The 57,671-nt window shown below is 54.0% G+C and carries 48 protein-coding genes, 3 tRNA genes and 1 pseudogene (1 of these 52 running past the window's edge); 26 read left to right on the forward strand and 26 right to left on the reverse strand.

What is annotated here, in order from left to right:
• Positions 1-5 precede the first annotated feature (5 nt).
• The 6 genes from HC757_RS04550 (at position 6) to fabV (ending at position 6,624) form a co-directional block, all read left to right on the forward strand.
• On the forward strand, positions 6-1,631 hold the full coding sequence (locus HC757_RS04550; protein ID WP_169563114.1) for an ABC transporter substrate-binding protein: 1,626 nt from the start codon (positions 6-8) through the stop codon (positions 1,629-1,631).
• Positions 1,631-2,662 (forward strand): ABC transporter permease, encoded by a 1,032-nt coding sequence (locus HC757_RS04555; protein WP_169563115.1) that lies wholly within the window; start codon positions 1,631-1,633, stop codon positions 2,660-2,662. Before HC757_RS04550 ends, HC757_RS04555 begins: the two co-directional genes overlap by 1 nt.
• Positions 2,649-3,539: an ABC transporter permease subunit gene (locus HC757_RS04560; RefSeq protein ID WP_169563116.1), complete on the forward strand. Its 891-nt coding sequence runs from the start codon at positions 2,649-2,651 to the stop codon at positions 3,537-3,539. The genes HC757_RS04555 and HC757_RS04560 overlap by 14 nt, the downstream gene beginning before the upstream one ends.
• A 3-nt stretch (positions 3,540-3,542) precedes the next feature.
• Complete coding sequence (locus HC757_RS04565; protein ID WP_169563117.1) at positions 3,543-4,550, forward strand: peptide ABC transporter ATP-binding protein; 1,008 nt, start codon at positions 3,543-3,545, stop codon at positions 4,548-4,550.
• A complete protein-coding gene (locus HC757_RS04570) occupies positions 4,531-5,316 on the forward strand; it encodes a peptide ABC transporter ATP-binding protein (protein WP_169563118.1) in 786 nt (261 codons plus the stop codon). The genes HC757_RS04565 and HC757_RS04570 overlap by 20 nt, the downstream gene beginning before the upstream one ends.
• A 105-nt stretch (positions 5,317-5,421) precedes the next feature.
• Positions 5,422-6,624 carry an enoyl-ACP reductase FabV gene (fabV, locus tag HC757_RS04575; RefSeq protein ID WP_169563119.1) on the forward strand — a complete coding sequence of 401 codons (1,203 nt, stop codon included), beginning with the start codon at positions 5,422-5,424 and terminating at the stop codon, positions 6,622-6,624.
• 302 nt (positions 6,625-6,926) lie between these two features.
• Here the strand turns inward: fabV and HC757_RS04580 are convergent, their stop codons facing one another.
• The 9 genes from HC757_RS04580 to HC757_RS04620 form a co-directional block, all read right to left on the reverse strand.
• Positions 6,927-8,795, reverse strand: a complete 1,869-nt coding sequence (locus tag HC757_RS04580) for a SurA N-terminal domain-containing protein (protein WP_169563120.1) — start codon at positions 8,793-8,795, stop codon at positions 6,927-6,929.
• A gap of 229 nt (positions 8,796-9,024) precedes the next feature.
• Entirely contained in the window at positions 9,025-9,297 is a 273-nt protein-coding gene (gene hupB, locus HC757_RS04585; protein WP_169563336.1) for a nucleoid-associated protein HU-beta, read from the reverse strand.
• A gap of 258 nt (positions 9,298-9,555) precedes the next feature.
• The gene (gene lon / locus HC757_RS04590; RefSeq protein WP_169563121.1) at positions 9,556-11,913 is read right to left on the reverse strand and encodes an endopeptidase La; all 2,358 of its coding nucleotides are present in this window, start codon (positions 11,911-11,913) and stop codon (positions 9,556-9,558) included.
• A gap of 129 nt (positions 11,914-12,042) precedes the next feature.
• Entirely contained in the window at positions 12,043-13,323 is a 1,281-nt protein-coding gene (gene clpX / locus HC757_RS04595) for an ATP-dependent protease ATP-binding subunit ClpX (protein WP_169563122.1), read from the reverse strand.
• An 84-nt stretch (positions 13,324-13,407) separates the two neighbouring features.
• Positions 13,408-14,019 (reverse strand): ATP-dependent Clp endopeptidase proteolytic subunit ClpP, encoded by a 612-nt coding sequence (gene clpP, locus HC757_RS04600; RefSeq protein WP_169563123.1) that lies wholly within the window; start codon positions 14,017-14,019, stop codon positions 13,408-13,410.
• Positions 14,020-14,108: 89 nt separating this feature from the next.
• Positions 14,109-15,413, reverse strand: a complete 1,305-nt coding sequence (gene tig / locus HC757_RS04605; protein WP_169563124.1) for a trigger factor — start codon at positions 15,411-15,413, stop codon at positions 14,109-14,111.
• A 254-nt stretch (positions 15,414-15,667) separates the two neighbouring features.
• A tRNA-His gene (locus tag HC757_RS04610) sits at positions 15,668-15,743 on the reverse strand.
• An 8-nt stretch (positions 15,744-15,751) separates the two neighbouring features.
• A tRNA-Arg gene (locus HC757_RS04615) sits at positions 15,752-15,828 on the reverse strand.
• A gap of 95 nt (positions 15,829-15,923) precedes the next feature.
• A tRNA-Pro gene (locus HC757_RS04620) sits at positions 15,924-16,000 on the reverse strand.
• Between the two features lie 283 nt (positions 16,001-16,283).
• Between HC757_RS04620 and folD the strand changes: the two genes are divergently transcribed.
• Positions 16,284-17,141 (forward strand): bifunctional methylenetetrahydrofolate dehydrogenase/methenyltetrahydrofolate cyclohydrolase FolD, encoded by an 858-nt coding sequence (folD, locus tag HC757_RS04625; protein ID WP_169563125.1) that lies wholly within the window; start codon positions 16,284-16,286, stop codon positions 17,139-17,141.
• 97 nt (positions 17,142-17,238) lie between these two features.
• On the opposite strand, the gene cysS is transcribed toward folD, so the two are convergent.
• The gene (gene cysS, locus HC757_RS04630; RefSeq protein WP_169563126.1) at positions 17,239-18,618 is read right to left on the reverse strand and encodes a cysteine--tRNA ligase; all 1,380 of its coding nucleotides are present in this window, start codon (positions 18,616-18,618) and stop codon (positions 17,239-17,241) included.
• Between the two features lie 140 nt (positions 18,619-18,758).
• Here cysS and HC757_RS04635 point away from each other — a divergent pair, with 140 nt between their 5' ends.
• Both HC757_RS04635 and HC757_RS04640 read left to right on the forward strand, forming a co-directional pair.
• On the forward strand, positions 18,759-19,253 hold the full coding sequence (locus tag HC757_RS04635; protein ID WP_169563127.1) for a peptidylprolyl isomerase: 495 nt from the start codon (positions 18,759-18,761) through the stop codon (positions 19,251-19,253).
• Between the two features lie 9 nt (positions 19,254-19,262).
• Positions 19,263-19,988, forward strand: coding sequence for a UDP-2,3-diacylglucosamine diphosphatase (locus HC757_RS04640; protein ID WP_169563128.1), 726 nt, complete (start codon positions 19,263-19,265; stop codon positions 19,986-19,988).
• 29 nt (positions 19,989-20,017) lie between these two features.
• Here HC757_RS04640 and miaE (HC757_RS04645) read toward each other — a convergent pair whose 3' ends face one another.
• Positions 20,018-20,689: a tRNA isopentenyl-2-thiomethyl-A-37 hydroxylase MiaE gene (gene miaE / locus HC757_RS04645; RefSeq protein ID WP_169563129.1), complete on the reverse strand. Its 672-nt coding sequence runs from the start codon at positions 20,687-20,689 to the stop codon at positions 20,018-20,020.
• A 151-nt stretch (positions 20,690-20,840) separates the two neighbouring features.
• On the opposite strand from miaE (HC757_RS04645), the gene HC757_RS04650 reads away from it, so the two are divergent.
• The 5 genes from HC757_RS04650 (at position 20,841) to HC757_RS04670 (ending at position 25,863) form a co-directional block, all read left to right on the forward strand.
• The gene (locus HC757_RS04650; protein ID WP_169563130.1) at positions 20,841-21,842 is read left to right on the forward strand and encodes a nucleotidyltransferase domain-containing protein; all 1,002 of its coding nucleotides are present in this window, start codon (positions 20,841-20,843) and stop codon (positions 21,840-21,842) included.
• Positions 21,839-23,527 (forward strand): ThiF family adenylyltransferase, encoded by a 1,689-nt coding sequence (locus tag HC757_RS04655; RefSeq protein ID WP_169563131.1) that lies wholly within the window; start codon positions 21,839-21,841, stop codon positions 23,525-23,527. Before HC757_RS04650 ends, HC757_RS04655 begins: the two co-directional genes overlap by 4 nt.
• Entirely contained in the window at positions 23,520-24,011 is a 492-nt protein-coding gene (locus HC757_RS04660; RefSeq protein WP_169563132.1) for a Mov34/MPN/PAD-1 family protein, read from the forward strand. Before HC757_RS04655 ends, HC757_RS04660 begins: the two co-directional genes overlap by 8 nt.
• A complete protein-coding gene (locus HC757_RS04665) occupies positions 24,004-25,089 on the forward strand; it encodes an SAVED domain-containing protein (RefSeq protein ID WP_169563133.1) in 1,086 nt (361 codons plus the stop codon). Before HC757_RS04660 ends, HC757_RS04665 begins: the two co-directional genes overlap by 8 nt.
• Positions 25,090-25,515: 426 nt before the next feature.
• Positions 25,516-25,863 carry a metallophosphoesterase family protein gene (locus HC757_RS04670; RefSeq protein ID WP_169563134.1) on the forward strand — a complete coding sequence of 116 codons (348 nt, stop codon included), beginning with the start codon at positions 25,516-25,518 and terminating at the stop codon, positions 25,861-25,863.
• Between the two features lie 29 nt (positions 25,864-25,892).
• Here the strand turns inward: HC757_RS04670 and miaE (HC757_RS04675) are convergent, their stop codons facing one another.
• Positions 25,893-26,663 (reverse strand): tRNA isopentenyl-2-thiomethyl-A-37 hydroxylase MiaE, encoded by a 771-nt coding sequence (gene miaE, locus HC757_RS04675; RefSeq protein WP_169563135.1) that lies wholly within the window; start codon positions 26,661-26,663, stop codon positions 25,893-25,895.
• A 240-nt stretch (positions 26,664-26,903) separates the two neighbouring features.
• Between miaE (HC757_RS04675) and HC757_RS04680 the strand changes: the two genes are divergently transcribed.
• A complete protein-coding gene (locus HC757_RS04680; protein ID WP_169563136.1) occupies positions 26,904-27,500 on the forward strand; it encodes a Yip1 family protein in 597 nt (198 codons plus the stop codon).
• A gap of 179 nt (positions 27,501-27,679) precedes the next feature.
• Here the strand turns inward: HC757_RS04680 and glnS are convergent, their stop codons facing one another.
• From glnS to HC757_RS04695, 3 genes are all read right to left on the reverse strand, one after another.
• Positions 27,680-29,350 carry a glutamine--tRNA ligase gene (gene glnS, locus HC757_RS04685; RefSeq protein WP_169563137.1) on the reverse strand — a complete coding sequence of 557 codons (1,671 nt, stop codon included), beginning with the start codon at positions 29,348-29,350 and terminating at the stop codon, positions 27,680-27,682.
• A 177-nt stretch (positions 29,351-29,527) separates the two neighbouring features.
• Positions 29,528-31,783, reverse strand: coding sequence for a ferrous iron transport protein B (feoB, locus tag HC757_RS04690; RefSeq protein WP_169563138.1), 2,256 nt, complete (start codon positions 31,781-31,783; stop codon positions 29,528-29,530).
• Complete coding sequence (locus HC757_RS04695) at positions 31,776-32,015, reverse strand: FeoA family protein (RefSeq protein WP_169563139.1); 240 nt, start codon at positions 32,013-32,015, stop codon at positions 31,776-31,778. Before HC757_RS04695 ends, feoB begins: the two co-directional genes overlap by 8 nt.
• A gap of 321 nt (positions 32,016-32,336) precedes the next feature.
• Between HC757_RS04695 and HC757_RS04700 the strand changes: the two genes are divergently transcribed.
• Complete coding sequence (locus tag HC757_RS04700; RefSeq protein WP_244623204.1) at positions 32,337-32,927, forward strand: uracil-DNA glycosylase family protein; 591 nt, start codon at positions 32,337-32,339, stop codon at positions 32,925-32,927.
• Between the two features lie 52 nt (positions 32,928-32,979).
• On the opposite strand, the gene HC757_RS04705 is transcribed toward HC757_RS04700, so the two are convergent.
• On the reverse strand, positions 32,980-34,473 hold the full coding sequence (locus tag HC757_RS04705) for a M4 family metallopeptidase (RefSeq protein ID WP_169563141.1): 1,494 nt from the start codon (positions 34,471-34,473) through the stop codon (positions 32,980-32,982).
• 201 nt (positions 34,474-34,674) lie between these two features.
• Between HC757_RS04705 and HC757_RS04710 the strand changes: the two genes are divergently transcribed.
• The 8 genes from HC757_RS04710 to HC757_RS04745 all read left to right on the forward strand — a co-directional run bounded on the left by HC757_RS04710 (position 34,675) and on the right by HC757_RS04745 (position 44,058).
• Entirely contained in the window at positions 34,675-35,829 is a 1,155-nt protein-coding gene (locus HC757_RS04710) for a glycerate kinase family protein (RefSeq protein WP_169563142.1), read from the forward strand.
• Between the two features lie 202 nt (positions 35,830-36,031).
• Positions 36,032-37,675, forward strand: coding sequence for a pyridoxal-dependent aspartate 1-decarboxylase PanP (gene panP / locus HC757_RS04715; RefSeq protein WP_169563143.1), 1,644 nt, complete (start codon positions 36,032-36,034; stop codon positions 37,673-37,675).
• 131 nt (positions 37,676-37,806) lie between these two features.
• The gene (locus HC757_RS04720; protein WP_169563144.1) at positions 37,807-38,139 is read left to right on the forward strand and encodes a YceK/YidQ family lipoprotein; all 333 of its coding nucleotides are present in this window, start codon (positions 37,807-37,809) and stop codon (positions 38,137-38,139) included.
• 178 nt (positions 38,140-38,317) lie between these two features.
• Positions 38,318-39,097, forward strand: coding sequence for an AzlC family ABC transporter permease (locus tag HC757_RS04725; protein WP_169563145.1), 780 nt, complete (start codon positions 38,318-38,320; stop codon positions 39,095-39,097).
• The gene (locus HC757_RS04730; protein WP_169563146.1) at positions 39,094-39,396 is read left to right on the forward strand and encodes an AzlD domain-containing protein; all 303 of its coding nucleotides are present in this window, start codon (positions 39,094-39,096) and stop codon (positions 39,394-39,396) included. Before HC757_RS04725 ends, HC757_RS04730 begins: the two co-directional genes overlap by 4 nt.
• Before the next feature lie 250 nt (positions 39,397-39,646).
• Positions 39,647-41,164 carry a hypothetical protein gene (locus tag HC757_RS04735; protein WP_169563147.1) on the forward strand — a complete coding sequence of 506 codons (1,518 nt, stop codon included), beginning with the start codon at positions 39,647-39,649 and terminating at the stop codon, positions 41,162-41,164.
• A 629-nt stretch (positions 41,165-41,793) separates the two neighbouring features.
• Positions 41,794-43,038 carry an aerolysin family beta-barrel pore-forming toxin gene (locus tag HC757_RS04740; protein ID WP_280520975.1) on the forward strand — a complete coding sequence of 415 codons (1,245 nt, stop codon included), beginning with the start codon at positions 41,794-41,796 and terminating at the stop codon, positions 43,036-43,038.
• A gap of 336 nt (positions 43,039-43,374) precedes the next feature.
• Positions 43,375-44,058, forward strand: a complete 684-nt coding sequence (locus tag HC757_RS04745; protein ID WP_169563149.1) for a glutathione S-transferase family protein — start codon at positions 43,375-43,377, stop codon at positions 44,056-44,058.
• Positions 44,059-44,191: 133 nt separating this feature from the next.
• Here the strand turns inward: HC757_RS04745 and HC757_RS04750 are convergent, their stop codons facing one another.
• The 7 genes and pseudogenes from HC757_RS04750 to HC757_RS04775 all read right to left on the reverse strand — a co-directional run bounded on the left by HC757_RS04750 (position 44,192) and on the right by HC757_RS04775 (position 50,884).
• Complete coding sequence (locus tag HC757_RS04750; protein ID WP_169563150.1) at positions 44,192-44,881, reverse strand: helix-turn-helix transcriptional regulator; 690 nt, start codon at positions 44,879-44,881, stop codon at positions 44,192-44,194.
• A 232-nt stretch (positions 44,882-45,113) separates the two neighbouring features.
• Positions 45,114-45,575 carry a GyrI-like domain-containing protein gene (locus tag HC757_RS04755; protein ID WP_169563151.1) on the reverse strand — a complete coding sequence of 154 codons (462 nt, stop codon included), beginning with the start codon at positions 45,573-45,575 and terminating at the stop codon, positions 45,114-45,116.
• A 34-nt stretch (positions 45,576-45,609) separates the two neighbouring features.
• Positions 45,610-45,996 carry a VOC family protein gene (locus tag HC757_RS04760; protein WP_169563152.1) on the reverse strand — a complete coding sequence of 129 codons (387 nt, stop codon included), beginning with the start codon at positions 45,994-45,996 and terminating at the stop codon, positions 45,610-45,612.
• Between the two features lie 142 nt (positions 45,997-46,138).
• Complete coding sequence (locus tag HC757_RS04765) at positions 46,139-47,860, reverse strand: phospho-sugar mutase (protein WP_169563153.1); 1,722 nt, start codon at positions 47,858-47,860, stop codon at positions 46,139-46,141.
• Positions 47,861-48,080: 220 nt separating this feature from the next.
• A complete protein-coding gene (locus HC757_RS04770) occupies positions 48,081-48,392 on the reverse strand; it encodes a hypothetical protein (RefSeq protein ID WP_169563154.1) in 312 nt (103 codons plus the stop codon).
• A gap of 175 nt (positions 48,393-48,567) precedes the next feature.
• A pseudogene (locus tag HC757_RS19220) lies at positions 48,568-48,813 on the reverse strand (GFA family protein); the annotation flags it as partial.
• Between the two features lie 244 nt (positions 48,814-49,057).
• A complete protein-coding gene (locus HC757_RS04775) occupies positions 49,058-50,884 on the reverse strand; it encodes a M20/M25/M40 family metallo-hydrolase (RefSeq protein WP_169563155.1) in 1,827 nt (608 codons plus the stop codon).
• A 408-nt stretch (positions 50,885-51,292) separates the two neighbouring features.
• On the opposite strand from HC757_RS04775, the gene HC757_RS04780 reads away from it, so the two are divergent.
• Positions 51,293-52,876, forward strand: a complete 1,584-nt coding sequence (locus tag HC757_RS04780; protein ID WP_342343038.1) for a peptide MFS transporter — start codon at positions 51,293-51,295, stop codon at positions 52,874-52,876.
• 79 nt (positions 52,877-52,955) lie between these two features.
• Here the strand turns inward: HC757_RS04780 and HC757_RS04785 are convergent, their stop codons facing one another.
• Positions 52,956-54,782 (reverse strand): amidohydrolase, encoded by a 1,827-nt coding sequence (locus HC757_RS04785; RefSeq protein WP_169563156.1) that lies wholly within the window; start codon positions 54,780-54,782, stop codon positions 52,956-52,958.
• Between the two features lie 57 nt (positions 54,783-54,839).
• Between HC757_RS04785 and HC757_RS04790 the strand changes: the two genes are divergently transcribed.
• A complete protein-coding gene (locus HC757_RS04790) occupies positions 54,840-55,040 on the forward strand; it encodes a hypothetical protein (RefSeq protein WP_169562822.1) in 201 nt (66 codons plus the stop codon).
• 30 nt (positions 55,041-55,070) lie between these two features.
• Here the strand turns inward: HC757_RS04790 and oleD are convergent, their stop codons facing one another.
• Both oleD and oleC read right to left on the reverse strand, forming a co-directional pair.
• The gene (gene oleD, locus HC757_RS04795; protein ID WP_169563157.1) at positions 55,071-56,186 is read right to left on the reverse strand and encodes a 2-alkyl-3-oxoalkanoate reductase; all 1,116 of its coding nucleotides are present in this window, start codon (positions 56,184-56,186) and stop codon (positions 55,071-55,073) included.
• 163 nt (positions 56,187-56,349) lie between these two features.
• Positions 56,350-57,671, reverse strand: partial view of an olefin beta-lactone synthetase gene (oleC, locus tag HC757_RS04800; RefSeq protein WP_169563158.1) — the 3' portion only. It continues 397 nt past the right edge of the window; 1,322 of the gene's 1,719 nt are visible here — the last part of the coding sequence; its start codon lies beyond the right edge, outside the window; it ends in the stop codon at positions 56,350-56,352.

A 57,671-nucleotide genomic window follows, 5' to 3' on the forward strand; every position in this document is an offset into this window, starting at 1 on the left:
TTTAAATGAGTGTGCTAATTAAACGTCTGTGTCTGACGACCGCCGTTGCCTGCATGGGGTGTATCCTGGTTGCCTGTGGTCCGCAGCGCGTGCCTTCGGGCCTGGTGTATTGCTCGGAAGGCAATCCTGAGTCTTTTAATCCTCAGCTGGTCACCTCCGGCACCACAATAGATGCGACCTCACACCAGATCTACAGTCGTCTGGTCGATTATGATGCCGCCTCGGGGCAGATAGTGCCGGCACTGGCCACCCGCTGGCATATGTCGAAGGACGGCCTGAGTTATTATTTTACCTTGCGCCACGACGTGCAATTCCATCAGACGTCACGCTTCATGCCTTCGCGTCCCATGACGGCCGACGACGTGCTGTTTTCCTTCAATCGCATCATAGACACTCAGCATCCCTACCATAAGATATCGCGCACCGGCTATCCGTTTTTCCAGAGCATTTCCTTCGCCGAGCAGATAAGCAGCATAGAAAAAATCAGCGATGATCGACTCGTGTTCCATCTCAACCACAAAGATGCCTCCTTCCTGTCGAATCTGGCCACCGACTTTGCCGTCATACTCTCGGCAGAATATGCCGAACAGCTGTTAGCCGCCGGTCATCCCGCAGATCTGGATCAATATGCGATAGGAACCGGGCCGTTCAAACTCGTCCAATACGTCAAGAATGAGTACATACGCTACCGTAAACACCCGGACTATTGGGGCGAGATGCCCAAGATAGACATGCTGGTATTCGACATTACCTCCAAGAGCACGGTCAGACTGGCCAAGTTGATCACCGGCGACTGCAGCGTCTCGGCCCTGCCCAAGGCGGGTGAGCTGTCCGTGGTGCAGCAACACCCGGATATCATGCTCGAATCCCAACCCGGGCTGAACGTCGCCTTCTGGGCCTTCAACACCCAGAAGGCCCCCTTCAACGATGTCAGGGTCAGGCGCGCACTCGCCCATGCGATAGACAAGAAGAATATTCTCAGGGCCGTTTATCAGGATACCGCCGTCGAGGCCACGGGCATTTTGCCGCCGGCTTCCTGGGCCTATGAACACAATGCCGACCTCATCGCCTATGATCCGCAAAAAGCCAAGGCCCTGTTGAACGAGGCGGGCATAGAGAATCTGAGCATAGATATCTGGGCCATGCCGGTCGCGCGCATCTATAATCCCAATGCCCTCAAGACCGCCGAACTCATTCAGTCGGATCTGGCCAACATAGGCGTCAGGGTCAACATCATCAGCTATGATTGGAGCGTCTTCAGTCAGAAGTTGAGCGAAAGCAATTACGACTCTGTGCTGATCGGCTGGACGGCCGACAACAGCGACCCCGATAACTTCTTCACCCCACTGCTCAGTTGCTCGTCGGCACACACCCAGAATAACAGGGCCCGCTGGTGCCATCCCGGCTTGGACGCCGTCTTGACCCAGGCCAGAACTGTCACCTCACGGCTGGAGCGCAGGTATCTATATCAACAGGCGGAGGCCATCCTGGCCGATCAACTGCCCATGGTGAGTCTGGCCCACGCCAAACGCATGGTACTGAAACGCAAGAATGTGACTGAAACTCAGTTGATGCCCTTTGGCGGCATCGCCTTTGGCGGTATTGGCCACGAGAACGGAGAGGCCCGCTGATGGCACGCTACCTGTTACGCCGACTGAATTTATTCCTGGCGACCGCCTTGCTGATGCTGGGGATACTCTTCTATGCGACCAGCCTGTTCCCGGTCGAGCACAGTTATGCCCTGTCAGGAGTCCGGGTGCCAAGCCTGCAGCAACAGGCACAAATCATCGAAGATTACCAATTGGAACAAGGCGAACTGGCGCAGTTTATTGCCTATGTGCAACAGCGGCTCGGGGGTAACCTGGGACTGTCACTGACTTCGCAGCAGCCGGTGGCCAATGAACTGGCCTCGGTATTGCCGGCCTCCTTCGAATTAGCCATCGTTGCCGGCCTCATCGCCCTGGTGCTGGGGATCCCCCTGGGAGTCCTGGCCTCCCAGAGCCAGCATAAACTCACCCAGCACTGCATCATGGCCATCACACTCACAGGCTATTCGATTCCGGTATTCTGGCTCGGACTCTTGCTGTCGCTCTGGTTCGGGGTCAGGCTCGGCTGGTTGCCTATCTCGGGGCAGATTAACTTGCTCTATGAGATCAGGCCCGTCAGCGGCTTCATGTTGATAGATACCTTGCTCTCCGACTCCCAATACCGCTGGTCGGCCTTCAAGGATGTGCTGCTGCATCTGCTGTTGCCGGCCATCACCCTGGCGGTGCTCCCCTTCACCGTGGTGGTGCGGATCACGCGTTCGGCCATGATGAATGTGATGAACCAAACCTTCATACGGGCGGCCGAGGCCAGAGGCTTGAAAACCAGCAAGATCATAGTACGCCACGCCCTGCCCAATGCGCTGATCCCTGTGTTGAAGCACCTGGGACTCATGCTAGGTCCCTTCGCCAGTTATGCCATCATAGTCGAGATGATTTTTGCCTGGCCAGGGGTAGGTTCCTGGTTGATTTCCGGCATATACCAGCGCGACTACACGGTCATCCAAGGGGGGATACTCGCGGTTTCCCTGTTGATCATCTTCTTGAATATCTTGATTGAAGTACTGCATACCGTCAGCAATCCGCTCAGCAGGAAAGAACTCTATGCGGCCAATTAAAATCTACCAGGAAGATCAAATCCCCTCGCCCACACTGCGTCTGTGGATGCTGTTTTCCGCCAATCCCTTCGCATTGGCCGGTCTATGGGGCGTCTGCACCCTGCTGCTGCTGACCCTGTTCGGCACTTATATCGCGCCATTTTCACCCGAGGCCCAGGACCCCCGTGCCTTATTGCTGCCACCCTCCTGGGATCCTGCCGGCACGGTGGAACACTTCCTTGGCACGGACGATCTGGGCCGGGACATCTTCAGCCGTCTGCTGCATGGCGCGCGCCTGACCTTCGGCATGTCACTGTCTATCGTTGCCACTGCGCTCTCCATGGGCTTTGTCATAGGCTCCATCTCAGGCATGATGCATGGGTTGAAATCCAGCATCTTAGGCCATCTGCTCGATGCCCTGCTGTCCATCCCTTCACTCTTGATGGCGATCCTGGTGGTTGCCGTCATGGGTCCGGGACTGAACAATGTGTTCTGGGCCGTGGGTATCGCCCTCACACCACAATTCGTCAGGGCTATCCATCAGTCGGTTCACGAAGAGCTGCAGAAAGAATATGTCACGGCGGCCAAACTCGATGGTGCCAACGGTTTGCAGATATTCTGGTTTGTGATCATGCCTAACGTATGGGAAACTGTGATCATTCAGACAACACTCGCCATCTCAGCGGCCATACTGGATATCGCGGCCCTGGGCTTCCTCAATCTTGGAGCCCAGGCACCGAGCCCTGAATGGGGCGCCATGGTGTCTCAGGGGCTGGATAATCTGCTGACCGCCCCCTGGACTGTCACCATACCCGGCGTCGCGATTCTCTTCAGTGTGTTAGCCATCAACCTGGTTGGCGATGGATTAAGATCGGCGCTGACGCCCATCAGAACATGACCTATGCCTTTACTCGACGTACGTAATCTCACCATAGAACTGGACACTCCCCACGGCCGGGTCAAGGCGCTGGAGAAGGTCAGCCTGACCCTCAATGCCGGTGAAGTCCATGGCTTGGTCGGTGAATCCGGTTCGGGTCGCACCCTGTTCGCCCGCGCCATCTTGGGCATTCCCGGCCCCAATTGGATAGTCAAAGCGGATCGCATGATGTGGGACGGGCGCAACCTGATGGAGATGTCGGCCAAGGAACGACGTTGCCTCATGGGCTCTGACATGGCGATGATCTTCCAGGACCCTTCGGGCAGCCTGGACCCGGCCAAGACGGTCGGCAGCCAGCTGGTAGAAGCCATGCCCACCAATCCCGAGGTGGCCTTCTGGCGCCGCGGCAAGGATCGACAGTTAACGGCCCAGAAGTGGCTGCATAAGGTCGGCATCAAAGATCCGCGGAAGGTGATGGCCAGTTACCCCTGGGAGTTATCCGAGGGAGAATGCCAGAAGCTGATGATCGCCATGGCGGTTGCCAATCAGCCCAGGCTGCTGATCGCCGATGAGCCTACGAGTTCGATGGAGCTGAGCACTCAGGCCCAAATTTTTCGTCTCTTGTCACAGCTCAACCAATTGCAAAACGTGTCCATCTTACTGATAAGCCATGAGCTGGAAACCCTGGCCCAGTGGTGCGATCGCCTGACGGTGCTCTATTGTGGCCAGGTGATGGAATCCGGTCCCACCAGCGAGCTCACCACCCAGCCCTATCATCCCTATACCAAGGCCCTGCTGGATAATATACCCGACTACTCAGGCAAGGGAGGCCATAAGACCCTGATGCCGACCCTGCCGGGTTCGGCGCCGGCGTTACAGCACCTCCCCATAGGCTGCCGACTCGGCCCCAGGTGCCCGGCGGCGCAGAAGAAGTGCGTGAACCAGCCCGGATTAACCCATCAAAAAGATCGCTACTTCGCCTGTCATTTCCCTTACCATAACGAGCCCAGCAATGACGACACCTCTGCTTAAAGTGATTAACCTGAGTAAGCGTTATGACATGGGTTATAAGGGATTCAGTCGCCAGTATAACTATGCCCTGTCACCCATATCCTTCGAACTGGGCCAGGGTGAGACGCTGGCCATTGTCGGTGAAGCGGGTTCGGGCAAGAGCACTGTCGCGCGGATCTTGGTCGGGGCCGAGCAGCGCAGTGGCGGAGATATTTTCTTCGAAGGCGAAGCGCTCGAGTCGCGTAACGTGAAACAACGTTGCCGGCTGATCAGGATGATATTTCAGGATCCCAACACCTCGCTCAACCCCAGGTTAACCATAGGCGAGCTGCTGGATGAGCCGCTGCGTTTCAATACCAAGTTATCGGCCGCCGAGCGTCAGATCCAGGTCATAGACACCCTACGCAAAGTCGGTTTGCTCCCGGAGCATGCCGAATTCTACCCCCACATGATTTCCGAAGGTCAGAAACAAAGGGTCGCAGTGGCCAGAGCCCTGATGCTCAATCCCAAGGTCATAATCGCCGATGAAGCCTTGACGGCACTGGACCTGTCGGTACGGTCGCAGATCCTCAACTTACTGCTAAAGTTGCAAAAAGAGCTGGGCTTGTCCTATATCTTCGTGTCACATAATTTAAACATCATACGGCATGTCAGCGATAAGATCATGGTGTTGCATAAGGGGCAGATGGTAGAAAAAGCCCCTACTGAACAACTGTTTAACTCTCCACAACACGAGTATACCCAGAGATTGATCCAGGAACAGAGCCTGTTCATGCACAAACGCTAAACTGCTCCAACCACTGGCAATATCAGGGTATTTTACGAAAAATGAGTGCCATTTAGTGACTGAAATATTTATCCTAATGGCTATTTTGATAGAAGAAGCATAAACATGATTATCAAACCCAAAATTCGTGGATTTATTTGTACTACCACTCACCCGGTTGGCTGTGAAGCCAACGTCCTGGAGCAGATCACACTGACCAAGGCCAAAGGCAAGATAGCCAATGGTCCGAAACGCGTCTTGGTCGTCGGCTCCTCCAGCGGTTATGGCCTGTCTTCACGGATCGCGGCCGCCTTCGGCAGCGATGCCGCTACCATAGGGGTGTTCTTCGAAAAGCCAGGCACAGAGACTAAGCCAGGCACCGCCGGCTGGTATAACAGTGCCGCCTTCGAGAAGTTTGCCAAAGCCGAAGGCTTGTACGCCAAGAGCATCAATGGCGATGCCTTCAGCCATGAGGCGAAACAACAAGCCATAGCGCTGATCAAACAAGATCTGGGGCAGATAGATATGCTGGTGTACTCACTGGCATCTCCGGTCCGTAAAATGCCGGACAGCGGTGAGCTTATCCGCTCATCCTTGAAGCCTATCGGCGAGACGTATACCGCCACCGCGGTAGACACCAATAAAGACACCATAATCACCACCAGTGTCGAACCTGCAACCGAGCAGGAAATTGCCGATACTGTGACCGTCATGGGCGGTCAGGATTGGGAACTCTGGATGCAAGCCCTATCCGAAGCCGGTGTACTGGCGGATGGCTGCAAGACTGTGGCCTACAGCTACATAGGCACAGAGCTGACCTGGCCCATCTACTGGCATGGCGCCTTGGGTAAGGCCAAGATGGACCTGGATCGCGCCGCACACGCCTTGAATGCCCAATTGGCAGCCAAGGGCGGCAGTGCCAATGTCGCAGTACTCAAGAGCGTCGTCACCCAGGCCAGCTCGGCCATCCCCGTGATGCCACTCTATATCGCCATGGTCTTCAAGAAGATGCGTCAGGAAGGCCTGCACGAAGGCTGTATGGAACAGATTTATCGTCTGTTCAGCGAGCGCCTGTATCGCATGGACGGCAGCCAACCCGAGGTGGACAGCGAGAATCGCCTGCGTTTGGACGATTGGGAGCTGCGCGAAGATATCCAGCAGCATTGCCGCGACTTATGGCCACAGATCACCACAGAGAACCTGGCTGAGCTGACCGATTACCGCGAGTATAAGGAAGAATTTCTCAAGCTGTTCGGCTTCGGTGTCGATGGTGTCGACTATGAGGCCGACGTCAGTCCATTAGTGGACTTCGATGTTATCGAACTCTGATGAACAGCTAGTCGCTGAACATGCAACGCCACTCTCGCAGTGGCGTTTTTTTTTACCCCCAGCTATCCATCCGCTTAGCAGCACACTTGGCGCAGCGACCGGCGTTAAAGCAAATGGCTTGAGCTAAGTGACTTGAACTAAGTGACTTGAACTCAGTAAGTTAGGTGGCTTGGACTAAGTCGCTTACGCCAAGTGCTCTAAGTATCGCGGCAACATTGCGGCCTGGGCTTCCGCCCTGAGGCCACACACAGAAAAAAGGCCAGTCTCAGACTGGCCTTTTCAATGCTTAACGACTCGAGTCGTTATTCGACTTCCGGGTAAATCACCTCGCCCTTGGCCTTAAGCAAGGCGATCAGCGCGCGATAGTCGGCTTCACTGTATTGGGCATTCAAACGCTGCTTGAGGGCGCTGAGCATGCCGGCATCGACGGCTTCGGCTTGGTTCACCTTATCCAGCAGCACCAGGGCATAACCCGTTGCCAGACCTACGGTATCCACCGACTGAGCGTCGCTAAGCACCGGCATCTGGAAGGCCTTGGCAACCAAGGCGGAATCCAGCCCACGTTCGGAACGGGCCAGCTTAGCCTTGGCAATCAGCGGCAGTCCGTCGGTCTCACCTGCCTTCACCTGCGTCAGATATTCCTGCGCCTTGGCCCTGGCGGCCTCATTGGCCTTATCTTGTTGCAGGCGCTCGACTATGCCGTCTTTGACCTGTTCCAGGCTCATGGTGCCGGCATTTTGGTGTTCTTTCATCCGCACCACAACCACGTGATGGGGCTCGAGTTCGATCACATCACTGTTCAAGCCATCTTGCAGCACTTGCTCAGAAAACGCCGCCTTGACCAGCTCAGGCTTGTTCAACAGCGCAGGAACCGTGTCGCGGGAGAACAATGCTGTGGTCTGCACCTCGGCGCCAACCGCTTTGGCCGTCTCGGATAAGGTATCCGGCACTTCATAACTGGTATCAGCCAGTTTGCTCTGCAGGCCGTAGAAGACATCGACCGCCTTCTTCTCATTCAATTGTGCCAGGATCTTGTCTTTAACCTGGGCAAAATCGACCTCGGCACCCGACTGGATATCGAGCGTCTTGATGATGTGGAAACCATAGTCTGATTTCACGACCCCGGAATGCTCGCCCTTATTCACTGAGAATAAGGCCTTATCGAAGGCAGGATCCATCACCCCTGACTCGAACCAATCCAGTTTACCGCCCTGCTCGGCGCTGAATTTGTCGTCAGAGTCAGCCTTGGCCAAGGTCTCGAAGTCCGCCCCCTCATTCAACTGCTTGAGTATGGCGTCGGCTTTCGCTTTGGCAGCGGCCTCATCATCACCAAAATCCACCAGGATATGCGCCGCCAGGCGCTTCTCGGCAGTAACATATTGGCTCTTGTGCTCATCGTAGTAGGCTTGCAGCTCTTCATCCGTGGTAGTCACATCTTTTGCCAGTCTAGTGGCATCCAACTCGACATACTCCAGACTCACCTTTTCCGGGCTCATGAACTGAACCAAGTTGGCATCATAGTAAGTCTTGATCTCTTCATCCGAGACCTGGCTGCTTGCCAGGAAGGGCTTGGAGTCAACCACCAGGTAGCGTATATCCCGGGTTTGACCTTGGACTTCGGCCAACTGCTTGCTCTCTCCGGCCAAGACAAACTCGCTTCCCACCAAGGCAGACGCCAGCTGACGCCTTGTCATGTCGACACGCATCATGGTTCTGAATTGCGTTGGCTGATAACCCAATTGACGCAAGATGGCCAAGTAACGTTCGTTATCAAACTGGCCATCTGTCTGGAATGCGGGTTCGGCCAGAATGGCTTCTTTAATTTGGCTGTCGGACACTCGCAAGCCCAGTTCGGCGGCGGCTTGGTCCAGCAACTTCTCGGCAACCAGGCGCTCCAGGGCGCTGCGTTTGATGCCGGCAAGGTAGCGTTCATCGCCCGCCAATGCCTCAAACATCTCACCCAACTGTTGTTCCATGCGGCCACGTTCATTCTGGTAGGCTTGCTCCAGTTGCGCGGCGGTGATGTCATCACCATTGACTGTCGCAGCCGGAGTTTCAGTCCTTGAGCCTAAATAGCTGCTTACCCCTGCAAATGCAAAGGAAAGTATCACAAGCACGAGTATGCCTTTGGCAATCACACCCTGTGAACCTTCGCGGATCTTTTCTAACATCAGATTTCTCGCTTGTTGCGATTAACATAATAAAAAGGCGCATCACATGTTGGATGCGCCTTTCTGTAATTTATAGAGAGTATCGAGACGCTACCACAGGCAATATCCAACACCCCTGGGATGATTGCAGGCCCTAAGCCGTCCAATTCATCACCGATTTATCCGTAAAAAGCACTGATTAACAGTGCCCACATTTACGAATGCCTTACAAAGGCTGCGTCATCAAGTCTTAGTTGACAGCGTCTTTCAGAGCTTTGCCCGCTTTGAATGCTGGGATTTTTGCTGCTGCGATTTTGATTTCTTTACCCGTCTGAGGGTTACGGCCAGTACGTTCAGCACGTTCACGTACTTCAAAAGTACCAAAACCAACAAGAGAAATCTTATCGCCATCTTTCAGACCATCGGTCACGGCAGCGATAAAAGAATCCAGTGCACGGCCGGCAGCGGCTTTAGAAATGTCAGCACCAGATGCGATTTTCTCGATTAGTTCAGATTTGTTCATGTCATCCCCTTGAATGTAATTTTTTGCACCGCAACCAATTCCGTCTTTAGAGCGGTCTGCGGAGACTTTTATAACAAGCTTGATTTCAAAGTTCAAGCTAAGTTCGAAAACCAAATAAACAAAACAGGATAAAGCTCAAAGCCAGTCACTCCAAGGGCTTGGAGCTAACTGGCTCTCTACAGACCTAGGCTACCACAGGTCAGGGCTTTGTTAAGCCCTTTTTTCATTTTTTTTAAGGTGATAGTGTAAAAACTTGTCTCAACCTAAGTTTTTAACCATTTCAAAGCCTTCTACCGGTCGTTCCAGTGCCAATTTAAGCACTTCATCTATCCATCTCACCGGCTTAATTTCCAGATCGGCAATCACATTAGCCGGAATTTCTTCCAAATCCCGTTCATTTTCCTTGGGAATCAACACCAATTTGATGCCGCCTCTGTGAGCCGCAAGCAGCTTCTCCTTCAGCCCGCCAATGGGCAGTACCTCACCGCGCAGGGTGATTTCTCCCGTCATGGCCACATCGGCGCGTACCGGATTGCCGGTCAGGCTGGAGACCAGGGCAGTACACATGGCGGCACCGGCGGAAGGACCATCCTTGGGGGTCGCGCCTTCAGGCACATGCACGTGAATATCGCGTTTTTCGTAGAAGTCGGCATTGATCCCCAATGACTCGGCGCGGGCACGCACCACTGTCATGGCGGCCTGGATTGACTCTTGCATCACATCACCGAGAGAGCCGGTGAAGGTCAGCTTGCCTTTTCCCGGCACCGAGGTGGCTTCTATGGTCAAGAGATCGCCACCGACCTGGGTCCAGGCCAGACCTGTGACCTGACCTATCTGGTTTTTCGACTCAGCCTTGCCATAGTCGTAACGCTGCACCCCAAGGAATGACTTGAGATTGTCCTGGTTCACTTCCACAGTTTTAATCGACTTGTCCAGCAAGATGGTTTTCACCACCATACGACAGATCTTAGAAAGCTCCCGCTCCAGTGAACGCACCCCGGCTTCGCGGGTGTAGTAACGTATGATCCCCACTATGGCACTGTCATCTATGTGGATTTCAGAGGCCTTGAGGCCATTGCGCTCTATCTGCTTGGTCAGCAAATGTTGTTTGGCTATGTTGAGCTTTTCATCTTCCGTGTAACCCGACAAGCGGATCACTTCCATCCTGTCGAGCAGCGGCCCAGGGATATCCATGGAGTTGGAGGTGGCGACAAACATCACATCCGACAGATCGTAATCGACTTCCAGGTAGTGATCGCTGAAGGTCGAATTCTGCTCAGGATCCAACACTTCGAGCAAGGCAGAGGCGGGATCGCCACGCATATCCGAACTCATCTTGTCGATTTCATCGAGCAGGAACAGAGGGTTTTTCACTCCGACCTTGGCCATTTTCTGAATGATCTTGCCCGGCATAGAGCCTATGTAGGTACGTCTATGCCCGCGGATCTCCGCCTCATCACGCACGCCACCGAGCGCCACCCGTACATACTTGCGCCCGGTCGCCTTGGCGATGGATTGCCCCAGAGAGGTCTTGCCCACCCCCGGTGGCCCCACCAGACATAGGATAGGTCCCCGCAGCTGCTTGACACGGCTCTGCACCGCCAAATACTCCAGGATGCGCTCTTTGACTTTCTCCAGACCATGGTGATCCGCATCCAGGACTTCCTGCGCCTTGCCCAGATCCCGCTTGATTTTGGAGCGCTGCTTCCAGGGCACTGAGGTCATCCAATCGACATAGCTGCGCACCACTGTGGCCTCGGCCGACATGGGTGACATCATCTTGAGCTTATTCAGCTCGGCGACCGCCTTCTCCTTCGCCTCGGCCGGCATGCCGGCTTCTTCTATCTTACGGCCCAGACCTTCGAACTCGTCGTGGCCCTCTTCCAGATCCCCAAGCTCTTTCTGAATCGCCTTCATCTGCTCATTCAGATAATACTCGCGCTGGCTCTTCTCCATCTGTTTCTTGACTCTGGTACGAATGCGTTTCTCGACCTGCAGCAGATCGATTTCCGACTCCATCATGGCCATCAGGTATTCGAGGCGTTCACCCACATCGACCATCTCGAGTACAGACTGTTTATCTTCGAGCTTGAGTGGCATATGCGCCGCCATGGTATCGGCCAGGCGGGCGGCATCGTCGATGCCCGACAGGGACGTCAGGACTTCCGGCGGGATCTTCTTATTGAGCTTGATATAGCCTTCGAACTGACCTAAGGCGCTGCGTACCAGCACCTCTTCTTCCTTGTCTTCCAGCGGCTCAGATTCCAGATAATGCGCCGTGGCTACGAAAAATTCTTCTTCTTGGGTATAGCGTTCTATCTTGGCGCGACGTCCGCCCTCGACCAGCACCTTGACGGTGCCGTCGGGCAGCTTGAGCAACTGTAAAATAGAGGCGACGGTTCCAACATCGAAAATGTCATCGCTGCCGGGTTCGTCGAGATCTGCATCACGCTGGGCGACCAAAATGATCTGTTTATCTTGCTCCATCGCCGTTTCGAGACAACGAATGGATTTCTCCCGTCCGACGAATAACGGAATTACCATATGGGGATAGACCACCACATCTCGCAGGGGCAGCACGGGGAGTTCGATATGCGCTTCACGCTCTAAGGTCATAGCTCGATTCCGTTTAATGAAAGAGATTAATAATGAGTATATTGGGACGCTTTAATGAGTTTCAATGGCCGATACGAAAAAAGGAGCCCTGAGGCTCCTTGTTTTTCGGTTTGTTGACCGGCTGTTTATTTATTGCTCGCCGGAGGCAACTTGGGACTCGTTGGTCTCATACATGAGTATAGGAGCAGACTCGCCCTTTACCACAGACTCATCTATGACGGCCTTGACCACACCCTCGGCAGAAGGCAGATCGTACATGGTATCGAGCAGTATGCCCTCGACGATGGAACGCAGGCCACGGGCACCTGTCTTGCGGGACATGGCTTTCTGGGCAATGGCTTTAAGCGCATCGTCACGGAACTCCAGCTCCACGTTTTCCATTTCGAATAAGGCGCCATACTGTTTGGTCAGGGCATTCTTCGGCAGGGACAAGATTTGCACCAGGGCGTCCTCATCCAGCTCGGTCAGCGTCGCCACTACCGGCAGACGACCTATGAACTCGGGGATCAGACCGTACTTGACCAAGTCGCCAGGCTCGACCTGAGCCAGGACCTCGGAAATGGTGGCTTTGTCCTGCTCGCCTTTCACCTGGGCACCGAAACCTATGCCTGTACCCGTATGGGCGCGCTGCTCGATCACCTTTTCCAGTCCGGCAAAGGCACCACCACAGATGAAGAGGATCTTGGAGGTGTCTACCTGCAAGAATTCCTGCTGTGGGTGCTTACGTCCACCCTGAGGCGGCACGGCGGCCACTGTGCCTTCGATGAGCTTCAGCAGCGCCTGCTGCACGCCCTCACCCGAGACGTCACGGGTGATAGAAGGGTTATCCGACTTGCGGCTAATTTTATCTATTTCATCGATATAGACTATGCCACGCTGGGCCTTTTCCACATCATAGTCGCACTTCTGCAGCAACTTCTGGATGATATTCTCGACGTCTTCACCGACATAACCCGCTTCGGTGAGCGTGGTGGCATCGGCCATGGTGAAGGGCACATTCAATGAACGCGCCAAGGTCTCGGCCAGCAGCGTCTTGCCGCTGCCCGTAGGGCCTATCAGCAGGATATTACTCTTGCCCAGTTCGACATTGTCTTTGGGCGATGCATGCTTCAGGCGCTTGTAGTGGTTATATACGGCCACCGAGAGCACTTTTTTCGCCCTGTCCTGACCTATGACATAATCGTCCAAATGTGCACGCAATTCATGCGGGGTCGGCAGCTTATCCTGATCCCGCTTAGGTGAAATCTCTTTGATCTCTTCACGAATGATGTCGTTACATAATTCGACACATTCGTCACATACGTATACAGACGGGCCAGCGATGAGCTTACGTACCTCATGCTGGCTCTTTCCGCAAAAAGAGCAGTACAGCAATTTACCGCTGTCACCGTTACTTCTGTTATCGCCCATTACTCTACCTCATTTGCAGTCTGCTCTACTGCTTGGTCAAATCGTCTCACTATTCATTGAGCATAGCCCAGTAAAAAGCAAAAATCAGCCTCGTTTTGTCAGCACCGAATCGACTAAGCCATATTCAACTGCCTGAGTTGCACTCATAAAATTGTCACGGTCTGTGTCACGCTCAATCACTTCCAGGGGCTGACCTGTATGCTCTGCCAGCATGTGGTTTAACTTATTCTTGATACCCAGAATTTCCTGAGCATGAATGGCGATATCCGATGCCTGGCCCTGGAAGCCACCCAACGGCTGATGAATCATCACCCGCGAATTAGGCAAACAATGACGCTTGCCCTTTTCGCCACCGGCCAACAGGAAGGCGCCCATGCTCGCGGCCTGACCTATGCAGACAGTGCTGACGTTGGGCTTGATGAACTGCATGGTATCATAAATCGCCATACCGGCTGTGACTGAGCCACCGGGCGAATTGATGTACAGGTAGATATCTTTATCCGGGCTTTCGGACTCTAAAAACAGTAATTGCGCCACAATGAGGTTGGCCATATGTTCTTCGACCTGGCCAACCAGAAAGATCACCCGCTCTTTTAACAGACGAGAATAGATATCATATGAGCGTTCGCCTTTGGCCGTCTGTTCGACCACCATGGGCACGAGTGCGTTTTGTATTGCTTCTGGCGCATTATGCATTCTTCACTTCCCTAAATAAAAATGGCTCGCATGAGGAGCCTCATACGAGCCATTATAAATGGCGAACAGCTAATCAAGTCAAGCTTAGCTTATGCGCGACCTGTAGCCTTGTTCATAAATTCTTCGAAAGCGACTTCTTTCTCTGTCACTTTGGCTGTTTTCAACAGGGCTTCAACCGCTTGCTCTTCCAGAGCCACGTTGCGCATGTTCTGCATCAGCTCTTTATTGCCGTTGTAGTAGGCAACCACTTCTTTTGGATCTTCGTAAGCAGAAGCCATGGAAGCGATCAGAGCCTGAACGCGATCATCTTCGGCTTTCAGCTCGTTGGTCTTGATGACTTCGCCCAATAACAGACCGACCTTAACGCGACGTTCGGCTTGCTCTGTGAACAGATCGGCCGGCAGCTCAGGCATGTTGGCAGATTGCTCGCCGAAGCGTTGCATGGCTTGCTTGCGCAGTACATCCACTTCACCGTCGATCAGCGCCTTAGGCAGTGTGATCTCGTTGTTGGCCAACAGACCCGCTATGACTTGCTCTTTCACATTGGCTTTCAAGGCTTGTTCCAGCTCACGACCCATGTTCTTACGGATCTCGGCTTTCAGCGCTTCCAGGCCGCCGTCGGCGATACCGAACAGAGAGGCAAACTCATCGTTGACTTCAGGCAGGTTAGCCGCCAGTACTTCAGTCAGTGTGATGGCAAACTTGGCCGCTTTCCCTTTCAGGTTTTCGGCGTGGTAATCTTCGGGGAAAGTCACTTCGATATCGAAAGACTCACCGGCCTTGTGACCGTCGATGCCGGCTTCGAAGCCAGGGATCATGCGGCCGCTGCCCAGTTGCAGTTCGAAGTCATCGGCTTTGCCGCCGTCAAACTCTTCACCGTCGATTGAACCTACGAAGTTCATCTTCACTTTGTCGCCATCGGTAGCGGCACGGTCAACGGCGGCGAAAGTCGCATGTTGCTTGCGCAGGGTTTCGATCATGGCATCGACATCTGCGTCTTTGACTTCGGCTTTAGGTTGCTCAACTTCGATGGCATCCAGGCCCTTCAACTCGACTTCAGGATAAACTTCAAAAGTCGCAACAAACTCAAACTTCTCAGCATCGCTGGCACCAGGCACGAAGGTTGGCGCACCGGCAGGGTTCAACTTCTCGGCTATGATGGCTTCGATGAAGTTGCGCTGCATGACTTCGCCCATGATGTCTTGACGGATCGCCGCACCATAACGCTTGTTGATCACTGTGACTGGGACTTTACCAGGACGGAAGCCTGGGATACGGGCGCGCTTAGCTTCACGTTGCAAGCTGTCTTTAACCAGCTTTTCAATTTGTTCAGCAGGAACAGAAATGGTCAGGCGACGCTCTAGGCCTTGAGTTGTTTCAACAGAAACTTGCATTGTTTTACCTCGAAATGTGTCTAACGTCCTTTGTAATAGTCGAGTTTTCAACTATTCAGGTATTCGTTTCTTGATCATTAAATTTGACTAGAATGCCCATCACTACTGAATTCCGGCACCGGTCGCTATAGTTGATATTTATCAAGACGCGACATTATAGCCACCGTTTTCGGCAGAGTCGAGCCTGATAAGGCGGATTACGGGCATAAAAAAAGCGACCCAAGGTCGCTTTTTTTATTTCTAACACAGAAAAATGGGGTGACTGATGGGGCTCGAACCCACGACAACCGGAATCACAATCCGGGACTCTACCAACTGAGCTACAATCACCACTGAAATGGTACGCCCGGCAGGATTCGAACCTGCGACCACCCGCTTAGAAGGCGGGTGCTCTATCCAACTGAGCTACGGGCGCATGGTCTACAGTTTACTCTGTATCCTAACCGGTTGAGAAAATGAGCTTGTCATTCGCTCACATCCGCCGATATAAATCGGCCAATGCCTTTAATGTGGTCGGTGATAGAGGATTCGAACCTCTGACCCTCTGGTCCCAAACCAGATGCGCTACCGGGCTGCGCTAATCACCGAGAACTTGCATGTTGCCGAGGTTATTGCTTGATACTGCATGAGTATCACCCCGAGAACGGAGCGCATCTTATCCCCTCACTTTAGGCCAGTCAACGATTTTTTTGCCTATCGGGAGCGGCTGCTGAATTAACCGGCTAAAGTCGATTTTTTATCCTGCATCCGGCGGCATTGTTCATGACACCTCAGCCCCGCCCTGTTAAAATAACGCCGATTTTAACGCATTGCACAGCTCCAGTGCAGTGTCGTTCAACTATCGCGCCATATAAAGGATATCCTACACCCATGACAGCCCAAATAATCGATGGCAAAGCGATCGCTCAATCCATTCGCACTCAATTAAGCCAAAAAGTACTAGCCCGCAAAGAGGCTGGACAGAGAGTTCCTGGTTTAGCCGTCGTACTCGTTGGTTCCGACCCCGCCTCCCAGGTGTATGTCGGCAGTAAGCGCAAAGCCTGCGACGAAGTCGGTTTCATCTCGCGCTCATACGATCTGGACGCTTCCACCTCGGAAACCGAGTTGCTGGAACTGATAGACAAGCTGAACAACGATCCGACCATAGACGGTATCCTGGTACAGCTGCCGCTGCCGGCGCATATCCAAGATTCCAAAGTCATAGAACGCATACGCCCGGACAAAGACGTCGACGGTTTCCATCCCTACAATGTCGGCCGCCTGGCCCAACGCATTCCCGTGCTGCGCTCTTGCACCCCCATGGGGATAATGACGCTGATCAAATCCACCGGCATAGATACCTATGGCCTGGATGCCGTCGTGGTTGGTGCTTCCAACATAGTCGGGCGCCCCATGACGCTGGAACTCCTGTTGGCCGGCTGCACTACCACCACCTGCCACAGGTTTACCAAGAATCTCGAACAGAAAGTCAGACAGGCGGATCTGGTGATCGTTGCCGTCGGCAAGGCCGGCTTCATTCCCGGAGACTGGATTAAACCCGGCGCCATAGTGATAGACGTAGGCATCAACCGTCTGGATAACGGTACTCTGGTGGGCGACGTGCAATACGATGTCGCCGCCGAACACGCCAGCTTCATCACCCCAGTCCCCGGCGGCGTCGGCCCCATGACCATCGCCAGCCTGCTGGAAAATACCTTATACGCCGCCGAGCAATATCACGACCAGTGACGGCGCAGCCGCCCACGGCGGCGCAACGCACAACAACAAAAACGCCAGCGGATGCTGGCGTTTTTTTATGCTTGCTTCAGGTGTCTGCGTGCGCCAACTATTTCTTGCGCCAAGTGGTACCGGCAGGACCGTCTTCCAGCTCGACCCCCAAGGCATTCAGCCTGTCACGGGCCACATCGGCCGCGGCCCAGTCTTTCTCGCTGCGGGCGCGATTGCGCTCGACGATCAAGGCCTCGATCTCCGCCACTTCATCATCGCCACCCGTCCCCTGGAAGAAGGCATCGGCATCCTGCTCCAGCAGTCCCAGCACCGAAGCCAGTTGTTTCAGGCTGACGCCCAGGGCTGACGCCTGCGCCATGTCACTCGTCTTCAGGCGGTTGATTTCACGCACCATGTCGAACAACACTGAATAGGCTTCCGGGGTGTTGAAGTCATCATCCATGGCCGTCTTGAATTTGGCCACAAACTCGTCGGCGGGCGCGGCGACGACGGTCAAATCCAGGCCCTTGAGCGCGGTATACAGACGTTCCAACGCCGCACGGGCCTGCTTGAGGTTATCCTCTGAGTAATTCAGCTGGCTGCGGTAATGGCCCGAGAGCAGGAAATAACGCACCGTCTCGGGATCATAATGGGCCAGGACATCGCGAATGGTGAAGAAATTATCCAACGACTTGGACATCTTCTCCTTGTCTATCATCACCATGCCCGTATGCATCCAGTAATTCACATAAGGTGTATCGTGGGCACAGCAGGACTGGGCAATTTCATTCTCATGGTGGGGGAACTTGAGATCCGAACCGCCGCCGTGAATATCGAAATGCAGCCCAAGGTGTTTGCTGTTCATCGCCGAGCATTCTATGTGCCAACCGGGACGCCCAAGGCCCCAGGGCGATTCCCAGGTAGGCTCACCCGGCTTGGACATCTTCCACAACACAAAGTCCATGGGATCTTGCTTGTTTTCATCCACCTCGACCCGGGCGCCGGCCTGCAGCTGTTCCAGGTTCTGGCCGGATAACTGCCCATAGGCAGGATAAGAGGCCACGCTGAACAAGACATCGCCATCGGGCGCCACATAGGCATGGCCGCGATCGAGCAGGCGCTGCACCATATCTATGATCTCGGCCATGTGCAGGGTCGCCTTGGGCTCAAAATCCGGGCGCATCATGTTGAGCGCATCGAAGTCACGGTACATCTCGCCCGTCAGACGCTCGGTCAGGGATTCACAGCTCTCGTTGTTCTCATTGGCGCGCTTGATGATCTTATCGTCGACATCCGTGATGTTGCGTTGATAATTCACCTCATAGCCAGAGTAACGCAGGTAGCGCACTATCATGTCGAAAGAAACAAAAGTACGCCCATGACCAATGTGACACAGGTCGTATATGGTTACCCCACACACGTACATCCCGATTTTTCCGGGCTGAATTGGCTTAAATTCCTGTTTTTGGCGGCTGATACTATTGTAAATCTTTAACATCGACATTCTCTTCAAAGGGACATTCGGGAGCAAAATCAGGCGCTCAGTCTAGCATGACAGCCCGGGTTTTGAATACTGCGCTTTATGGCTTAACTCAGATCAGTTAGAATCTCTGCAGGATTTCCAATGAGTATGAAAAAATGATTACATTGCACACTAATTTTGGCGACATCAAACTGCAACTGCATGCGGATAAGGCGCCCCTGACGGTCGACAACTTCCTGCGTTACGCCAACGAAGGTTTCTTCGATGGCACCATATTTCACCGGGTGATCGATGGTTTCATGGTGCAAGGCGGCGGTTTCAGCGAAGACATGAGCCAGAAGCGTTGTCACGAGCCGGTCAAGAATGAAGCCAACAACGGGTTATCCAACCGTACAGGCACCATAGCCATGGCCAGGACTTCAGATCCACACTCGGCAACGGCGCAGTTCTTCATCAACGTCAATGACAACACCTTCCTCGACTTCAAGTCCGAGTCGTCTCAGGGCTGGGGCTATTGCGTCTTCGGTGAAGTCAGCGAAGGCATGGACGTGGTCGAAAAGATCAAGGCCGTCAGCACAGGCAATCGCGGCATGCACCAGGATGTGCCTCTGGATGCCGTGATTATCGAAAAAGTGACAGTCGCAGCCTAAGCCCACTCGATGCGCACACTCTTCATCGCCGATCTGCACCTGAGTGCAGATCGGCCAGACATCACCCAAGCTTTCTATCGCTTCCTCGATACCCAACTGGACAACACCCAAGCCCTCTACATACTCGGCGACTTGTTCGAGGTCTGGGTCGGTGACGATATCGCCGAACCCTTCGCCATCGCCTTGGCCGCCAAGCTCAAGCATGTTTCGACGCGTCTCCCCGTGTACTTTATTCACGGTAACCGCGATTTTTTGCTCGGCAAACACTTCGCCGCCAGTGCCGGGATGATCTTGCTGCCCGAGGTCCATAGGCTGAACCTCTATGGCAAGGCAGTGGTGATATTGCATGGCGACAGCCTCTGCACCCTGGACCGGGCCTATCAGAGATTCAGGAAATTTCGCAGCCTGAGTTGGGTGCGTTGGCTCTATTGCCAGCTGCCACGGCAGACGCGCCAAGGCATAGCCGATAAGCTCCGCAACAAGAGCAAGCAGAGCAACCAGAATAAGAGTTACAGCATAATGGATGTGGCGCCCGGGTCGGTCGACGCGTTGATGCGCCAGACCGGCGCCGAGCTGATGATCCATGGTCATACCCACAGACCGGCCATTCATGAACTGACCCATGACCGCCGCCGCTTGGTGGTCGGAGACTGGTATCAGCAAGGCAGTGTGCTCAGCATCACGCCCGACTCGGCATCCCTGGACGTGTTGCCCTTCGACAGCGCTTGTCCTTAGACAGCCCAAACCCTTAGAAGGCGCCCGGCTCACGCCTGGGCAGGCGCGCCGCTGTGAAAATGGAACTCAGTGTCGCTTGCCTGGATGAGCTCGGCCTCGAGCCGGCCGAAGTGGGCCACCCGCTCGCCTATGTCTTCTCCGGCAATCGCCTGGGCCAGGCTGAGATAGTCGCGAAAGTGGCGCGCCTCGGAGCGCAGCAGCGACACATAGAAACGGTTCAGTTCATCATCCAGATGCGGCGCCAATTTTGCGAAACGCTCACAGGAGCGGGCCTCTATGTAGGCGCCGACGATCAACTTATCCACCAGGGTCGCAGGCTCGTGGGTGCGCACTTGCCCCATCAGGCCCTTGGCATAGCGGGCCGCCCTGACGTTCTGATAGGCTATGTCACGGCGCTGCATCAGCTCCAGCACCTGCTCGAAGTGATGAAACTCTTCTTTGATCAGCCGTACCATGGGACCTATGATATCCACTGTCATCGCCAGTTGCTCACGGGGAACCAGGACGGCTGTCGCTTCATTCTTCTTGCTATCCCTGGCCAGAAAGGCCGTCAAATCCCTGTCCTTGTGATAGACAAACTCCTCATAGGGTTTGGCCCACGCCAGTAAAGCCTCGCCGCTAGGCTTATCCAGGGCATATTTACGCAGTAAAAACATCGCCGTCTGCGCCGCTTTTAGCTCACTGAATGCATAGCTGTGCATATATAAATATTGATCTTTATCCACTACACTGCTTTAGATCTTTCATTATTAGTGCTTGATGAACTCCATGAAGCAAAGAAATTTTTTTTCATTGTGGTTGAATTCCTTTCAAAAATCACAACATACTGACTAACAATTGAAAGGAGGCAACATGGCTACATTACAAGCTCAGTTTAAACAATTCCACGATAACATTAAACTTGGTACATATGAAGAAAATCAAACGCTTAGGGACAAGCGTGATCTGCTCATTAATGAGCTCGCAACCGAGCTAAAGAACGAAAAAGTCCCAGATACTGATAGGGCTCTCACATTTAGTAAAATAGATCAGGGCTCCTACAAAATGAAAACTGGCATCAAACCTACTGATGGTCATTACGACATAGATGTAGGCGTCATATTCGATGTGACAGAAGACGAATATGACCCAAAAAAGCTAAAAAAACTGGTTTACGACATAATTAATAAGCGGAATAACAGGACAGTAGACTACAATAAGCCCTGTATAACAGTGAATTATGCCAGTGGCTATCACGTTGATCTCCCTGTTTACTGTAAGAATAGCGAAAAAGACGTAAAAATCGCTTGGGGGAAAATGACCGTTGCGAATGAATGGGTCGATTCAGATCCCAATGGATTAAATGACTGGGTGGCAAGTATTTCAACGGAAAGTAAAAAGTCTCGCCAATTTAGAAAATGCGTACGCTATTTGAAAAAATGGAAGCAAAAACATTTCTCTGAAAACGGTAATGTAGCCCCACCCTCTATAGGCTTAACACTCCAAGCTAGACGTCATTTTATTTTTAGTACTGATAATGATCTTCTTTGCCTAATAAACATTGTAGAAAAAATCATCAATGATTTTTCAAATGATTTCGATATAAAAAACTTTAGAATTGTACATTCAATTGATTTTAAGCTACCCGTAAAACCCTATAAAAACGTTTACTACAAAATGACGTTAAATCAGCAAGACGTGTTTTATAAAAAGGCTGAAGCATTGCTAGAAAGCCTTTGCGCTGCAAGAGATGAAGACTGTGATCATGAAGCAAGCAAAATTTTAAGACAAGTCTTTGGTGACGACTTCCCACTAGTTGATAAAATATTACGTTCAGACGTAAAACCAGTGATTAATTCAGGTACAAGTGCATGAATGGTGCTGAATTAAGTAACTTGTATTTAAGTAATACTATTGACTGTCTAGTATCATATACTAGACAGTCAGACCTCAAATATGATCATAAAATTCAAGGGAAGAAAAGAACGTGGAAAATACAGCTAGAATTTAATGATAACTTTCCCTATAGCTTACCTTTTGCAACTTTATTAGACAAGGACCAAATAGGATTATTGCCGCATGTAAATCAACATGGCACTATATGTTATGCCGAACATGATGGAATTTTAATTAACTACAGCGACCCTGAAAACCTATTAGACTATATAATTTCAACTATACGAAACCATTTAGATAGGTGGTCATTGAAAATATTCAAAGATGATTTGAAAGATGAGTACGAGGGCTTTTTCTTCAATCCACTGAATGAGATCAACTCCTTTTGCTGCCCGCAATCAACTTATAGCAGAATTTATATAAAGACTAAGTATAACAAAGACAAAACTAGTACCCCAGTACTAATGTATGAAAAAAATTCTCCGTTACCAGAAAAGTTTAGTGATATTCAATCAACATCTGAACTTAATATAACATCGGCACTTTGCGTAAACTTCAACACCAAAATAACACCTCCTATTGGTGGTAACTTTACTTTCAGATACTTCAAGAGCTTAATCGACTCTTTAGACGAAAAAGAGAAAGCCAGAGTAACTAGACTAGCACAAAAATTCAAAAATAAATTAGATTTTTTTGTTTTATTATCTGCACCTAGAAATAGCTTAAATAGAACTCAAATATTGCTAAAGTTCAAATACCCCGCCAAAAATGAACATCCCATAGTATCTGACAATGAAAAATGTGAAATAAGTTTATTTTCAATATTAAGATTGCACAAGAAATATCTTCTTGAGCGCGGGGGGGCCATAAGCCAATTCCAAAATTCGAAGGTAGCAATTGTAGGATGTGGTTCAGTAGGATCTGAGATTGCTTCAATGATATCAAAATCTGGTGTTGGATCACTTACGCTAATTGATCATGATGAATTTAACGCTGATAACATATACCGTCACAACTTAGGAGGTAATTCAATAACATTTACTCCAGACTCAAGCAAAGAAATAAAAAAGAATTTTAAAGTTGATGCCCTTAAGAAATCGATTGAGAAAGATATACCTTACATTAGAGTAAATGCGGTAGCCATGACATTCCAGCATGCCATCAAGCAAAATCTTATAAGTAATTTTGACGTTATTATTGTGGCTATTGGCTCACCTACTGAAAACCTGCAAGCAAATAGACTTTTAAAAAACACTGATAACAAAATTATTATTTATTGCTGGAACGAAGCGGCTGGTGCTGGTGGTCATTCTGTCAAAATTGATATGGCTCAATGTTGCCTAGAATGTATCTATATAAATGAAGGTGGAGAAATCGTTCCTACGTACTATTCCTTATTAGCCTCAGATCAAAACATAGCGAAAAATCTGACTGGCTGTGCAGGACTATTTACTCCATTTTCTTATATAGACTCATCCCAGACAGCGCTGCTTGCAACAAAGCATTGTTTAGAGGCCCTTCATAGCATAACGGAAAGTAGCATATCAAGCTGGAAAAATGATCGATTTGACTCTTATATGGTTACAGATTATTTCAGCTCCTTTTCTCATACTACAGAGCACGCAATAATTAAATCTGATAGTTGTGGTATATGCAATGGCTAATGATTATATTTTTGATGTGGATGTTCATGGTGCTCTTCATATAACCAATGATTTTATAAATAGAATCAAAAACTTTAGACAAATCCGCTCAAATGATAAGGAGTCAGGTGGAGTGATATTAGGTAGTCATTTAGCTTTAGATGGATGGTTATCAATTGTAGATTTTACCCAGCCTCAGCCTGCTGATAAATGCTCAAGGTATCATTTCCATCGTTCCAGCATGCACAATGAACTAGTAAATAAAATTTGGCATGCGTCCAATAAAACCATAACCTACTTAGGCTTATGGCATACTCATCCAGAACCGAATCCAATACCATCAAAACAAGATCATTCCGATTGGGAAGATGCCGTTCGTAACTCAAAGTTTGACGGGAACGCTCTTTTATTCATGATTATAGGAACTTCTCATATTGGGATTTGGCTTGGTGTAAAAAATAAAAGCCAATTTATAAAGATAGGGACGATAAACTTAGGTGAATAAATTTATAGAATTTCTTAAATGGTCAATAAAGACCATGATTTCTGCGTTTAAACAACGATACCCATTAATTACTAAAGGTGTTTATCTTTTACTTGGCGCAATACCTACCAAGTATCTAATGTCCAGTGCAATCATTGTAAAAATAGATAAGTCATACTCACTAGGAATAATAGATACACTATCACTGGATATTAGTTCAATAGACTACTTCGGTAGTGCGATAAGCGCTTTATGTGCATTAATGGGTGTTTTACTAATAATGCACCAGCTAAAATCAATCTCTAATGCAGCTAGACTCACATCTCGGGTTTTAATAAACGGAATTGACTCTAGTTCAAAAACGTTCCCTGACAGTATAATTCCTGACTCCGAAAAATTAACTATTAGAGAAGTTGTAGAACTGGGATATAACGAAAATATAGATGTAGACTTATTCATCGACAATGCAATTGAAATTTTTAACGCCGAAGTGAAAGTTGATATATTCAACAGATTTATATTAAACAATAACTGCAAAAAATTATATCTAGGCGGCCTGCAGAGAATACCATTTTTAATTGCTTATGGTTCTAGATTTAGAGCTAACATTGATGAAGTAAAATTTTATGATAAGATTCACAACAACTCAAGATGGTCTTTAATGGATGAAATGGATGATGGAATTTCTATAATCCAATCAGAACTTGTACTTCCTAATGACAAGGGGGACATTGGCGTTGCAATCGGATTAACGAATCCGATCCAAGAACACCAGCTCCCGAACTTACTAAAAGATCACACCATATTCATATCTCCTAACGTTTCCCCAAAACATAACCTTGTTATGAATCAAGAAAACATAAATAGACTTACTCTCGAAATAAAAGAATTAGTCAGCGAAATTTCACGGGTAGAAAATGTAAATAAAATTCATTTCTTTGTGTCAGCGCAGTCCTCGATAGCTATTTCATTAGGCATGAGATATCAAGATGGAATACATAAAAACTGGGTTATACATAATTTTGATGCTCCAACTGGAACCTATACCTGGGCTATTGAACTTGATAAGATTGGGATTAAAAAGTTCAAACAAAGCTAGTTATAATGGTAAGTTAGGTCAATAATAGATATTGATCTAACTATCTACTTACAAGATTTTTTAAATTCTTTAGAAAGTAGAAGCTAGTAGGCCCGCCCATACGGCGAAAATTGAGGTTAAACCCCTGATTCAGTATCAAGTATACTTCTATTTACCTAAACAAAACCTCTATGTGAAAATTCAAAGCTATAAATACACTTCGAAAAATAATATTATTACGACATTACCTGAACTGATACATCAATAATTAGACTAACCAACTTTCATAAAAACTAGGAAACCACTTCCTATTGATAAACTATATTACTTTTATGATGATTAATAACTTGTCAAAAAATTAACGCTCACGTCCGACTACCTTTTCGATCCCCAACACAAAACGAATAGTCTTCATCGTTACTTAATCCACAATGCTAATTTCGTAGAATGCCATTATCTACGGTATATTATTGCCAGCTGCCACGGCAGGCGCGGCAAGGCATAGCGGATAAGCTCCGCAACAAGAGCAAACAGAGCAAACAGAGCAACCAGAGCAACCAGAATAAGAGTTACAGCATAATGGATGTGGCGCCCGAGTCGGTCGACGCGTTGATGCGCCAGACCGGCGCCGAGCTGATGATCCATGGTCATACCCACAGACCGGCCATTCATAAACTGACCCATGACCGCCGCCGCTTGGTGGTCGGAGACTGGTATCAGCAAGGCAGTGTGCTCAGCATCACGCCCGACTCGGCATCCCTGGACGTGTTGCCCTTCGACGGCGCTTGTCCTTAGACAGCCTAAACCCTTAGAAGGCGCCCGGCTCACGCCTGGGCAGGCGCGCCGCTGTGAAAATGGAACTCAGTGTCGCTTGCCTGGATGAGCTCGGCCTCGAGCCGGCCGAAGTGGGCCACCCGCTCGCCTATGTCTTCTCCGGCAATCGCCTGGGCCAGGCTGAGATAGTCGCGAAAGTGGCGCGCCTCGGAGCGCAGCAGCGACACATAGAAACGGTTCAGTTCATCATCCAGATGCGGCGCCAATTTCGCGAAACGCTCACAGGAGCGGGCCTCTATGTAGGCGCCGACGATCAACTTATCCACCAGGGTCGCGGGTTCGTGGGTGCGCACTTGCCCCATCAGGCCCTTGGCATAGCGGGCCGCCCTGACGTTCTGATAGGCTATGTCACGGCGCTGCATCAGCTCCAGCACCTGCTCGAAGTGATGAAACTCTTCTTTGATCAGCCGTACCATGGGACCTATGATATCCACTGTCATCGCCAGTTGCTCACGGGGAACCAAGACGGCTATCGCTTCATTCTTCTTGCTATCCCTGGCCAGAAAGGCCGTCAAATCCCTGTCCTTGTGATAGACAAACTCCTCATAGGGTTTGGCCCACGCCAGTAAGGCCTCGCCGCTGGGCTTATCCAGGGCATATTTACGCAGTAAGAACATCGCCGTCTGCGCCGCTTTTAGCTCGCAATTACAATGATCTATCAGCAAGGCACTCAGGTTTTCCGGCCTGGCAGCCACCGCGATCCAGGCATCCGGGGTATCACACTGCAAAAAGGCACTTATGGGGGCTAACAACTGCTGCATTATATTACTCTGAGGCGAAAGCATTACTGCGGCCATTTTATCCTAACCCCAAGGGATTCTATAGCTTTTGCCATTTCTTCGCTTGACGCGCCGATGTTTTTGTTCAATAAATAAACCATATCAGTCGGCTTAGATAACCTAATTAGAACACGCTTGATTAAGACGATTGCTATAAAAGCTGTCACAGGCTCGTCAGATGTCCGCCGAGCATAAGATCAATGCTGAGAAAGGATAATTAGAATGATACTGAATCACTTAATGGGGCTATACACTCATCCTAAGCAAGAGTGGCATACGATAGAAAAAAATCACGAGGCGTTGAAAAGCAGTCTGAGTCATGTATTGCTGATCGCACTCATTCCCGCTGTCTGCAGCTTCATCTCCAGTGTCTATATAGGCTGGAATCCAGGGGTAGGCGAACCCCTGTTTCTCACCCAAGAGAGCGCGCTCTTCATGTCGGCCGGCATGTATTTTGGCTTGATCGCCGGGGTCTTCGCCCTCGCCTATCTGGCCTACTGGATGGCCAAGACCTTCGATGCCAATCCCACTTATACCCAGGCGCTGGAGCTGGCCTCATACACGGCCACCCCTCTGTTCATGGTGGGCCTGGCGGCCCTCTATCCGACGCTCTGGTTCGTGATGTTGGTCGGGCTGGTCGGCTTGACCTATTCTGTGTACCTGCTCTATGCCGGCGTGCCTATCATAATGAATATCCCCGAGGAGAAGGGCTTCATCTATGCCAGTTCCATGGTCACCGCGGGCCTGGTGCTCCTGGTTGGTCTGATGGCCAGTAGCGTGATCCTCTGGAGCCTGGGCTTCGGCCCCATGTATCAATAGCCACTTAATATAGAAGTCGCCGATCCATATAGTAATTGCAGGGCCCGTCGTCCCCTGTACCGGCACAGTGCCGGTGCAACCCCAAACGACAAGCTAAGCGGCATTTGGCAACAGGCAAGACAAGCATAAAAAAAGAAGGCCAATGGCCTTCTTTTTTTATGCTGAGTGGCTCACCAGACTCAGGCGAATGAGTCTCTCAGGGCGACCGTCAGGTTGAATACCAAGTGCTCGGCGCTGGAATCCTTGTTATCGGCGCAGAAGTAACCTTCGCGTTCGAACTGATAGGCCTTCTCCGCCGGGGCATTGACCAAACCTGCTTCCACTACCCCGCGGACTACCACCAGGGAGTTGGGGTTAAGCACTTCATCGACCGTCTCCGCCGCCGCAGGATTGGCGTCGATGAACAGGCGATCATACAGGCGGAACTCGGCCGGCTTGGCGCTTGTCGCCTCGACCCAGTGGATCACGCCTTTGACCTTACGGCCGTCGGCCGGATTCTTGCCCAAGGTGTCAGGGTCATAGCTGCAATAAATAGCAGTGACATTGCCTTCACTGTCTTTATCGCAACGCTCGGCCTTGATCACATAGGCATTGCGCAGCCGTACTTCCTTACCCTGCACCAGACGTTTGTAGTGCTTGTTGGCTTCTTCTTTAAAATCTTCGGCATCGATGAAGATTTCACGCCCGAAGGCCAGCTCACGCACGCCCATGGACTCATCGTTCGGATGGACGGCGGCCTTGATGTATTCGAGTTCGCCCTCAGGGTAATTCTCGATAACCACTTTCACCGGCCTGAGCACGGCCATGGCACGCGGCGCATGCGCATTGAGCTCTTCGCGGATACAGGCATCCAACATGCCGACTTCGATCATATTGTCTTGCTTGGTCACACCGATACGATCGCAGAATTCACGGATCGATGCCGGGGTATAGCCACGGCGGCGCAGGCCGGCAATCGTCGGCATCCGCGGGTCGTCCCAGCCGGAAACCAGTTTGCGCACCACGAGATCGTTCAGCTTGCGCTTGGACATCAGGGTGTATTCCAGGTTCAGCCTGGAAAACTCATACTGACGGGTACGGTTCGGCGCCTGAAAATCATCCAGGTGATCCAACACCCAATCGTACAGACGACGATTGTCCTGGAATTCCAGGGTGCAGAGCGAATGGCTGATATTCTCCAGCGCATCGGAAATGCAGTGGGTAAAGTCGTACATAGGGTATATGCACCACTTGTCGCCTGTCTGGTGGTGATGGGCGAAACGGATACGGTAGATCACGGGATCGCGCATGCACATGAAGGGCGACGCCATGTCTATCTTGGCGCGCAGGGCACACTCGCCTTCCTTGAACTCGCCCTTACGCATCTTCTCAAACAGCGCCAGGTTTTCGGCTACCGGGGTGTCGCGATAGGGGCTGTTTTTTCCCGGCGCCTTCAGGGTGCCGCGGTATTCGCGGGTCTGTTCGCTATTGAGGAAACACACATAGGCCAAGCCCTTGTTGATGAGCTCAACCGCGTATTGATGCAGCTGGTCGAAATAATTCGACGAATAACGTACCTCACCGCTCCACTGGAATCCCAGCCAGCGCACGTCTTCCTGAATCGAATTAACGTAATCCATGTCTTCTTTTTCAGGATTGGTATCATCAAAACGTAAGTTACACTGACCCTGGTAGTCCTTGGCTATCCCGAAGTTTAAACAGATAGACTTGGCATGGCCGATATGAAGATAGCCATTAGGCTCGGGCGGAAACCGCGTATGCACGCTGGTGTGTTTCCCGCTCTGAAGATCTTCATCTATGATATTACGAATGAAGTTACTCGGACGTACTTCAGTGTCCACATGACTCATGGAATTCCTCTTGGCGAACTAAGGTAATATGCGAAAACGAACATGATCCTACAGATCATCACCAGTTACAATGCCCTCCGAATAAAAACCCCTATTAAGAGTGTAAGTCGACAAGGCGGATAGAAACAACAACAGCGGCCACCAGGCCGCTGTTGTGTAAGGATAATGCCGCCGGCATCATTCTGTGATGATGCGGATCCCGGGAATGATCTGCTGGGTTCTGCGCCCCTTGCGCTTGAGCCAGAAATAGAACCCGCTCAGGGCGAAGGCGAAGAAGCCTATCCAGAGACTCGATTGCAGTGGATGCAGGTTGAAGGTGGCGCCCTGGTACACCACGGTCGCCGTGCCATAGGCCAAGGCGAAGGTCCAGGTCGCGGCGAATGTGGCCCAGCGCGAACCAAACTCATGCACCAATGCGCCCATGGCGGCCACGCAAGGCGTATAGAGCAGGATAAACAACAGATAGGAGAAGGCCGCCAGCTGACCGCTGAAGCCGGCCTGCAAGGCGCTGAAGGTGCTGCGATCCACGCTCTGCTCTTCCGCCGCCAACGCCAGGTCATCCACATGTCCAACAGACAGGGACAGGGGATCTTCCAGGGCGATGCCGAACAGGTTGGCCGGAATGGTCGCCAGCGCCTCGTTCAGGCTCTGGACCAAGGGCTTCAAGCCTTTATCATCCACGCCTGTGGTGCTGTACAGGCTGTTTAATGTGCCTACCACAGCCTCTTTGGCAAAGATCCCTGTGATGATCCCAACCGTTGCCGGCCAGTTATCCTGTGCGATTCCCATGGGGGTGAAAAAGGGTGTCACCTTCTGGCTGGCGACACTCAGCAGCGACGCTTTGCTGTTTTCATGACCGAAGCTGCCATCTACGCCTATGGCATTGACGAAATTGAGCAAGGTCACCACCAGCACTATGGTCTTGCCGGCCCCGAGGATGAAGCTCTTGGTGCGTTTGCCCGTCCGGGTCAAGACCACCTTGAGTTTAGGCAGCTCGTAGCTGGGCAACTCCATCACCACGGCGCTGCTGTTGCCCGGCAGCAAGGTCTTGCGCAGCAGGACGCCTGTGCCTATGGCGGCGACTATGCCGATCAGGTACAGCAAGAACACCAGATTCTGGCCCGACTCGGGGAAAAATGCCGCGGCAAACAAGGCGTATACCGGCAGGCGGGCACCGCAGGACATGAAGGGGGCCATCATGCCTGTGACTATGCGTTCACGTTCACTGCCCAGGGTTCTGGTCGCCATGATTGCCGGCACGGAGCAGCCGAAGCCGACTATCATGGGCACGAAGGCCTTACCCGGCAGGCCTATGCGGCGCATCAGGCCATCGACCACGAAGGCGGCCCTGGCCATATAGCCGGAACTTTCCAGGGTCGACAGGGCCAGGAACAGGGCGGCGATCACTGGGATGAAGGTGGCGACGGTTTGCACCCCCTGGCCTATGCCACCGGCGAGCAGGGTCACCAACCACTCGGGAGTGCCTATTCCCGTCAGCCAGGCTCCAAGATGGTCCACGAACAGGGCACCGGCGGTGATATCGAAGAAATCGATGAAGGCACTGCCGACATTGATGCTGAACATAAACATCAGATACATCACCAGGAGGAATACCGGGATGCCCAGCACAGGGTGCAGGCTGAGTTTATCCAGCTTATCGCTCAAGGTGAGGAAGCTGCCGCTATGCACGGCAGAGCCGAAGACTGTCTCGACGAAATTGAATCTGCAACCGGCGATGGCCACATCCAGATCGCCCGCCGCCCCGGGGGTCTCTTTGCCATGGCAAGCGGGTGCGGCGTTAGCCAACGACGCTATGGCATGGGCCCGGCTCAATGCCGGACTGGCAGCTTGCAGCGCCGCAATTTCGGCCTCTGTCTCCATGCCATAATCCAGCAGCAGCGGCGCCTCACTGACTCTACCCTGGAGCAAATCCAGCACCAGGGCCTGAACCTTGAGCACATCGGCCTGATCCCGCGAACAGACTCCCACCACAGGGCAGCCCAAGGTGTCGCTCATACTGGCCAAATCGACCCGGATACCGCGCTTAGTCGCGGCATCTATCTTATTGAGCACCACCACCATGGGGATGCCAAGTTCCCGCAGCTGTACCGTCAGATACAGGTGACGCTCTATATTGGTGGCATCGACCAAATTGATGATGCCGTCGACCTGTTGCTCGTCGAGAAAGGTCTGGGCTATCTGCTCGTCCAGGGAACAATCACAGCTGTCGGTCGCAGGCAACAAGTCATAGATACCGGGTAAGTCGGTCAGATAGACGTCCGTCCCCTGCAAGCTGAAGTGGCCGGTTTTTTTCTCGACAGTGACGCCGGCCCAGTTGCCTACCTGCTGATTGGCGCCGGTCAGGGCATTAAACAGGGTCGACTTGCCCGCATTGGGGTTACCTACAGTGACGCAATGGAACTGTTTAGCCATTCGACTTTACCACCTCGATTATGTCGGCCAGATCCCGACGCATGCACAGCTTACTGCCACGAATGTCCAGCTCGACGCCTGAGCCCATGGGGGCACGTCTTATCAAGGAGAAGCGGGTATTTGGGGTGATCCCCATGGAAAGCAACTTGCGCTTCACGGTCAGGGGGAGGTCCCACTGGCCCACCGCGGAAATCACCGCGACATCGCCAGGGCTCAGTTCACTTAACTTCATTACTTACTCCAGCCTGCAACAGGTCGTGTTTTTTGGCATCAGTCGAATTCGCCGATTGGGAGGTGAGCATCTCTCGATGGCGGGGTATTCTAACTGCTAACGAGAATAGTTTTCAATTGTGTTGGGTATTATGGGATAAATTCGGCAATGAATAAACAGCCGTAACGAAATAAAGCCGAAATGCCGACTCAAGTGCCGACTGCATCACAAAAAATACCCCGCCAGCACTTGTTCCCAAGGGCACTAAGCGCAATAGTAACCCTATGTTTTGAGCCGATGCCAAGCTTTGCCGTGATACCAGAAACTGAGTTCAACCTGCTGATGCAGCAGATCCGTGCCTGTCGGCTATGCGCCCAGGCCTTACCGCTGCCGCCCAAGCCCATATTGCAGGCCCACCCGGCGGCGAGAATCCTCATCGCCGGCCAGGCGCCTGGCCTCAAGGCCCATACGCTCGGCCGCCCCTTCGACGATCCCAGTGGGGACAGGCTGAGGCAATGGCTGGGGGTCGACAGGACTCAGTTCTATGATGAGCACTTGTTTGCCATAGTGCCCATGGGATTCTGCTTCCCTGGAAGTCATACCAGCGAGGGCAAGAAACGCGGTGATAAAGCCCCAAGGCCCGAATGTGCCCAAACCTGGCATGAACGGCTCCTGGCGGCATTGCCTAACATAGAGCTGACCCTGGTCCTGGGACAATATGCCATAGACTATCATCTCGGCGGCGGCGCCGGTGTCAAGGGCAAGCTCAGCGTCGGCCAGGCGGTGGCCAACTGGCAAGCCTATTGGCCGGAAAAGATGGTGTTGCCCCACCCCAGCCCGCGCAACAACCTCTGGCTCAAACGTCATCCGCAATTCGAAACCGAATTACTGCCCAAGTTGCGCGCACGCATAGCTGCCCTGCTCGAGCGATAAGATAAAAAAAAAGCCTGCACATGTGTGCAGGCTCATTCGCTAAGCTAAAGGCTTACTGACAGGTCACGCCCACAGAACTGAATGCGGCAGCTACGTCGGCAACCGAGTAACCGCGATCGGCAGCGGCGCTTTCAACCCCACAGGCAGCCTGGTTATAATCTGACGTAGGTGTCCAGTACATCTGGTTAGCCAGCACGAACACGTCGAAGGCCTTGTGGGTGTCCCAACCATTCTTCTTCGCCAACAGATAGAAGGCCTTGTTATACACGCCCGATGAATAGTGCACGTCCAAACCCGAGGTATAATCGGCCGCATCGCCTATGGAGCGACCATCTTTGGTCGGATCGTCCATGTAACGCAGCGCGCCGTTGCCCTTGACTATGTCATAACCCACTTTCCAGTCGTTGCTGCCGCGCATATAGAACTCGGCGGCTTCACCTGCTATGTCGGAGAAGGCTTCGTTGATACCGCCGGATTGAGCACTGTATTCCAGGCCGGAATTTTGCTCGGTGAAGCCATGGCTGACTTCGTGCGCCGACACATCCAGACTCACCAGCGGGTGGAAGTAGCTGGCTCCATCACCGAAAGACATGGCGGTGCCATCCCAAAAGGCATTTTCATAGTTACGGCCATAATGGACCTTCATTTGTAACTGAAACGACAGAGGTGCGGTGTTGTACCAATCCTTGTACATGTTGAAGATCACGCCACCGAAGTAATGGGCGTCGTTGAGCGGTGAATAGGCACCATTGACTTCCTTGTAGGTGTTTTCAGGGCAGGCGAAAGAGTAAACCGTGCCGCCGCGGGTGCTGTTACCCATGTCTATGGTCTTGACGTTGGCGTTGCTCATGGTACAAGTGCCGCCGGACTCGAGCACGTTCAAGGGACCGAAGTCGCTGCCATAGTAATATTGGCCAATTTTGGCATTACCGCCGGGACCCGTGGCATCGAAGGGGGTGCCTGTGCCACCGCCAGTGCCACCACCCGGCTTGCCTTTGCCTTGCTTGGCCGTCATCAACTCGTTCCAATGACGTATCACTTCACCGCTGTTGGCATCGACCAGGCCGGCGGGACGCGAAATGGCATCGGTCTGCTCACTCAGATAAGACACCCTATAGGCCAGACGCGGCGTGCCTTCCTCCATCAGGATGACCAATTCAACCTCTTTTCTGCCTGAAGCGGCGGAACCGGCATAGACTTTATTCAAGGCGGCAATGGCCTGACCATGGGTCATTGCCGGAGAAACCGAAAAATCATCAGCGATAGCGGCGAACCGGCCATTGATAAGTTGTTGCTGGCCATCGGACTCGACCACCAGGTGCTGGCCATAGACACGTACTCCCTTGAAAGCCTGTTGCTGCTTGGTCTTGGCATGTCCTTTGGCGGTATTTATTTGCTTAACTTGGGTAAAAGAGTGGGACTGGCTTAAACCTAACGCCTGCTGTAGGCCATGTTTGGCCGATGCAGTGACTTCCATCGCTTGTGCCGGCAGCGCCGCCAGCACACATAACGCCAGGGCTGAGGGTACGAAAACCTTGTTTGTCATTGTAGGATCTCCATTTGAGGTCAGATTTATTATTTGATAGAGCGTTTTTTCGCCAAAACAAATTGTCACAATTTATATGTCGCCGCAACAACAAATGTAAATGGATTGTAAAATAAACGTAAATAAATCTGCACGAACGACATGCGTTAAAGGTGCGCCAACCCGCTAGCAGGCTGGACACCATCGCCCCAGGGAGAGCCAATGAAGATAGTCATAGCGCCGGATTCCTTTAAGGAGAGCCTGAGCTCGGCCCAAGCCGCGGCCGCGATCGCCCAAGGGCTGCGGCAGGCATTGCCCTCTGCAGAACTGCAACTGCTGCCGGTGGCCGATGGCGGCGAAGGCACGGTGCAGGTCATGGTCGATGCAACCCGCGGCAGGTTCATCTCCAAAGAAGTCACTGGACCGTTGGGGGACAGACTCATGGCCAGGTACGGCATCCTGGGCAAAGATGGCACTGCCGTGATTGAAATGGCCGCCGCCTCCGGCCTGCAACTTGTCGCTAAGGCTGAGCGAGATCCCAGGCTCACAGGCAGCCGCGGCACGGGTGAGCTGATCATAGATGCGCTTGAGCGAGGCTGCAGGCATATCATTCTCGGCCTCGGCGGCAGCGCCTGCAACGATGCCGGTGCCGGCATGTTACAGGCCTTAGGGCTGCGACTGCTCGATGCCAGGGGACGAGAGCTTGCCCCCGGCGGCGCGGCACTGGCACGGCTTGCGCGAATAGAGACGACTGAACTGCATCCGCTGCTGGCGCTATGTCGCTTCGAATTGGCCTGCGATGTGGACAATCCCCTATGCGGCGAGCGCGGCGCCTCCGCGGTATTCGGACCACAGAAAGGCGCCACTAAGGCCATGGTACAGGAGCTGGATAAGGCCTTGGGTCATTTTGCCGAATGCCTGGTCGCCGGCGGCTTTGCCGACATGTGTGACACGCCGGGCGCCGGCGCGGCGGGCGGTATGGGACTGGCGGCCATGGCGGTATTCAATGCCGAGGTAAAATCCGGGGTAGAACTTGTGCTCGCATACACAGGGCTGGCTGAGGCCCTGCGGGAGGCGGATCTGCTGATCACGGGTGAAGGTTGCCTGGATGAACAGACACTGTCCGGCAAGGCGCCATTGGGGGTGCTGAAGTTAGCCCTGGCGCAGAAGGTTCAGGTAATAGGCATAGCCGGCAGCCTGGGCGATGGCGCCGAGGCACTGCTCGACGCCGGCATGACGGCGGTCTTTCCCATCATCCCGGCCCTCTGCTCGGAAGATGTCCTGTTGCGCCATGCCGAAGCCAATCTGAGCCATACGGCCCGCAACATAGCCGCGACCCTCGGATTGGGCATGAGGTTAGCCAAGCCATGCCAATAGCGGCTAACCCAGTGCCAATGGCGACTAACCCAATGCCAATAGCGACTAACCCAGAGTCGGGCCACAAGACTTTGGTTTTATCCCTTGATGCGCTATGAGGCTTGCAGTAAAGTGAGCTCCCTTTTTCAAGACTCCGCATCATGGCGATTTGCTCACGCGCGCCATGCGGTTACGCAAGACGAATAGACAGACGGCACGCCCTATGAAAACTCAGCATCCCCGCCAAGCGACAGCATCCGAAGACAGCCTGATGCGCATATTTACCGTGCCCGAGGCGGCGGATTCCACCCTCAGCATCATAGAGCAGAAATTGTCGGCGGATTTGGCGGGCTTTCTGGGCGAAAGCATAGCCGCACTGGAAAAACCCTTGGCGGAAATCGAAACCGATTTCCAGGCCTTCGACATCCCCAGTGCCCCGAGGTTTGTGTCCGACTATACGGACGAGATAATGCATAGCCTGGTGGCACACTCTGTGCATACGGCGGCGCCCAGCTTCATAGGCCACATGACCTCGGCCCTGCCCTATTTCGTCTTGCCGCTGTCGAAAATGATGATAGGCCTGAATCAGAACCTGGTGAAGATAGAGACCTCCAAGGCCTTCACCCCGCTGGAACGCCAGGTGCTCGGCATGATGCACCATCTGATCTACGCCCGTGATGGGGATTTTTACCAAAGCTGGATGCATAGCGCCAATCATTCCCTCGGCGCCTTCTGCTCCGGCGGCACCATCGCCAACATCACGGCGCTGTGGATAGCCCGTAATCAGGTGCTCAAGGCCGACGGTGACTTCAAGGGGATTGCCCGCGAAGGCCTGCTACGTGGGCTGCGCCACTATGGCTTCGAGGATCTTGCCATCCTGGTGTCCGAACGCGGTCACTATTCCCTGGGGAAGGCCGCCGATCTGCTGGGACTGGGACGCGACAACATCATCAGCATAGCGACGGGGCCGGACAACAAGGTCGATGTCGAGCAGATGCGTGCCACCGCCCTGGCACTGGCGGCCAAGAAGGTCAAGGTGATGGCCATCATAGGGGTGGCTGGTACCACGGAGACGGGCAATGTCGACCCCCTGCCTGAGCTGGCCGCACTGGCCGCCGAGCTGGGTTGCCATTTCCATGTGGATGCCGCCTGGGGCGGTGCCAGTTTGTTATCCAACAAATACCGCCATCTGCTCGCCGGCATAGAGCTGGCCGACTCTGTCACCATAGATGCCCACAAACAAATGTACGTCCCCATGGGTGCCGGCATGGTGATCTTCAAAGATCCCGAATTTGCCCATGCCATAGCCCACCACGCCGAATACATATTGCGCCGCGGCTCCAAGGATCTCGGCAGCCAGACCCTGGAAGGCTCACGCCCCGGGATGGCCATGCTGGTACACGCCTGTTTGCAGATCATAGGCCGTGAGGGCTATGAAATCCTGATCAACAATAGCCTGGAAAAGGCGCGCTACTTCGCCGATAAGATAAGCCAACAGGCAGATTTCGAGTTGGTCACGGCCCCCGAGCTATGCCTGCTGACCTACCGTTATGTGCCGGCACAGGTGCAGCGCGCCATGACGCAGGCGTGCGCCGCCGGCGACATCGCCAGGCTGGCACAGTTCAACGAACTGCTCGACGGCTTGACCAAGTTTATCCAGAAGCATCAACGCGAGCAGGGCAAGTCCTTCGTGTCGCGCACCCGCATCCAACCGGCGCGCTATTTCCGCCAACATACGGTGGTGTTCCGGGTGGTACTGGCCAATCCCCTGACCAGCAGGGAGATCCTCGATGCCGTGCTGGTCGAGCAGACACAGATAGCCGCACTGGATAAGGAGTTTTTACCTAAGCTCATGGCGCTGCTTTAGTCCCAAGGCATCCGGGTGGGAAAAATTCCGCCCGAGTCGGCCAAAGGTGCGATAAATAACAAGCATTTAGCTTAGACATCCGCTAATCTGGTCGAACCTTCAACATTGAAAGTCAAAACATGGAAAGTTTTATGACCCTGAAACAGCTGCTGTCCCTTGCCCCCCTGATGTTGCTCACTGCCTGCTCGACAATTAACACCCTGAGCCCGGAGCAGGAGCATATAGACATTGCCTACCATGGCAGGAAGAGCTATTGCGATGAAATACCCAGAATATACAGTGGTGTCGCCTACAATGTCTGCCTGGTCAAAGGTGAGCCCAGCCAAACGACGGATTTGGGCAGCAGTTTCAACGGCGTGCCATTTTTTGTCATAGACACGGTTTTTTCCGCCGCCGCAGATACCCTGGTATTGCCTTATACCCTCTACCAACAAGCCCGGCACGGCAACATAGCAGTCAACTAGCAGCCGACAGACTCCTTTAGGCACTGCCACCTGGGAGCCCATTGCGACCGGGTCGGTTTTCAAGGTATAAACACAGGAAGCGCCGTGAAGCAGTGCCGGGGGATGCCCAAAAAAATGGCCCTGCCAATTGACTGTCATGAAGCCAGCCATGACGAACCTAGGAGCCTGAGTGCCTTCCATGAATTCTGTTGAGCCACAATCGAGCGCCCCGCAAAAGGCCGGCGCCTTCCTGAGGGGAACCCTGGCCGTGCTGCCGCTCACCCTGGCCGTGGTGCCCTGGGGCATACTGGCTGGCTCATTTGCCTTGGAGGTGGGACTGACACCGCTCGAAAGCCAGGCCATGTCGGCGATCATCTTCGCCGGCAGCGCCCAGTTGGTCGCCCTGGGAATGATCAAAGCCGGCATAGGCCTTGGCAGCATACTCATCACTACCCTGCTCATCACCTCGCGCCACTTGCTGTATGCCATGGCGATGCGCAGCCAGATAAGCCCACTGCCCCTGGGCTGGCGTCTGGGTCTGGGCTTCTTGCTGACAGATGAACTGTTCGCCATCGCCAATCAAGGCAAACAGCATAAGTTCGATCCCTGGTATGCCCTGGGCGGCGGCCTGAGTTTCTACCTGGGCTGGAATCTGGCGACCTTGCTCGGCATAGTGGCGGGCCAGTCTATCGACAACTTAGGGGAGCTGGGGCTGGATTTCGCCATCGCCGCCACCTTCATCGCCTTGGTGATCCCCACGGTGAAAAAACCTTCGATACTCGTGTGCGTGCTGGTGTCCCTGACCTTGGCCGTGGTCTGCGCCCTGTTTGAGGTGCAAGCCGGGTTGCTGATCGCCGCACTGTGCGGTATGACGTCCGGAGTAGTGTGCGCCAGGCTGACGGGGGAAAGTGACATGCCAGGAACCCAGGCTGGCAGGCCCCCAGAAGCAGGCGCTGCACATGAGGAACATGACGCATGATGTGGTTGATTATCCTTAGCATGGCGGCCGTGGTTTTCATCAGCCGTCATCTGTTGCTCGAGCCTAAGTTACCGCTGCGACTGAGCAAACGCACTCAAAGCTTTCTCGGTTACTCGGCGCCTGCGGTACTCACCGCCATCTTCGCCCCCCTGGTGTTCGTTCGCGACGGCCGGCTGGCTCTGGGGCTGGATAATAGCTATCTGGTGTGTGCCTTGGTGGCGACCGCGCTGGCGCTGCTGACCCGCAACACCCTGCTGACCACAGTCCTGAGCATGGGACTCTTCTTCCTGATCCACTAGCCACTAGCCACTAGCCACTAGCCACTAGCCACTAGCCAGAGTGTCACCGGGTTGAGCTCCATGCCAGAGTTTCTGCCCGCCTCAGCCTGGGTTAGCCCGGCTTTGCCCCTACCCTGCTGCATCCCCATCGCCGCAATCTTGCCGGCCGGCGTGCCTTGACACTCCTCTGGGGCATTATTCGCTATCGCCTGAAATTAACACTATGCTTATAAAGCAATTTTGGGATGAATAACTCATCAAGGATGACATCATGAAACATAAATTAGCCGCATTACTCATGCTTTCTGCCTGTGCCTTCCCAAGCTTGGCCTCGCAACCTTCCGACATGCCACCGGCATCGACCTGCACCGGCGCTTACCCCAGCTACTTCCAGGATCCAGCCTTCAACGACACTGGCATGTGGGATAACCAAGTGATCATCAACCAAGCCTATCCTGGCTGGAAAGGCCCTATTTTTCGCCTGAGTGATGCCTATTCCGGCGCCAAGGCGGATCAGGCGGCCCCCTGGCGGGCCTTCAACCCCTTCGACAAGAGTCTGAGCGAGAGTGACAGGCATGCCCAAGCCAGAGGCTATTTATGGGCCGTGATGCACTATATCCAGGAAGGCAACATAGGCAGTGGCGATATCGATACCGATTGGGACCTCTGCAACAACCCGGTGCGCTCCTGGTATCACATACCCTACCAAACCTATGACCCCCTCAGCGGCCGCGAATTCATCCATGGTTTGACCCGGGAAGCCCCAGTCACCATGACCATCGCAGATCAAGGAGATCTTAAGACCACCATGTGGGCCGTGGGCTTTTATAACCCGGCCGCGGGCAGCAGTATAGGAACAGTGTGGACGGGGGCGCCGGCGCCTGAATTACCCCAGCAGAACTTTCAATTCAATGAAGGCAGTGTCATAGGCAAGTTATTATTTACCACGGCCACCCCCAATAATTATCCCTTCCTCACGAATGTTCCCGTATGGCAAGCCAACATCAGTGCCAGTGAATTTTGCAGCTGCACAGGCACTGATGGCCAGGCATGCAGCTTTCAGCAGGAAACCGAGCAATGCCCGCGCTCTGTCGCCGATGTGTATCTGCTGCAGTTCGACATAGCGGTGCGGGATAGTCGCTCCCCCGTAGGTTGGGCCTATGGCACTTTCGTCGCCGATGGCCAATTCAAGGCAAGTGAAAAAAATCCATGGGATCGCATTTCCCCCCTGGGCTTGATGTGGGGCAACGACACGCCGCCGCTTGGCAGCGGGGCCGCCGCCTATCCTCAAGATCCTGTGACAGGCCTGAAAGACAGCGCCATATTCCAGGACGTCGCCGGCAGACTGAATGCCCAGACAAATGCAGGCCATCTGGGCTGTGACAGCCGACTCAATGGCCCGGCCGACAATGCCCAGAGCAGTTGTCTCTCCTGCCATCAAACGGCCTCTGTGCCCGACAGCGGCAACAATACCCCCGCCATCATGTACCAGTTCGCCTCCTATCAGAAGAAGGGCAGCGGTCAATGCATGACCTCGCCGAGCGATTTCGACTTGGCCATAGATCAGGTGTATTTCAAATCTTTCATGTGCTCCAGCTCTTTCAGCGGACCGAAAGACATTGTCCCCGCGCCCGATTATGCCCAAGGGCAGAAGCAATGGATCTCGACCGACTTCTCGCTGCAGCTCAGCATCAGCCTGACGCAATGGCAAGAGTGGCAACAAGACCAAGATAAACTGAAAAACAACATAAAAATCCGCCGATTCGACGGTACCCTGCCATCACGTTAACTCACAGGTAGCCTTGATAATGGAGAAGCAGTTCGGCTTGCTGCTTCTTCACTTTTTTCTTCTTCATTTTTTCTTCTTCACTTTCCTGCTTCTTCATCATGCTTTTACACACTCTGGTAATTAGAAGATAAACTCATAGACAAACATGGATACCGACATAGACTAAAGCATTAGTCAAAACTTCTCCTTACTCCTTCGATATTATTGTCATCCATGAAGTTTAAACACGGCATGTTATTTAATCCTTATTAAAAATAAGGAACGACATCTCATTAAATAAAAACACGGCAAGCGGTTAATTACCGAATGACCCACCACAAAACAAGTTAAACTGTTTATTTGATTAAATTTAATATAAATTAATTAAAATTGTCGCAGATCAATAATTAAACAAATTTAACATAACTTAAACAGTCTGAGATTTATTTATTTTTTTAAATTGACCGGGTAAATTTAAAAATGCTAGTTTAAATAAGTGCCAAGATGTAATGATACTTATATGGTAAAGGAGCTGTACATATAATTCCCATAGGCACGTAACTGTACAATGGAATTATTAAAGTAAAGGAATAATAATGAAGATAACATCTGGTTTAAATATAATAACACTATCCTGTTTAACGGCATTTATGACGGTTTCCAGCTTGGTCGAAGCTGCAATCCCAAATACTATCCCCAAGCTCTCTATGGTAGAGCACGCTTCACCGGATCTTGATTCGCTGAAAAATAATGTGATTAATGATCCTTCATTCATCGGCTCCCTCTTCTACCTCGGTCATCACCTGGGTTATGCCTGGGCCGGCGGCACCGCATCCCAATATGTGGGTCAAGACATAGCGGTGAAAAGGGAATCGGCTACCGAGTATAGCCTCAATGCCCGTTACAACAGCAATGATCCCTATGCCGGCGGCTACTGGTCCAGCGAACGCCTGAAAGTCAACCTGAAGAACATACACTTCGTGACCAACCCGCAAGATCTCACTCTGGGTACGCCGCAGATATATGAGCGCGAAGCCCTTTATACTGTCCCCTTTGTTGTCTATAACTGGGGAGACAGCGAAGATACCGGCCTGGCAACCCTGAATTACAATCGCACCACCAGCTGGGCAAAAACCGATAACTTTTCATTTTCCGAGAAAATCGGGGTAACCAATAAATATGAGGTTGGGATCCCTGGGTTGGGGGGAGCGAGTTCGGAAATCAGTGCTGAATTTTCAGCCAGCCAAGGCTGGAGCGAAACCAATGGCGACAGCACCAGCATCTCTGCCCAGGCACAATATAACGCGACTATGCCACCGCGCAGCAAACGTTATGTCTCGATAACCCTATTCAAACAGAAGGCAGATATTCCCTACAGCTCAAATATGTTCATGATGTATGACGTTAAATATGAGAACTTCCTGCGCTGGGGAGGCAATGCCCATATAGATCATCCTACAGACAGACCCAATTTCCCCTACACCTTCGGGGGTGCCAATGCCAATAACCTGAACGGGCCGGAATCGATAATAGATCAATATCTGCATCAGGATATTTACGGTTATGGTGTCTGGGATTGGCCGGCGGCCGTGACCTCCTCAACGAATAAGAGTTGGTTCGAATGGCATCTGGCTAATTTAGCGAGAAAGCATGGCGCGCCTATTTCCGGCAAGTTTACGACCATAGACTCGAGCCAATTCTATATAGATGCAGGTGCGGCTCTTCCCCTGACAGATGAAGACATGGCCAACCGCCCTGGGGTCCAAAGCCAAAGTTTCGGGTTCAATAACAACAACATTGAGATAGTGGTCGGAGACATAGAAAACAACGACCATGAGGGGCTCATCGACAACCTCAGCGTTACCCAGCCAAGCGATATGATGTTGAACAACTGAGTTATCTTCACCTCAGTGTCGCTAACCACAGGAGTCGGAGATCTTCATAGCCTGGACGGATGAAGCCCCGGCGTTAAACCCCGACGCTCGCGCCGGGGTTTATTACATCCAAACACAGCTGTTTTTAAGGCTTTGCCGGGGATTGGCGACAGCTGATCCCTCGGCTAACCTGAGTCATCCATTCCCTTGAAGAAAAACACATTTCCAATAAAATGACTTCTCCCCAAGCACGCCAGGATTTAGACTGAGTTCCATTCTGGCCGAGCAAGCCACTCTTGCTCGTGCATTTGCTTGTGCATTTGCTTCTGCCGTGACTCACCCATTGGGAGCCCTATCTTGCTTACTCTCTATATAGCCAATAAAAACTACTCATCCTGGTCGCTGCGCCCCTGGATCCTCATGACCCAATTGGGGCTGACATTCGAAGAAAAACTGGTGCCCTTCGGCGGCCAGGAAAACGCGAGTCGCTTCAGCAGCTTTTCACCGACAGCCAAGGTACCCTGCCTGCAGGATGGCGAGATCCTGGTGTGGGATTCACTGGCAATCATAGAATACCTGGCCGAGCAGGTGCCGGAGATCTGGCCCGCCGATCGCGTCGCCCGCGCCTGGGCACGCTGTGCCGCCGCCGAGATGCATTCAGGTTTCGGCGCCATACGCAACGGCTGCACCATGAACTGCGGCCTGAGGGTAAGGCTGCATCAATGGCCCGACTCCCTCGAGGCGGAATGGCGGCGAATAGACAGCCTCTGGCAACAGGGGCTCACGCGCTTCGGCGGCCCCTTCCTGGCGGGCGAGCACTTCAGCGCCGTCGATGCCTTCTTCGCCCCACTGGCCTTTCGAGCCCAGAGTTACGCCCCGCCCCTGTCTGCCAGCGCTCAGGCCTATGTACAACACCTGTTGGCACTGCCCGGCATGCAAGCCTGGTATGAGGCGGCGCTGGCCGAACCCTGGCGCGACGAGGAGCACGAAACCGAGGCCAGAGAGGCGGGGGTCTGGCTGGAAGATCTGCGGACAAATTGAGCTCGGCAGGCGGCCGACGCCGGTCGGCTGCCACTTGCAACCGAACCTATTGGGGGCTGGGAGCTAGGCGAATCGGCCCATAACGTGAGCCTATGAGGGTCAGCCGGCGCGTCCAGTGCCTCTGCCCTTAGCCTCATGCCTGTCGGCTTCGGCAAGCCGCCATCAAGCGCATGAAGTCGTCCCGCTCCTGGCCCGGGCTCACAGGGAAAAAGCGTCCCAATTTATCCAGCGCCACTATGCGATCCACCCTGAAGTTACGAAAATCGGCTCTAAGCTCACACCAGGTCAGCAGGGTCCAGGTGCCGCGCCAGAAGTAGATGGCCAGCGGACGCACTTCCCGCTCGGTCTGCACCCGATTGGCATCCTGATAGCAGAGCTTCACATATTCGCGGGCGCTGGCGGCATTGCGCAAGGGATCCAAAAACTGGAACTCATCCGAATCCAGATAGAAGTCCGGGGAAAACATCAGCGACTGGTTACGCTGCAACCTGGCGGGCAACACGGCTTCGACCTTGATCAGCGCCTGTTTGGCGGCGCTGCCCAGCTCCTTGCCGCCCCAGGTCTGCACCATGCGCATGCCCACCTGTATCGCCTCGAGCTCGGCCTCGGTAAACATGAGTGGCGGCACATTGACCTCGTGGCGCAGCAGGTAGCCCACCCCGGCCTCACCCTCTATGGGAATACCACTCAGGCAGAGGTCCTGCACGTCACGGTAGATGGTACGGGTCGAGACCTCGAGCCGCTCGGCCAGTTCGGCGGCCGTGGTCAGGCGTCGGTGACGCAGGATCTGGACCAGTTGAAATAATCTGTCGGCGCGGCGCATCCCGTCTCTGTTCTCCCTTTGACACTCAGTTTGTTGACCCTATCGCTTGTTGACACTGTTGCGCCATTGGCAAGTGCAAGAGTCGCCCCAAGCAAAAGCCAGATCTGCATGCAGATCTGGCTTGGCTATGCAGTGGCCGGCGGGCCTACGCCTTCAGGCCACAGTCATTCAGACCACTGGCATTCAAACCACAGTTATTCAAACCCCAGTCATCTTCTCGCTCATCCCTTCTTTAGCCTACCACCCCAATGCAGATCTCGACCCGGCTGTCATTGGGATAACATTCGAAGTCGGTCAGATAGCGGCGGCGGTATGGGCAATCGGCCGAGGCGAAATAGGCCCACACCCGGCCCCAGAGGTCAATCACGCTCCCTGGCATCTCCCCCTCGGCGCTGAACTGCAGGTAGTCTCCGGCCACCAGAGTGACCTCGGCCATGGCGTTATCCGCCGAGGCGGCCGCCAGAGAGTCTGCTGTTGTGCCGGCCAGGACACTGAAGTCGGCATGCATATCGGATTGATACTCATGGTAGACCCCATACACTGGTGTGCCGGCATTGAGGCGGCTCCCGTACCTGGCATGGAATTGCTGCCATAGGGGCCCTATCTTGCCCGACGCAGGTTGCATCTCGGCCGCATTATTGGTGCGTACCTTGAGCCCATGTATCTGCTTGTCATCCAAGTGTATCAATTTCAATTTCGACTCCTGTTCCCTGCCCTTCGACGCTCGCTTATGCCAAATCTCTGGCCCACAAGCCAACCCTGTTGCCTTCGCTGTCGACAAACTGGGCGCAATAGCCGCATTCGCCGTCCTTAATGCCCGTTGCCGGCATGAGGATCTCGACGCCGGCCGACGCCAGCCTGTCCAGCAAGGGCTGCAGTTTATCACTCAGATGCAGATAGACCACAGATCCCTGCAGTGAAGGCTCTGTGCCCGTGTGCTTGATCAGCCCTATGCTGGCGGCATCCGGCTGCTCTGTCAGCAGCACGGCATATTCCATGTCCCCCATGGTTTCATTTTTGAACGCCAGGGTGAAATGATGCTGATAAAATGCGATGGCTCTGTCCATATCTGTCACTGGGATTTCGCCCCAGACCAGAGGTGCAATTGGTAACATATTGATGCTCTCCTTGTTGAAAATCCATATAAATTTCAGTGGCCAACGAATTGGAACTACACAGTTTGGCCGACAGGAAGCAGCATAAGGCCCACCTACTGACAGCATAGTGTCAGTAGGCTTGGCGCAGATGAAAAAATAGTTACTTTGGCAGGCTGGCCTGATGGGCCTGGATGAAATTCGCCATGGCCTTGTCGGCACGGCCGTTGGCACTGTCCAGGCTGTCGTCGGGGTTAAGGGGTTCCACCAGCTCGTAATAACACTTGATCTTGGGCTCTGTGCCGGACGGCCGCACTATCACCCTGGCTCCCCCCTCCAGGCGGTAGAGCAACACATCGCTGGCGGGCAGCTCTATGGCCTCGCTGCGGCCATCGGCGAAGCGGCGCAGACTGCTTTTGAGATCTTCGGTCTCCAGCACCCGGAAACCGGCGATGGCCTCGGGCGGATGTTCACGCAAGTAGGCGCCTATGTCTGGGGTACCCGGCTTGAGCGCTATGCTCACCTGGGCGTTGAGGTGCAGACCATGCCGGCGGTAAATCTGCTCCAGCCTGTCCCAGAGCGTCAGCCCCTGGGCGGTTAATTCGGCAGTCAGCTGGGCGAAGGCCAGTAGCGCCGAGATGCCATCCTTGTCCCACACCATGTCACCCACCGTATAGCCCAGGGCTTCTTCGTAGGCGAACAGGAAACGGTTCTCGGCTTTCGACTTGGCGATGGCGACATTCATCAGCCATTTGAATCCTGTCAGTGTGGTATAAGTCTGGCTGTTGAAACTGGCGGCAATCTTGGACAGCAGGCTGGAAGACACTAAGGTGGTGCCCGTCAGCCTATGGTCGAGGGCGGCGTGACCCAGGAGGTAATGCCCCAGCAAGGCGCCGACCTGATCGCCGGTCAGCATCCGGTAGTCACCGTCGTCCCGGCGCACCGCCACGGCGAAGCGATCGGCATCCGGGTCGTTGGCACAGGCCAGCATGGCGCCATGCTTTTGGGCCTCGGCGATCACCAGATCCATGGCTCCCGGCTCTTCAGGGTTGGGGAAGTTGACCGTAGGAAAATCACCGTCAGGCTCACGCTGGGCCGCCACCGAATACACCAAATTGAAACCCGCATCGGCGAGCACTGTCTCGGCCATCTCGGCGCCGACCCCATGCATGGCGGTGTAGGCCAGGCTCACGCCCTCGGGCGGAATGGCGCTCTGCAATACCTCGGCGTGCATTATGCCGCGGCGGTATAGCTGATAGAAATCATCCTGCAACCAACTGAGCTTGCCCAACTTGGTCGCCAGGCTCTGATCCAGGAAGGGAATGTCCTGGGTGGCCGCCTGTTCGATACAGGCGGCGATACCTTTGTCATGGGGCGGAATGATCTGGGCACCATTCTCCCAGTAGACCTTATAACCGTTGTACTCGGGAGGATTGTGACTGGCGGTCACCACTATCCCGGCCGCGGCATCGAAGTGTTTCACCCCGAAAGCCACCAGCGGCGTCGGCGCCACCCTGGCGGTCAAACGAACCCTGATGCCCATGGCGGTCAAGACGCTGGCGGCGTCGTGGGCGAACTGGCGGGAATCATGGCGGCCATCGAAACCTATCACCACCCCGCGCACCGCCGCGTCTTTCACCTGCCGCAACAGATAGTTGCCCAGCCCCGCCGACGTCTGGCATATCACCAAGCGATTCATGCCCATGGGGCCAGGGCCAACCACGCCGCGCAGCCCGGCGGTGCCAAATTCCAGCCGACCGGCGAAACGGGCGGCAAGCTCAGCCTCATCCTGCGCCTGGATCAGCGCTTGCAGCTGGGCCCGGGTGTGGGGGTCGGGATCTTTTTCCAGCCAATGCTTCAACTGTAATTGCAGATGGGTATTCATTGAGCACCTCGTTCAACCTAAGCTTGAGTCACATTAAGAAAAACTCTGGCATAGAACAAGCGAATTTGCATTAATTACCCGAGCACGGCAGGGATGGACTGGCATAGGCTGAGGCGCCCTCGAGGCCGCGACTCGAACGGCGCCACAGGGGAGAGGTGTATGCGGTAAAGGCCCAGACTCATGTTCGAGCCTGATGCCGTGCTGCGGCGGCAAGCCCCGGTTAACGCGATAGATTTATCGACACCACATTCAGGATCGAATCCTGGTCTTTCTGCTGCTGGTGTTCCAGCTGCTCACGCCAGGGCTTATCACACACGCGCACCAAAAAGAAATTCTCCCTCGAGGTATCTGTGACGAACGCCATGCCGCTCTGCATCAGCTCATAGTGAATATCATGCACGAACACCAGGGAAAAATTTTGCCGGCCCGTGAGTTGATTTATGTCTTCGCGGGTGAGACTCACACCCTGCTCAACCTCTTCGAAGCGTTTGTATAGCCAATTAGCAAATTCCTTCGCACTTACCATAGACATTCTTGTATCTCCCATGCCATTGGATTTCTGGCTCGCTCGCCTCAAACCGACCCGTTTACCGGCTGAACAACGACGGCTAAGCAGTTATGTATTTTTCATCTTTATTAATTACTTAACTCTATTATACCCATACGTTGGCATCCATGACCCAGGACGGAAACTGACCATGTGTTAATCAATGACCGTTCAACTTAATATAGATGAATCCCTGTGGAACGACAAAAAAGACCGGGTTGGATCTCGGCCTAGGTGTTGGAGTCAGCTGCCGCGCTGTCGCACGCTGTCGCAGAGTGCAGTTGGAAAGAGTGCAGCGCACCTGTACCCCGAACGCGCTGCCGGTGCGGATCTGGCAAGCGCTGCAATGACACGCAGAGACCCGGACGGGTTCCCCTTTGGCAGTGAGCGTCAATTGGCCGCAGCTGCAGCCGGCATGTCTTTACATCCTGGTATCTTCTTCTCTCGCAACACAATGATCTTGCCCTATTAAACGAGCTTACTCACTCGATGAAAAGCATTCATTTTCGGTTCGGCAGGCGAATGCCGTCGGCAGAACAGGCGCAGCCATGGCCGCTACCTGGCTAAAAAAAGCGCCGCTGCCCGAGGCAGCGGCGCAGTGAACGTTTGGCCTGTTACCCCTCAGCCGCACGCTGCTTCATCACGACACCTCACTGATACTGCCAGTTCAGGGTCACGCCGCTGAAGGCAGCATAGGGGTTGATCCCTATGTACCACTCGCCGGCCTGAGGATTATTGATGGTGCAACTTTCTTCATTGCCACTCTTATAGGGGCGACAGGCATAACTGGAACCCGTAGGTTGGCTGCCGGCCTTGAGGTATAAGTCGGCATCGCCTGTGCCGCCGCTGATGGTCACAGTCAGCGAGCTCATGCCGCTCGGCACTGTCACAGTGTGATACAGCCACTCAGCGGACGCGCTGAGATCCGTCAACACTCCGGAATCGCCGCCTGAGCCCGTGTTATAGCTGCCGCTTAAGGTCAAACCCGCATAACTGCTGTAACCCTGCAGCATCACATAGTAATCGCCCGCTACCGGCGAGGTGAAACTGCATTGCTCATCGTTGCCCCCCTTGTAGGGACGGCAATCATAGCTGGACGATGTCGGCACCTGCCCCTGCCTGACATAGAGATCCGCATCGCCGCTGCCACCCGAGCTGCCTATGGTCAGCTGGCTGGCATTGGCCGGCACTGTCATCACATAGAGATTTTCGCTTCCCGTGGCGCCGGCGATATTCGAGATCGGGATTTGATTCTCCAGAGGCGTTGCCGTCGGCAGCGGCAAGGCCTCGCCGAACCCCAACTCCAGGGCGAAGGCGGCGCCGAGCTTGGCAAAATTCAGCGCATGGTCGGCACTGTAATTGAACTGTGCCAGGGTATCGTTGGCCGTGTGGATGGCATTGTTGTGGGAGCCCATGGTGGACTCGAACGGCATGGTGGCCGAGAAGCCGGCGTTATGCCATGAGGCATGATCCGAGCAGCCGTAACCACAGGTGCTGTAACTGTAATTGACGCTCGGCAGATAGGCATCCAGCAACTGGGTCATGTATTGATTGAGCTTGCTGTCCGTGTAGTCGTCCATGAAGACTATGTCTTCGACGCTGCCGGCATAGGCCGTCATATCCAGCTGCATCACGGCGATGACTTGCTGATTATTGCTCGCCGCCTCGTTGGCTATCGCCTGACTCCCCCTGAGACCCACTTCTTCGGCGGCGTAACCTATGAACTTAATGGTACGGCCGGGTTGGTTGCCCTGGGCCATGAAGACCCGCAAGATCTCTGTCAGGGTCGCTATCCCCGAGGCGTTGTCATCTGCCCCTGGGGCCAGGGCCGACTCGCCCGTGTTACCGCCATTGATCGAATCCAGATGCCCGCCCAGCACCACTATCTCCTGCGCCTGGCTGCTGCCCTGCAGGGTCAGCACCACTGAGTCCTGGCCCCAGGCTGAGTGATCATAACGACTCACAGAGGCCCAGCTGTAGCCTTGGACCATGGAGGTCCACTCGTCCGCCAGCCAGATGGCCGCATTCTGGCCATGGCTGCTGGTGTAGTACCTGTTGGTGAAGTTCGACATGGCGCCTATGGTGGTGATGATATTGTCACCGGACACGGCGGCGATCGCCGTGGTCACCTTCTGCTGCTGGCCTATCTCAGGTGGATTGAACTGCGCCAAACTGATGGGCAGTTGACTCGCCAACAGCGCCTGCTGCTGCGACTCATGCACTGTGAAACCGCCGCAGCGATTATGCTGCTCATGCATCAGGGTGCTGAGTTTCAAGATGGCCTGCTCTGGGACGCGGGCGATGAGTCGCTGCTGTGGCATCAGGGCATTCATCTGCTCAGGGATCACGGCCTGGACTTGTTTCAGGGTATTGAGGGTATCGCTGTCTGCGGTGATCCACAGATCTTTCGCCTGCACCTGAGTCAACACCATCAGCGGTGCCAAGGATAACAAAGCGGTTTTAATACTGGCTTTCATAGATTATTGTTCCTTCAATGATTGAATATCCACTCCCTTGGACGAGCCTAATACGAGCCGTACGGTAAAACCCGGTTCCATCCTCTCAGTTAGGGTCGAACACTGACTTTGGAAGTCATTAGTTTTGCTGAGGATTTTTTAATCCCGTGTAAATGTAGTAGATACAGCCAATAAAAGTAATGAAACAGCAAATTTATGCAGACATAAAAACAACCGCTCCCGGTTGAAAGCGGTAACGACGCGGTCTGCGGCCCGCCCTGCCGTATGGCGTATTTAATAGCAACATCTTGTTCATTCACTCAATTGTATGATTTACTGCAACATGCTCGGTTCGCTGCATAAGGACAAGCGGGCAAAACAACAAAAATAACACTTAGCGCCATTAGCTGGCCCAGATGGAGAATTTACGTGCCTGCCGAACTCAATGAGCATTTTCCCCAAGACTTGGTCCTGGGGCATCCCAAGGGACTGTTCGTCTGCTTCTTCACCGAGATGTGGGAGAGGTTTTCCTTCTATGGCATGAAAGCCCTGCTGTTCCTGTACCTGATCAAGTATCACCTGTTCAGCGACGAGTACGGCTATAACGTCATAGGGGCCTACGGCGCCCTGGTCTATGCCATGCCTGTCATAGGGGGCCTGTTGGCCGACCGTTATCTGGGCATGCGCAAGGCCGTGGTGTTCGGCGGCATCCTCTTGGTGCTGGGCCATCTGGGGATGGCATTCGAGGGGCACCAGGCCATGCTGGTCGCCGGAGAGGTGGTGCGGGACGAACAGGCCCTGCAGGTATTCTATTTCTCCCTGTCACTCATCATAGTCGGGGTCGGTTTCCTCAAGCCCAACATCTCCACCATAGTCGGCCAACTCTACCCGCCACAGGACCCCAGACGCGACTCGGGTTTCACCATCTTCTATGCCGGCATCAACCTGGGCGCCACCATAGCCCCGCTGATCTGCGCCTATCTGGGAGAGACCTACGGCTGGAAATACGGCTTCGGCCTGGCAGGCATAGGCATGCTGACCGGCCTGCTCGTCTTCATCCGTGGCCAGAAATACCTCCAGGGCCATGCCGAGCCCAGAGAGCCGCAAAAATTACTGAAGAAGACCGTCGGCATACGCACCGAGCATTGGATCTATCTGGGAGGCCTGAGCAGCATCTTCCTGGTGTGGGGCCTGGTGCAGACCCACTCAATATTGATAGCAGTCAACAGCCTACTGCCGGCGGTGAGCCCGGTATTGTGGTTCCTGCATTCCATCACCCTGGTGCTGACGCTGGGGATTGGCTGGTTCATGATCAAACATTGCAACTCGGTGGAGCGTCAACAGATGCTGACCCTGATCCTCTTCATCATCGCCGGCCTGATGTTCTTCGGGCTGTATGAGCAGACCTACGGCTCCTGGGTGGCCTTCTCCGACAGGGTCATGGATCGCAGCCTGTTCGGCTTGCAGTGGAGCGCCGGCCAGCTGACCTTCCTCGGCGCCTTCTTCGTCATCACCCTGTCGCCGCTGTTCGCCTGGCTCTGGCCGGCGCTGGCGAAGAGGAATTGGGACCCGAGCAAACCGGTGAAGATGGCCCTGGGGCTGATGTTCGCCGGCCTGTCGTTCATGATACTTGTGCTGGGGATCCAACTGCCGCTGGCTTCAGGCCTGGTCAGCATCTGGTTCCTGATCGGCGCCTATTTCGTACTGGAAATCGGCGAGCTGTTGCTGTCTCCCATAGGCCTGTCGGCCGTGACTCAACTGTCGGTCAAACGCGTGGTCAGCCTGATGATGGGTGCCTGGTTCCTCGGCACCTCCTACTCGGAGATCCTCGCCGCCGAACTGAACAAGCTCGCCGCCATAGACACCCAGGGGGGCGTCATCAGCGATATCGCCGGTGCCATGTCCCTGTACGAGCAGCTATTCATCTTCTCCGCCCAGATAGGCATAGTCGTCGCCGCTGTCTTCCTGGTCCTGGCCCCGCTGATGAAGAGAATGATGCACGAGAAGGACTGAGGCTCTTAAGCTACCGTTGTCGAGAGTCGCTGTTCTGCAGCCGCATGGCGGTGCAGAGCAGCGACTGTTACAGGGGACGTTACGACAGAGGGTGTGTCAGCCTGCCGTCTTTCCAGGTCTGGAGTACCGCAATATCCCGCATGCCCTTCGCACCGAGCGCACCATTATCCATGCCGAACGTCAGTGGATCCTGCGCCAGGATCACGAAGTCGGCACATTTCCCTGGCTCAAGTGAACCCAGCCATTGCTCGGCCCGGCATTGCCATGCGGCATCCCAGGTCATGGCCTTGAGGGCGTCCAGACGGGATATTTGCTCGGCCTCATTGAGCACATCCGGCCCCTCGCCCGGCGCAGCCTCCATCAGCCTGGTGATGGACTGCTCCATCATTCTCAGAGGCCCCAGCGGCGTGACACTGTTGTCGCTGTGCAGGCTGATGCGCATGCCTTTGTTGATGGCAGACTGGCAACGGTCGAGTATGTTGGCACGCTGTGCACCGAAAATAGTGCTCTGGAACGCATAGCCCCAATAACCTACGTGGCCGATGAGAAAGCTCGGTGAGACACCAAGTTGCTGCATCTGCTCCAGTCGCTCGTCGCTCAGCAGCGAGGCGTGTTCGATACGTGAGCGTTGTCTCGCTTCGCTGTTGCCGACCTTGGCATAGGCATCGAGCGTCAACTGCAGGGCCCGATCGCCATTGGCATGGATCATCAGCGGCCATCCGGCCTTGTTGGCCTCGACAACCAAGTCATCGAATTCACTGACAGGATGGAAATTGAATATGCCGGTGATGTTGTATGGCGGCTCCAACTGGTATTCGGCATTGCAATGATATGGTTGATCCATGGGCAAGGCAGCCGTCAACCCTTGGCCTGAACCGTCGGAAACCAGTTTGATGAACGACAGATTGAAGTGGGCAGTGCCAGAGTCGGGTGTGTGTATCTTCTTGATACGATCTATGTCCGCTTGTCCGAGTGCCACCAAGGCACCGCCGATACGGACCTTGTTGCCGGGCAGGTAAGCCCTGAACTTGAGATAATCTGCCTGTGACAAGCCGGCCTTGTCACTCGCTTCAATACCCGCATCATGCAGGTAAGTCACCCCCCGCTGGGCGGCGATCTTAAAGATATCGCCGACCTTTTGGTTCATTTCCAATGCCGTGGGTTTGGGAAGCAAGTTGATGAAAGGCAGCATTTCCTCCGCCTCGGCCAAGATGCCATTGGCTTTGTCCGGCGGGATCCCTTCGGGGTAATAACGCCTCAGGGCTGCCGTATTGACATAGGCCAGATGCAGGGAAGCATTGATGACGAATATCGGCTGGGTCAGGGACACGCTATCGAGCAGCTCGGCATTGAATTCCCGCTCTGCCCGGGTATCGAACAGTGAAGGGTCTACACCGTTGCCGATCAGCCACTCTCCCGGATCTGCAGGCAACTTGCCTTGCAAAGTCTTCAGCACCCAACGACGATTGTAGCCGGCGCGCAACCTCTGTCCGTCGAAGGGGCTGACATCCTCCCCACACGCATTCAAGAACGCCGTCGGTAAGATATGAACATGGGGCTCAAGGAAGCCGGGCAACAGCGTCTGGCCGTTACTCAGGTAATGCTTCTGCGCATTGGCCGGCATCCCGGCCTCCACCTCGGCCGCGATGCCGGCGATCACCACCTTACCTTCATGGAAACCTATGGCTTCCACTTCCACAGCTTGCCCACCGGCCAAGGTCTGGATCACCCCGGGTTGTTCAAGCTCGGGATCTTTGGCGTAGAAGATCAACGTCTGGGGCACGGTAATGGCCGGTACTTGCAGCGCGTTAAAGTCTTCAACCGGCATGGATGGCAACAGATGTCGCCACAGTGGGCTGCAACAAGAGCAGCCGAGTGCTTCGTGATGTTCGTGTGAGTGTGCCATGAGGTAACTCCTGTTTACGGGAAAGTATTCGAAAGGCCGAAAACTCAGTGTAAACCTATGATGGCAAGGGTGTTATTACAGGTTATTACAGTCAATGCGGCCGTGCTGATCCACGGCGGTGCCGGTTGCGTAGGTCTGCTGGCGGTGCAAATCGCCAAAGCCCATGGTGCCGACGTCTGGGCGACCGGCAAGGCAAGGCCAGGCCAGGCACGCAGCCACCATGGCGAGATCCTGACACAGGCCGGCATCTTGCTGTAACAGGGCAAGCTGCATCTATTGACGACGCCACTACAGCGACGCCTTCAACCTCACCATGCCCTCATCCAGGCTCACCAGCGGCCGATAGCCGAGATCCCGCTTGGCGGCAGTGATATCGAAGTAGTGGCTGGTCGATAGCTGACGGGCGACGAAGCGGGTCATTATCGGCTCCTGCTGTTTGCCGAGCAGGCGATAGGCGCCTTCCAGCAAGGCGCCGACGCCATAGGCCAGCGCCGTCGGCACCCTCTGGCTCACGGGAGCCAGGCCGTCACAGGCGAGGATCCGGTTGAGCATCGCCGCCATGGTGATGGGTTCATCGTTGCTGAGAAAATAGGCCTTGCCGGCAGACTGAGGCGCGCCGGCGCATAAATCCAGCGCCGCCAATATGTGGCCATGGGCGGCGTTATCCACATAGATGGTATCCACCAGCTTGTCTTCACGGCCCACCAGCTTGAGCCTGCCGCTGCGCCCCCGGGCCAGGACCCTGGGCACCAGGTGGGGATCCCCAGGCCCCCAGATGAGGTGCGGTCGCAGCGCCACCGTCTTGAGGCGGGTGCCATCGGCGCATGAACTGCCGTTGGCGCCCAGCATCAGCCGCTCTGCCAGCGCCTTGGACTCGGCGTAATGATTGAGGAAACGTGCGGCATAGGGGGCAGATTCGTCTATGCCGGCCTCATCTTTGCCGGCGAAGGTCACGCTGGGGGTACTGGTGTAGACGAGGGCGGGAATATTCAATGCCCGGCAGGCGGCGACAACATTGGCGGCACCGTCGACGTTGGGGGAGAAATAGCTGGCTCTGCTGCCCCAGACACCGGCCTTGGAGGCCACATGGAACACCAGCTCACAGCGGCCGAACGCCTGCAGCGCCGCCTGCACCCCTGCCCCGTCGGCGATATCGCCGCGCACCATGTCGACACCCATGGCACTGAGTTCGGGATAATGACCGCGGGCAAAGCCTGTGACCCGGATCCCCGCCGCCAGCAAGCGCCGGCAGATGGCCTTGCCGAGGAAACCACCGGCGCCCGTGACCAACACCCGCCCGACGCCGGCGGCCAGTTGTTGCAGCGCCGCCCGCTCGGCGGGGTGCAGCTGCGCCAATGCGGCGCTATCGGCTGTGGAGGTATCGGCTGTGGAGCTATCATTCATAATTCGCACCTGACGTTGCGGCTCTCGCTCGAGCCCATGACTCAAATCCATTGCTCAAATCTGTTGCTCAAGCCCCGCCCGAGAAAGATGGCCCAAGTCCATTGCTCAGGCCCCTCGCCCGAGAAAGATTGCCCGAATCCCTTGCTCCAGTCCATCGCCTGGCTCATTCCTTCAGCTGCGACTGGGCCCACAGGGCCAGCTTCTCGCGGAAAATCTTGGCATTATGGCGTATGTCGACCGGAAACTCGGGATGGATCAGGAAGCGGCTGATCCCCCGGGTGTGGGGATATTGCTCGGCAAGCGCCCTCAGTTCGGCATAGAGGGCGCCGCCCTTGTTGCAGGCCAGACCCTGTGCCAACTCCAGGCATACCAGCGGCGTCACCTCCCCGGCGAGCCTGACCCCGACCAGGGCCGAGCGCTTGACAGCGCCATGGGTATTGAAGATCCGCTCGCTGGGAATGGAAAAATAGCGTTTGCTTAACCGGCCATCGCGGCCGGCATCGACCCTGTGGGCCTTGCGGCCACACATCCACAGCTTGCCCTCCTGATCCAGGTACCCCAGATCGCCCATGCGGTGTCGCAGCCGGCCGCCGCCGGTGTCGGCTATTTTCGCCGCGGCGCTGGCGCCGTCTCTGCGATAATATCCCTGGCTGACCATGGGGCCGCGCACCACTATCTCGCCTATTTCCCCGGCGGCCAGCACACGCGCCTCGTCCCAGTGACCTATGACATCCTCTGTGATGCCAATGATCTTTATATCGACGCCTGAGACCGGCATACCGACACAGATGCCGCCGCCGGCATCCGTGATGGCCGAGGTCGTCAGCAGCTCCTGGCTGGCTATCATGCTGATTGGCAAGGACTCGGTGGCGCCGTAGGAGTTGAGCAGCGGCACCCGGGCGCCGAGCAGGTTGGCGAAGCGGGCGATGGAGGCAATAGTTGCCGGGGCGCCGGCGGAGATCACCCGCCTGAGGCTCGGCAGCTTGCGGGGCGCTGGTGCGGCTGCGCCATCCCCGGCCACCAAGGCCTGGCCCAGGCGCTCAACCAGGGCAGGATTCACAAACAGATTGGTGCACTGATACTTTTCTATGGCGGCGAAGATGAACTCGGGATTGGCGGTGATCGGCTTGCTGGCGTCCATCTCCGGCACTATCGCGGCCATGCCCAGCGCCGGACCGAACAGGGAAAACAGCGGAAAGGTCGCCAAGTCGCGCTCGCCGGGGCGGATGCCGTAATCTGTTTTCAGCACCTGGATCTGCGCCTCGAACATGCCATGGCTGTAGACCACCCCCTTGGGCGTGCCTGTGCTGCCACTGGTGAAGAGGATCGCCGCCATCTCGTCCTGCGGCAGCATCACCATGGGGTAAGGCTCGCTCGTCTCCGGCGCTTGCGCGAGCAGGCTATCCAGGCCGATGGCGCCCGTTAACCCCCGGCTCAGCCAGTTGCCACCGACATGGATGCAATGCCTGACGCTGGGTTTACCCC

Source organism: Shewanella salipaludis (genome assembly GCF_012911865.1).
GTDB lineage: Bacteria > Pseudomonadota > Gammaproteobacteria > Enterobacterales > Shewanellaceae > Shewanella > Shewanella salipaludis.

What these genes read in the sequence shown, in the direction of transcription:
- HC757_RS04650 (WP_169563130.1), top strand. Translation starts at nt 20,841, where the DNA reads ATGGCTACATTACAAGCTCAGTTTAAACAATTCCACGATAACATTAAA.
- miaE (WP_169563129.1), bottom strand. Translation starts at nt 20,689, where the DNA reads ATGCACAGCTATGCATTCAGTGAGCTAAAAGCGGCGCAGACGGCGATG.
- HC757_RS04775 (WP_169563155.1), bottom strand. Translation starts at nt 50,884, where the DNA reads ATGAAAGCCAGTATTAAAACCGCTTTGTTATCCTTGGCACCGCTGATG.
- HC757_RS04700 (WP_244623204.1), top strand. Translation starts at nt 32,337, where the DNA reads ATGCAGCAGATCCGTGCCTGTCGGCTATGCGCCCAGGCCTTACCGCTG.
- HC757_RS04710 (WP_169563142.1), top strand. Translation starts at nt 34,675, where the DNA reads ATGAAGATAGTCATAGCGCCGGATTCCTTTAAGGAGAGCCTGAGCTCG.
- HC757_RS04740 (WP_280520975.1), top strand. Translation starts at nt 41,794, where the DNA reads ATGACGGTTTCCAGCTTGGTCGAAGCTGCAATCCCAAATACTATCCCC.
- HC757_RS04705 (WP_169563141.1), bottom strand. Translation starts at nt 34,473, where the DNA reads ATGACAAACAAGGTTTTCGTACCCTCAGCCCTGGCGTTATGTGTGCTG.
- HC757_RS04730 (WP_169563146.1), top strand. Translation starts at nt 39,094, where the DNA reads ATGATGTGGTTGATTATCCTTAGCATGGCGGCCGTGGTTTTCATCAGC.
- fabV (WP_169563119.1), top strand. Translation starts at nt 5,422, where the DNA reads ATGATTATCAAACCCAAAATTCGTGGATTTATTTGTACTACCACTCAC.
- feoB (WP_169563138.1), bottom strand. Translation starts at nt 31,783, where the DNA reads ATGGCTAAACAGTTCCATTGCGTCACTGTAGGTAACCCCAATGCGGGC.
- HC757_RS04770 (WP_169563154.1), bottom strand. Translation starts at nt 48,392, where the DNA reads ATGTCTATGGTAAGTGCGAAGGAATTTGCTAATTGGCTATACAAACGC.
- oleD (WP_169563157.1), bottom strand. Translation starts at nt 56,186, where the DNA reads ATGAATGATAGCTCCACAGCCGATACCTCCACAGCCGATAGCGCCGCA.
- HC757_RS04550 (WP_169563114.1), top strand. Translation starts at nt 6, where the DNA reads ATGAGTGTGCTAATTAAACGTCTGTGTCTGACGACCGCCGTTGCCTGC.
- folD (WP_169563125.1), top strand. Translation starts at nt 16,284, where the DNA reads ATGACAGCCCAAATAATCGATGGCAAAGCGATCGCTCAATCCATTCGC.
- HC757_RS04720 (WP_169563144.1), top strand. Translation starts at nt 37,807, where the DNA reads ATGACCCTGAAACAGCTGCTGTCCCTTGCCCCCCTGATGTTGCTCACT.
- HC757_RS04760 (WP_169563152.1), bottom strand. Translation starts at nt 45,996, where the DNA reads ATGTTACCAATTGCACCTCTGGTCTGGGGCGAAATCCCAGTGACAGAT.
- HC757_RS04725 (WP_169563145.1), top strand. Translation starts at nt 38,318, where the DNA reads ATGAATTCTGTTGAGCCACAATCGAGCGCCCCGCAAAAGGCCGGCGCC.
- HC757_RS04580 (WP_169563120.1), bottom strand. Translation starts at nt 8,795, where the DNA reads ATGTTAGAAAAGATCCGCGAAGGTTCACAGGGTGTGATTGCCAAAGGC.
- clpP (WP_169563123.1), bottom strand. Translation starts at nt 14,019, where the DNA reads ATGCATAATGCGCCAGAAGCAATACAAAACGCACTCGTGCCCATGGTG.
- HC757_RS04565 (WP_169563117.1), top strand. Translation starts at nt 3,543, where the DNA reads ATGCCTTTACTCGACGTACGTAATCTCACCATAGAACTGGACACTCCC.
- miaE (WP_169563135.1), bottom strand. Translation starts at nt 26,663, where the DNA reads ATGCAGCAGTTGTTAGCCCCCATAAGTGCCTTTTTGCAGTGTGATACC.
- HC757_RS04735 (WP_169563147.1), top strand. Translation starts at nt 39,647, where the DNA reads ATGAAACATAAATTAGCCGCATTACTCATGCTTTCTGCCTGTGCCTTC.
- clpX (WP_169563122.1), bottom strand. Translation starts at nt 13,323, where the DNA reads ATGGGCGATAACAGAAGTAACGGTGACAGCGGTAAATTGCTGTACTGC.
- HC757_RS04655 (WP_169563131.1), top strand. Translation starts at nt 21,839, where the DNA reads ATGAATGGTGCTGAATTAAGTAACTTGTATTTAAGTAATACTATTGAC.
- HC757_RS04635 (WP_169563127.1), top strand. Translation starts at nt 18,759, where the DNA reads ATGATTACATTGCACACTAATTTTGGCGACATCAAACTGCAACTGCAT.
- cysS (WP_169563126.1), bottom strand. Translation starts at nt 18,618, where the DNA reads ATGTTAAAGATTTACAATAGTATCAGCCGCCAAAAACAGGAATTTAAG.
- hupB (WP_169563336.1), bottom strand. Translation starts at nt 9,297, where the DNA reads ATGAACAAATCTGAACTAATCGAGAAAATCGCATCTGGTGCTGACATT.
- glnS (WP_169563137.1), bottom strand. Translation starts at nt 29,350, where the DNA reads ATGAGTCATGTGGACACTGAAGTACGTCCGAGTAACTTCATTCGTAAT.
- HC757_RS04750 (WP_169563150.1), bottom strand. Translation starts at nt 44,881, where the DNA reads ATGCGCCGCGCCGACAGATTATTTCAACTGGTCCAGATCCTGCGTCAC.
- lon (WP_169563121.1), bottom strand. Translation starts at nt 11,913, where the DNA reads ATGACCTTAGAGCGTGAAGCGCATATCGAACTCCCCGTGCTGCCCCTG.
- HC757_RS04695 (WP_169563139.1), bottom strand. Translation starts at nt 32,015, where the DNA reads ATGAAGTTAAGTGAACTGAGCCCTGGCGATGTCGCGGTGATTTCCGCG.
- HC757_RS04555 (WP_169563115.1), top strand. Translation starts at nt 1,631, where the DNA reads ATGGCACGCTACCTGTTACGCCGACTGAATTTATTCCTGGCGACCGCC.
- HC757_RS04670 (WP_169563134.1), top strand. Translation starts at nt 25,516, where the DNA reads ATGCCATTATCTACGGTATATTATTGCCAGCTGCCACGGCAGGCGCGG.
- HC757_RS04765 (WP_169563153.1), bottom strand. Translation starts at nt 47,860, where the DNA reads ATGAATACCCATCTGCAATTACAGTTGAAGCATTGGCTGGAAAAAGAT.
- HC757_RS04785 (WP_169563156.1), bottom strand. Translation starts at nt 54,782, where the DNA reads ATGGCACACTCACACGAACATCACGAAGCACTCGGCTGCTCTTGTTGC.
- HC757_RS04570 (WP_169563118.1), top strand. Translation starts at nt 4,531, where the DNA reads ATGACGACACCTCTGCTTAAAGTGATTAACCTGAGTAAGCGTTATGAC.
- HC757_RS04680 (WP_169563136.1), top strand. Translation starts at nt 26,904, where the DNA reads ATGATACTGAATCACTTAATGGGGCTATACACTCATCCTAAGCAAGAG.
- panP (WP_169563143.1), top strand. Translation starts at nt 36,032, where the DNA reads ATGAAAACTCAGCATCCCCGCCAAGCGACAGCATCCGAAGACAGCCTG.
- HC757_RS04790 (WP_169562822.1), top strand. Translation starts at nt 54,840, where the DNA reads ATGATGGCAAGGGTGTTATTACAGGTTATTACAGTCAATGCGGCCGTG.
- tig (WP_169563124.1), bottom strand. Translation starts at nt 15,413, where the DNA reads ATGCAAGTTTCTGTTGAAACAACTCAAGGCCTAGAGCGTCGCCTGACC.
- HC757_RS04640 (WP_169563128.1), top strand. Translation starts at nt 19,263, where the DNA reads ATGCGCACACTCTTCATCGCCGATCTGCACCTGAGTGCAGATCGGCCA.
- HC757_RS04660 (WP_169563132.1), top strand. Translation starts at nt 23,520, where the DNA reads ATGGCTAATGATTATATTTTTGATGTGGATGTTCATGGTGCTCTTCAT.
- HC757_RS04560 (WP_169563116.1), top strand. Translation starts at nt 2,649, where the DNA reads ATGCGGCCAATTAAAATCTACCAGGAAGATCAAATCCCCTCGCCCACA.